This is a genomic window from Bacillus sp. FSL H8-0545 (assembly GCF_038006105.1).
GTDB classification, from domain to species: domain Bacteria; phylum Bacillota; class Bacilli; order Bacillales; family Bacillaceae_G; genus Bacillus_A; species Bacillus_A cereus_U.
In genome coordinates, this window is record NZ_JBBOUO010000001.1 from 3067030 (window position 1) to 3124700 (window position 57671).

Here is a 57671-nt window from a genome sequence, read left to right on the forward strand (position 1 = left end):
CAATTCCTGGGTCTCCTAAAAATAATATTTTTTTCATAGACCTCAACTCCATCCCATCAATTGTTATTAATTTATGAATAGCCATACATATACAGAATAAAAAAGAACAAATTTATATGAAAAAACGCAACCCTACACGGGCCATATCCATCAATTTAAAATAGTTTTTTATTTTATATACAGTGGGATAATAATGTGATTCAAAAATGGAAGAGTTATCTACTGCACATATCAACGAGGAAACAACTACGTGGTTAGATAACCAGATAGAAGCAACAAAAAAACAAGATGGACCGCATCATTTATGGTAAAGGTGCGTATAGTACAACGGGATGGCAAAACCGTCATAAGCTGTTATATGCTGATTTTACAAAATTAATTTTTATAAAAAGTACGACTTTATTTCAAATTCACAATTTGATCCTGTAACCATTCAAAAGCTTCTTCTGCATTATTGAACATGGCTCCTGGACATCCATAAATATTGGAGGTAATTTTTGAGGCAACGGCCTCATGCTTTTGAAACTCTTCCTCATCATTAACAACCATAGCTATTCCTAAACAATATTTTCCCATGAGAGGTTTGTTATCTTTTAACCAATTAGTTAATGCATTTAACGATTCTTTTTCATCTTGTATGTCGTCCTCTTGTTCTTTCACCATTAATAATCCGAAAGGGCATTTGTTCTTCAAAACCTTCTCAAGAAAATGTGTAAATTCGATAACTTTTGAGTATTTTTTAGAAGAAATAGCTTTATAAATTTGTTTTTCTTCCCATTTTATAAATTCCATGATTCATCATTCCTTTTCTTTTATAAAAAGATGCGTCTATACATTGATAATAATTTTTATTATCAATGTATACTACCTGTTAACGGATATCTTTTACCTATAAAAGTAGGGAAATCACATAAACCCATAGAAAGAATGCATGTATTTAAAATTCTAAAAAGACCTCCAAATACTAGAAATCTAAACATTTATTAACGAATAATATTATGATTGGTTGTTTTAAAATTCTTTAAGTATTCACTTGGATTAATTCCAAAATGTTTTCGAAAGGCAACTGTAAAATTACTAAAATTACTGTAGCCAAGAGTGGCAGCCGTTTCACTAACGTTGAAGCCCTCTACTTCCATTAGCCATGCTGCCTTTTTCATCCTCTGACTTCTAATTAAGTCAAATACGGTTGTACCAAATAGCTGTTTAAAACCAAGCTTTAATTTATATTCATTTAAACCAACACTTTTCGCCAAATCATTAATGGAGTAAGGTTGATCTAAATGAGTCAGCACAATTTCTTTCGCTTGTTTTAGTCTTTCTATGTCTTCTGGAAGTACTAAATGCTCCTTCGACTGGAGTAAATTTTCATTCCATTGGAAAAACAGGGTGATTAATTCCATCGCTTTTGCTTCGAAGTATATTTTCTTCATTCCCCCTTTGTAGGGACAATGAAGAATTTCAAAGACACATTTTTTTACCCAAGGCGAAAGCTGATAAGATGTTAAATTACCCTTTTGCTTTTGCAAAATTTCTTGTATTTCTTTTTTTTCCTCTTCACAATCAAAATAACTAAGAAGGGTATCAGGAGACATACGGATTTCGACTGTGTGACTTCGAATATTTGCTTTTGTTTCCAAATGAACTTTCGTATCGCAAAAATAACAAGCATTGCTCATCGGCTTATAGATGTTTAATTGTTTATCATTCACTTTACATATTGTTTCTCCGCTTAAGCAATAATTTAGCTCAAACATTTCACATTCTTCCCCAATTTGAACGGTCAGATTTTGTGACAGTTCTATATCTGAAATAATGACTTCCATCCCTTCTTTAATTGTTGTTCGCTCGATTATCCCTTTCCCCATTGTTTTAGGAAGCAGAATCTGCTGATCTAGGACTAATGTCTCTTTAAGAGACTCATGATTTAATATACTCCCCAGGGGAGTTTTTACTTTGTCATCTATTAAAAAACCTTTATACATCTAGCGCTTCCTTTCAATTAAGTAATCTAATAATATAACATACTAGATTTTAATGACGTTAGTTGTGATGTCCTGATAGGCAGGCATTTCTTACTGAATCTTCATATATTGAATATTGTGGTGTTCAAGGTATGTTCGATTTGCTGGAGCAATCCTTCACTTTCCGCGATAGACATTTGGTCATCTACAACTGAACGGCTGGAAAGCACATTTAACCTGCTTGTAATCGACCAAATATGCAAGTTATGAACGTATTTAACTCCATTTTTTGGATTGTTTTAACCACATCGTCGACATCTATATTTTGTGATGCTCCTTCCATCAGGATATGGAGCCCGGATTTCAAAATATAGTAACCTCTGCGTAATACAAGTGCGGCAGCACTGACACTTGTGAGTGAATCCTACCCAGTCCCTGCCAAAGAGCGTGGTAAGCAGTGCAGCAACTAAAGTACCAATGGAACCAAGCGTACCGCTGATCACGTACAAGTATGCTCCACGCATATTCAAGTTATCTTCTACATCCCCACTGCGAATCATAATACACGCCACAAATATATTAAATGTTAGCCCTATATTGCTGACGATTGGCATTCCAGTAATGACCGATGAAACCAGGATAGAAAGTGAACTTTTCAGATTAATAACTTTATCCAAAAATTTGCTTTTTAAGATTATCTAATCCAAAACGATTAATAAATTTTAAAAATGTTTCTCTCTTCTTACCGTGTCCAGCATAAATATCAATGATTTTTTCAACACCCTCATAAAGTTGTTCAGGATTTAGCTGTTCCATCAATAAAGTACCCGTTTGGGCATCCTTTCCTTTTGCTTTTCCTCCAATAAATAAATCATATCCATTTCTTACTTTCATGACTCCGATATCATTGATTAAAGGTTCACCGCATCCAATCGGACATCCAGTATAAGCTGGCCGAAGCGTATAGGGAACGGGTTTTCCTGCTATCTGTCTATTTAGCTCAATCGCAACCGGCATTCCCTCTTCTTCTGCACCTTTACAAAAATTGCAGGTTCTTAGGCTTTTTACGAAATTCCCTACTGGGTAACAGGACAATCCCACTTCCTTAAAGTTTACTTTTACTAATTCTATTTTACTTTCAGGTACATTTAGATAAAGTTGTTGGAAAGTTGTCAACTCCAGTTCATCACCCTCATTCATATAATCGGCTATTACAGCCAGTTGTTTGGCATTTAATTTTGCACCGAACGATATTCCACCGTTAACAGCTAATTTAATCATTTTTTCTTTTTTATTCATACCAAATTTCACATCCTTTTAAGTTATTTTTATATTTATTCAATAAATATTCTTTAATCAAAACTCAGCTCGTATTTTAGATGAGCATCTTTGAATGGGCTGTCTGTAACCTCAATCAATCTGTGGAGCACTCTTTAAAAACATCTATTTCCAAAGATTAATACATATTTCCTTTAATACACATCAGGTTGATCATATCCTTGCCTCTGTATATCTTTAAGGTACGCTTTGCCCTCATCCCAAGCAATTGTACCCTCTTTTTCAATAACAGTAATAAGCGCTTCGTTGACGTCCTTCGCCATATGTTCCTTATCTCCCCAAACGTAGAAATAAGCTCGATTTTCAACCCATTCAAATAATTCCTTACTATGTTCAAGCATTTTATGCTGTGCAGAAACTTTTTGAGCGTTATCACGAGAGAATGCAAAATCAAATCTTGTCAATCCCCCATCCCGTTTATATTGTTCAAAATCATTTTGATAAAGGAAATCTGTCGCTACATGCTAATCCCAAAAAGTTACTTGTTTCATAAATATTTACTTTCGTTTTCTTATTTGTTACAACATGTTTCATAAGAAATCATGATCAAGTCATCCATTCATTCTTACCTCCCTCTTTCGATTTAAAATTAACTATCTGTAATATCGATTCACCAAACCAATATTACTATACCCATGTAAGGTATGTAAATGATTTTAAAATTATAACCGCTTAAGAAGAGGGTGTCCCAAAGTTCACTTTTAATGACCTTTGGGACACCCTCTCTATACCTAACCTATATTGTTTTTTTCACAGCACTCATACTACCAATTATATACGCAATAAATGCAAAGCAAATCGGGAAAACAACTGTATGTATACCGAATGGATTAGGATAGCAAAGGTGAATAAACATATAGGAACCTACTCCAACTAAAATAGATGCGAGAGCTCCAGTTGCATTTCCCTTTTTCCAATATAACCCTAACACAATCGGCCAAATGAACGCTGCTTCTAAACCACCGAAAGAAAATAAATTTAACCAAATTAAAAAATCTGGTGGTTTAATAGCCGCTGCATAAACAAGCAGTCCTACGATACCAGTAATCCACAGACTTCCTTTTTTTATCGTACTAGCCGCTGCATCTTTATTTATGTAGTTCACATATATATCTTTAATAATTGACGAACTTACAAGTAATAATAATGAGTTCACAGTAGACATTATCGCTGCCATTGGTGCAGCTAAGAAAACTCCAGCTAACCAAGGTGGCAACACTTCCATCGCGAGTAGCGGCATTACTTTATCTGGTACCGTTATGCCTGGAAGGACTACTCTTGCAAACACACCTGTTAAATGCATACCAATCATAATTGTACCGACGACAACCGTTCCAATGATTAATGCTTGGTGCATAGCTTTTGAATTTTTATAAGACATAGCACGCACACTAATTTGCGGTAATCCAACGACACCAATTCCAATTAAAATCCAAAATGATGTGACATATGATTTCGTTAAACTTCCATCCGCTCCGAACGGTGTTATTAAATTCGGATTAATTTGAATAAGTTCCTGCATAATCTTTTCAACTCCGCCACCAGCAATGACAGTAGCAATCAAAATGATTGTTGTTCCGACTAACATAATGATTCCTAATAACGTATCTGATAAAGCGACTGCACGAAATCCACCAATTAACACATACACAAGTACAGAAAATGTAAATAAAAATAGTGCCGTTGTGTAGGAAAGTCCTGTTAGCGACTCAATTAATCGTCCGCCGCCAACCCACTGGGCTACTGTTGCTGAGAACAAAAAGATTATAATACATAACGCAGAAAGAACAACTACCGCTTTATTATTGTATCTGCCCTTTAAATAATCAATAAGCGTAATTGCTTCCATCTTCCTAGCGATAATAGCAAACTTTTTACCGATAACCGTTAAAACGATATATCCTGTTACAACTTGAATCGCTGATAACAGCACCCATCCAAGACCTATATTGTAAGCAATACCAGGCCCGCCGATAAAGCTACTTGCACTACCGTACGTAGCAATCATCGTCATAGCTAATAATAAACCACCAAGTTCACGCCCACCAAGAAAATATTCTTGTAAAAATTTATTATTAGCGGTTGCTTGTACACGTCTTGATGCATATACACCAATTAAAAACACAACGATAAAAGAAATTATCATTGGGATTATTACATACCAATTCATCTATCATTCCTCACTTTTTTCTTCCTCATCGAGTGGAATATCTTGGAATAAAAAACGAACAACTAAAATAAGCAAAATAACCATTACGATAAATCCAACGATACAGCTATAAAAAAACCATGCTGGAAAACCTAATACATATGTATATTCACTCGGATCCTTACTTCCAAGCCCATAAGCAAATCCATACCATATTATAAAATTAATAATAGCTAATCCAAGACCAATTAACGCTTCTCTATGGGCAACTCGAAAGCGCGGATCATCATGATAATTCTTCATTTTCTCCCTCCTCTCACGATGTATAATTGTACCACTGTTTTTCTAGTTTTTCCTACTAGAAAACAAAAACGCGCAGGATTTTTTGTAATTATATAGAATACAATGTTTCATTACATATTTTTTACAATTGTAATGAAAATGAAATTTGAATTTTCAGCATTTTTTATTTATGATTTTAAGTAGAGGCTTTTCATCTAGTTCCCACATCCTTGATTTCGGAATAAACGCCGTCTCGTACTGCGTTTAAATTATATTTTCAAGGGGGTTATACAATGAGTCAACTAGCTGTAAATCTTCATGAAAAGGTAGAGAAATTTCTTCAAGGCACAAAGAAATTATATGTAAACGGATCATTTGTCGAAAGCGCTTCCGGGAAAACGTTTAAAACTCCTAACCCAGCAACTGGTGAAACACTCGCTATCGTTGCTGAAGCTGGTCGCGAAGACATTCATAAAGCTGTCGTAGCTGCTCGAATGGCTTTCGATGAAGGTCCTTGGTCACGCATGAGCACTGCTGAACGAAGCCGTCTTATGTACAAGCTCGCTGATTTAATGGAAGAGCATAAAGAAGAGCTGGCACAGCTTGAAACTTTAGATAACGGAAAACCAATCCGCGAAACTTTAGCAGCAGACGTTCCTCTTGCAATTGAACATATGCGCTATTATGCTGGCTGGGCTACAAAAATCGTTGGACAAACAATCCCTGTTTCTGGTGAATATTTTAACTATACACGCCATGAAGCTGTTGGTGTTGTCGGTCAAATTATCCCATGGAACTTCCCACTTCTTATGGCAATGTGGAAAATGGGCGCAGCCCTTGCAACAGGATGTACAATCGTTTTAAAACCTGCAGAACAAACTCCACTATCCGCTCTATACTTAGCTGAATTAATTGAAGAAGCTGGATTCCCGAAAGGCGTTGTTAACATCGTTCCTGGATTCGGTGAAACAGCTGGACAAGCTCTCGTTAATCATCCACTCGTAGATAAAATTGCATTTACAGGCTCTACTCCAGTCGGCAAACAAATTATGAGACAAGCATCTGAATCGTTAAAACGCGTTACATTAGAGCTTGGTGGTAAGTCGCCAAACATTATTTTACCAGACGCTGACTTATCTCGAGCGATTCCTGCTGCCCTTTCTGGTGTTATGTTTAACCAAGGACAAGTGTGCTGCGCTGGGTCACGCTTATTTATTCCGAAGAAAATGTACGATAATGTCATGGCTGATCTCGTTCTATATTCAAAAAAATTAAATCAAGGTGCTGGTCTAAATCCAGAAACTACAATCGGACCTCTCGTTTCTGAAGAACAACAAAAACGTGTAATGGGTTATATTGAAAAAGGAATTGCAGAAGGTGCTGAAGTACTTTGCGGAGGAAACAAACCATTCGACCAAGGTTACTTCGTTTCTCCTACAGTATTCGCTGATGTAAATGATGAGATGACAATCGCTAAAGAAGAAATTTTCGGTCCAGTTATTTCTGCATTACCGTTTAACGATATTGATGAAGTAATTGATCGTGCGAATAAATCACAATTCGGCTTAGCGGCTGGTGTATGGACAGAAAACGTAAAAACTGCACATTATATTGCAAGCAAAGTACGTGCAGGTACAGTATGGGTAAACTGTTATAACGTCTTTGATGCAGCATCTCCATTTGGAGGATTTAAACAATCTGGCCTTGGCCGCGAAATGGGATCTTACGCGCTGAACAACTATACAGAAGTGAAGAGCGTTTGGATTAACTTAAATTAACGAGAAAGAACCTGACCTACTCGGTCAGGTTCTTTTCATTATGTATTCATTTACACTTGCAACCCACCGCTCACATTTAATACCTCTCCTGTAATGTAAGACGCATACTCTGATGCTAAAAAGGCAGCTGCGTTTGCAATATCTTCCGGTGTTCCGATTCTTCCAACTGGAATCGCTCCAACCATTTTCTCTTTTACTTTATCCGGTATTGTTTTTGTCATATCAGTATCCATAAACCCTGGACAAATCGCATTACACGTAATACCAAAACTTCCAACCTCTTTCGCTGCTGTTTTTGTTAAGCCTACAACCCCTGCCTTTGTAGCCGCATAATTTGCTTGTCCAATATTTCCTTCCCTACTAATAGAAGAAATATTAATAATCCGTCCATACTGTTGTTGTCTCATATAAAGAAGTGCTGGCTGCATACAATAAAAAACGCCAGTTAAGTTCACTTGTAATACTTGTTCCCAAGCAGACTTCTCCATCTTATGTAACATTGCATCTTTTGTAATCCCAGCGTTATTCACTAAAATATGTAATGTACCAAATTTTTGCACCGCATATTCAATTAACGACTTCGCTTCATTTTGATTACTCACATCACATCGATATAAGCTCACATCATACCCTTCATCTGATAATTCACGTGTCGTTTCTTGTAGCTTCTCTTCATTTACATCACTAATTAATACTTTAGCCCCTAGTTTTGCAAAAACTCGTGCGATTTCTTTTCCAATCCCCTGCGCAGCACCCGTTACAACAGCTGTTTTCCCATTCAACAAGTCCATCCCTATCCCCCATTTCTATTAGTTATATTGTATATTTCGGCTCTCTGCTTTCCAAATCCTCTTTGTATAAAAAAGTCTATTTGTGTCAAACTAACTTTGCAACGTCGCATAAAGTGAAACTTTAATCAGTGGGGGGTTTGTTCATCCCCCACTGATTATTAGCCCTCACCAATCGGGCATTTACGGGCAGTTAATCTCCCACCTAGCTTCTTTGTTCCATCTGAATTTTGAGGTGGGAGTTTTACTACCCGTTTATGCGGGATAAAACACAAGGAGATTGTGTCGAATGAAAAAAAAGAATGTAAATCGAAACAAAGCTGCCGATGGCATTGATGTTGAGTTCGCTCGCGAACTCGCTGACCACAATGACTTAGATGCAAACGCACGTGCAAATGCCGCTGATGCACGTCAAAAACGCCAATCAACAGAAAAATAAGGCACTACAACGTTCCTTATTCTTTTCAACAGGGACCTACTACCCATCAAAATAAACCGAGAGTATCTCTCGGTTTATTTTCTATATTTCTTTACGTAGTGCGCTAAAGCAAGTAACGGATATATATGCCCATAACTATGGTAGCGAATATAAAAGCCACCCGGTAACCCTGTACCAGTAGGATATTTTTCATTCATAGTAGACTGCGCGAGCAAATATGAAATTCCTTTTCGAATAATCGGTGTTTCTTGATCGTAGTAAGAAATAAGTGCATCAAGTGCCCACGCTGTTTGTGACGGCGTGCTAAAGGGTAAAGAAATAATTTTTTTCTCTACACTACTTTGACAGGATTCTCCCCACCCTCCGTCTTCATGCTGCAAATGCTCGAGCCATGAAGCTGCTTTTTTCAGCGATGGATGAGTAGAAGGCACTTCTACTGCACGTAAGCCTGTCATCGTTGCCCATGTCCCGTATATATAACATATCCCCCATTTTCCATACCATGATCCATTCTGTTCCTGTACATCCATTAACCATTTGATAGCTTTCTTTTTTCGCTCTTCAGACAATTCATTCGGTGCATACGTTCCGAATAATTCTAACACCCTACCTGTAATATCTGGTGTGGACGGATCGGTTATCATATCACTCGCATTTTCAATCGGCAAATTCGATAGTAACTTGCTCGTTACCCCTCGTTCAAAAGCTCCCCAGCCTCCATCATTGTTTTGCAATCCTTTTACCCATTTCACGCCTCTTCCCCAAGCCTTATCTACTCTATCATTCCCTCTACTTCGCGCTAACGCTCTAAGGACAGCCGTAGTATCGTCTATATCAGGGATCGTCGTATTAACATCTGAAAATCCCCAACCGCCAGCTACAAGTGATGATGCATGTACGCTCCAATCTACCTTTTTAGTTTGTTGTTTTTGCAATAAATACTCTGTCGCCCTTTGAATCATCTTATTTTCATTTGTAACTTTAGCTTCTTGCAATGAATAGCTAAGTAAAGCGGTATCCCATACGGTAGAAGGAGAATTTTGCAAATGACTTCCTCTGTCCATCTTCCATATATAAGATTTTAATCCTGTCACAGCTTTCTCAATAATTGGAGACTGAATAGAGTGCCCTAATGCAAGCAAAGCATAAATCATATAAAACGTAGCACTCGCATAACTATACAAAGTTCCATTTTCATCTATACGCTCCTTCATAAAGCGCTCTACTTCTTCGTATCCTTTATGATGTAACGATAATGGATAAGATATTACCTTTTTCACATCACCTAAAAACGATTGAAACAGCGGAGACCGCTCCTCTCGAAACCATTGCCCACCCCCGCCTGCAATATGATTTAAATTTGGCAATAACTTTTTCTCTACACGGAATCTCTTATTCATACAAATCATCATCGGAATTAAATGTATACGCGCTGAGCTGCTTAGCCCAAATATACTGAGGGGGGAGTCATCTTGTAAAAATAAGATTGGCGTTGGAAAGTGAAAAAGCGCAGGAAATTCATATTCTCCATGAATCGCTAATAAAAATTTCGTCATAAAATGAGCACGAGAAACTCCCCCGTGTTCCTTAATAAACATTTCAGCTCGCCTCATATTCATATCTTCTTTCGAATATTTTTCCGAAGCAAGTAAAGCAGCATATGCTTGAATCGTGGCGGATAAATTCCCTCCCCTTTCATCTTCATATAATTTCCAAGTCCCTTCATTTGTTTGAAGAGATGCTAACCTTTTCACAAACGGTTCTATTTCGTCATTTCGCCCTAATAATTTGAGTAAAAAAATCATATGACAATCCGTTAGTAAAGCTCCTTCAAAACAAAATGACCACGTTCCGTCTTGCCTTTGCATCGTTTGAAGTGCAGTCGTTCTCCGCTCTATCTCCTCACGCACTTTGTCATATAGTAGCACACCGCTCACCCACCCTTTCTAAGTCCGTATACGATATTCGAAAACTTAGCTAAATATGTATGAAAACAAAGAAAAGCAGAACGTGTATTACACACATTCTGCTTACAAACAATACCCAACCCCGACAACAATTCCTAATAGTGCACCAACAACAACTTGATAGGGTGTATGTCCAACGAGCTCATTTAACTTTTTATATTCTGTTTGTCTACCATGAAAAAAATCATTCAATATTTTCGCTTGCTTACTAACCGCAAGCCTTACTCCTGAAGCATCGTACATAACAATAATGGCAAAAATAGCGGCAACCGCAAATATTGGACTCTCCACACCTTCCACCACTCCGACACCTGTAGCAAGTGCAGTAACAGTCGACGCATGCGAACTTGGCATTCCACCTGAAGCAAAGAACTTAGCAAAATCAAACTCGCCTGTTTTTATTAATTTAAAAACGACTTTCGTTAACTGTGCTAAAAACCAAGAAATTACAGCTGCTATAAGTGGGTCATTATGTAAAATTGTTTCCATGTTTTTCAGCTCCTCACTGACTATAATGGAATTTCTATATAATATAAGTATAAAGAAAAATGCGTAGAAAATACTACGCATTATGATACTTTTGCTGATTTATTTTTAATAAATTTTGGTTGTTTCTGTAGTAGAAACTTTGTTTTCGCCATTGAAAAGACAAATAAAGCAATCCATATACAGAAAAACGCAATCATATGAGTAGATGTGAAATGTTCACCAAAAACGAACACACCTAAAATTAAACTAATAGTCGGCGCGATGTATTGTAAAAATCCTATCATATAGAGCGGAATAAGTTGTGCTCCTTTAGCAAAATAAAAGAGTGGTAACGCTGTAACAATACCCGCCCCTATTAAAAGAAACGTTGATATTGCCGAAATAGAACCGAACGAACCAAAGCCATGAACTCCTGTCATAAACAAATATATAAGTGCAAATGGCGTCACTAACATCGTTTCCATCGTAAGCCCAATTGTTGCGTCGTAATTTAATAATTTTTTCGTTAATCCATATAATCCAAATGAAAAAGCAAGTGAAAGAGAAACCCATGGAATTGATCCGAAACGTATCGTTAAAATAACAACGCCTAATCCAGCTAAGCCAACCGCAACATATTGCCAAAAATTAAGCTTCTCTTTTAAAACAACTGTACCAAGTTAAATACTTATAAGTGGATTAATATAATACCCAAGACTTGCTTCGATTACATGGTTATGATTTACGGCCCATATGTATACAAACCAGTTTCCACTAATAAGTATCGAAGCAATTGTTAATGACATTAATAATTTAGGTCGTTTAAAAAGGGCCACTAACTCCCCACCAAACTGACGAAACCTCTTCGTTACTCCTAAAACTAACAACATAAAAACAAATGCCCAAACGATGCGGTGTGCTAATATTTCATCCGCCGGTACTTCCTCCACCCATTTCCAATAAATCGGAAGAACTCCCCACATCGTATACGCACCCGCCGCATATATAATCCCCTGCTTTTGCTCTGCTGTTTGACTCCCCATCTTCCCTGTTCTCCTCTTCTCTTTTTTTCTTCATTATAAGGTCTCACATACTTACTTTACCAATATTCAATCTGCATTTCTTTCGACATTCCTCTTGCAAATCCGTTATATGTATAAAAACACTCCTACTGTTATAATAACGAGCACTGGAATACCGAAGATAAATTTACTTTTATGTGTCTTATGATGAAACATATACATACCAATCCAAGCTCCAACCGCCCCTCCAGCTGCAGCTGATAAAAACAACGTACTTTCTGGCGTTCTCCACTGCTTTTTCTTTGCTTTTCGCTTATCAAGCCCCATCATACTAAATGCTATAACGTTGATAACAATAAAATAAATCCATTTCATTTCTTTCTCTCCCTTAAAAAATTCGCTTTATGTTAACACGAAAATAAGGTGTGCACAAATAAAAATGGCTATAGGTAAAAAAAACTTTAGCCTACAACCATCATTGTAATACCTTATACTTTATTTCTAATCTTACTATGTTTTTTCGCGTATATAAAATAAATAAAAATACCTACAATAACCCAAATTGCAAAACTGATTAAAGTGGTTTTAGAAAGATTTAATGCTAAATATAAACAACTTACTATCGCAAGTATAGGTAAGAATGGAACTAACGGAGCACGGAACGGTCTTTTCAAATTAGGATGTGTCTTCCTTAATACAATTACAGCTATAGATACAAATATGAAAGCTGTTATCGTTCCCACATTCACTAAATTTGCCAACAAATTCAAGTCCAATAAACCTGCTAATACAGCCGCAAGAATACCCGTAATCCATGTATTAAAAAATGGTGTTTGATAACGTTTATGAACACTCGAAAATCTTTTTGGTAACAATCCATCTCGGCTCATCGAGTATGATACTCGAACAAATGCGAACATAGCAACTAACAGAACTGTTGTTAAACCAGCTATCGCTCCAACTGATAATAGACCAGCAATTCTATCCTCTCCTACAATACGCAGTGCATATGCTACTGGATCAGCTACATTCAGATCCGTAAATGGAACCATTCCAGTTAACACGAATGAAACACCAACATAAAGAATTGTACAAATGCATAAAGAGACAAGTAATCCAATTGGAACGTTACGTTGTGGGCGTTTCACTTCCTCTGCTGCTGTTGCAACTGCATCGAAACCTAAAAAGGCAAAAAATACAGTAGCAGCTCCTCCAATAACACCATGGTATCCAAAAGGAAGAAACGGCTGCCAATTCTCTGGCTTTACATAGTTTGCTCCTACAATAATAAATACTAAAATAACAGCCAGTTTGATAATAACCATTATATTATTTATACGTGCACTTTCTTTCACACCACGACTTAGTAAAAATGTAACAACTAAAATAATAATAACCGCTGGCAAGTCGATAATCCCGCCATTCCCCATCCCTGGTGCAGAAGCAACGATTGCCGGAATATGAATATTAAACCCTAGTAGCAATGACTGAAAATAGGCTGACCATCCCGCCGCCACCGCAGAAGTAGCTAATAAGTACTCTAACATAACACACCAGCCAACTATAAAAGCAAAAATCTCACCTAATGTCATATACGTATACGAATACACACTTCCTGAGACCGGGACTGTAGATGCAAATTCAGCATAACAAAAAGCTACACAAGCACATACAATTGCAGCTAACATGAAAGATAATACAATTGCTGGACCAGCATGTTTCGCTGCTACAATACCTGTTAATACGAAAATGCCTGTACCAATAATTGCTCCAATTCCTAAAAGCGTTAAATCAATTGCTCCTAAAGTTTGCTGTAACACGTTTTTCTTTTCTTCATTCATTGCTTTCTTTATAAATAAACTCATTCGTAGAAACCTCTTTTTCAAAATTATCCCTTACTCATTACAATCTTTATTACTGTTGCTATTACACATTAATAATATTCATACTTTACTTTCACTCCCTATATAAACTCGACAAATTACATGCCTAAAAATCAGAAAAATCAATCTTCTAAAAATACGCTTGTTAACAAGCATGTTTTTAGAAGATTGATTGAATTTATCACACAATTAATTATATTGTCAACAATATAATTAATTCACCCACATCGAATAATTATAAAAAAATAGTATTCCAAAATATACGATACCACTTGAAAACACTGTTAATTCCCATTTCAATACATTTTATATTATTTCGGAATTCATTTTTATACATCAGACTCAATGAAATCCCCATATACAAACAAGATAAAACCAGTCGATTCGTTATATAGAAATAATTATTCATCTTATCTTGTTAGACCGATTAACTTCCCTACAAATTGCAAACAGTATTTTCACCTAAGACAATAAAAAAAGCGCAGATGTTCATCTGCGCTTTATTCTTCCGCTTCAATTTCTGTACTATTATTATCGATATGTTCCTTTTGAGCTTCTTCTTGCAGCTCTGCTGAAATCATCGCATGATAAATTTCTGGATATAATCCAAATATTTGATATACACTTCCTAAAAACGGCATCGGAATCCCTCATTTCTAAAGTTGTATTGCCATTCTTAAGGATTCCCTTTTCACTCATTATACATTCGTTTTTTGCACTTCTTCTTCATCGGGAACATGTAATACATTTTGCCATTTTTTATAAGGCGCACTATTTGGATCCACATACCCTTTCGCATACGAACGATCCCACAATTGTTTCATAAACATCTCTTTCTCTTTCTTTGCAACCATATCTGCACCTGTTCCGTAATAGTTTTGGAAATACAACTCAATTTCATCAAGGAATAGCCTTAACAAATCGTCAGATGTTTCTTCTAACGTCGGGTCATATTTTGCCTCACGATCATACATTAAAATCATATCTAAAATATTATGGACATGCTCTTTACGAAGCCATCTAATATCTTGAGCACCTAATACAAATGCATGTGTATATAAATGTCCACCTTGTATCATTGCCTTTTCTTGCTCTTCTTCAAACCTGGACAAGATATTTTCATAAATAAACGGATTATGAAGCAATGCTCTGTGCAACTTATAACTTTCGCTTGAAATATTTTTCCCCATCGACTGGATTAAAAAGCTACGGCCGACACCGTTATATTGATACACGAATTGCCCATCAACAGCAACTAAGCTAATCCAGCGATACATATACGCGTATAGAAGAGCACGATTACATTTATCGTAATCTAACTTCGTTTGCGTTGCATTCAAGTCTGGCATAAAGGCTGGTAAGTGCCAATATTTATCTAAATGCGGCGTCAAACTAGATTTTTTACTATTTAATTTGTTCACGCGGCGATAATACGATTGAAAATAATCACCTTTATCGTTCATAAAACCATTCGCAATATGTCCAGATGAAAGCTTAGGAAAATCTTGTAGCGATAATCCGTAATGAGCACGATAACAAATCACTTCAAATGGTGAAAACGCCTCGTTTACCGTATCTTTTTCTTTAAACATTTCTTGCAATAACTCTTCTTGCAATTCTTGTTTTAAAGAAGGATGTACGCCCCAATATTGTAACTCTCTGTGATGAGAAACTTTCGGAACGAACGGACTTGCTAAATGGAAAAGATCTTCAATTTTTTCACGAACGTATTCATCACGATCACGTTTCTTGAAATCTGCTTCTTTTCGCAATGCTTCAACGATATTAAGCTCTAGTTTGTCACGATAGCGCACTTGAAGTTCGTCATAACAATAACTCAATATATGTTCACGATAGAAGTCTTCCACCTTTTTCGACTGAATTTCTTCGGCTTTCGCATCACGACAATATTCCCCGTACAAGCTCATATAAATTTCAGCCGATATATCTTTCGGTAATACACCTAAATTTAAATGTTGCTGCATATCTTGCCAAATCTTTTCTTGCAATTTCTCTTCAGCTAATACATATACATTCGTCGGGTTCGTTTTCCCCTCAAATTCCTTGCTTCGCTTTTGGATTTCAAACAATAAATTTTCACGTGTTTCGTGTAAATTATCAAAGAATCTTTCCCAATATTGGATCATTTTATCAACTGCTTGGTATAGCGATTGATACACGAGTTCTAATAACATTTCTTTACGATACTCACTTAATTTGTGGACATATTGCGTTACGATATCTTCAAATTCTTTTTTGAACAAACGTTGCTGATTATAAAACATTTTGCCGACCCAGCCTTGTTGCTGGGCAATTTCAACGCGGCGAACAGCCGTTACCGTTCCATCAATATTACTCACATTAAATTTCTTATCGTAGTTTTGAATTAAATTACGCTTTTGTTCATTATTTTCATGCAGTCGATTCATCTTCTCTACTAACTGCTTACGAATTTCATACAGCATAAAACGTGCTGCGACAGGATGAACCGGATCCGTTTTCTTTAAAAACCATGTATTTAATTGATAAGACTGTCCTTCTGAGCCACTCGGTATAAAGCGGTCTGATTCGACCATGTCATATAAAAGTGTAGTCACATGCTCATGTACACGGCTCGGAATCGCATAAGCATATAAACGAACCGCATGATCAACTCTCGCTACTTCACCTTTCATTTGTTCCATCATTTTCAGTTTCGCAGCCGATATTTTACACTCATGCTGTAGGCGGTTTAATTCTTCATCTTTTTGCACTGTACGGTGTACGTAGCTTTCGACAGCATCTAAAAACAATTTTGATTTTGCAACACCGACCTTACCGCCCTCTGCCCCTTCGCGCGTCTCATTGAACATTTGTCTATAAAAAATATGGGCCTGTTCTGGACGAGTAGCAAGATGCTCTAAATCTTCTAAATAACTTTTCCCGCGCTCTGGCTTTTCACGCTGCATACCGCGCTTTACATCTTGATCATATCTTTGCTTCTTCTCTTGAAACAGTTGATCTAAATGAAGCCAAGATTCATCTAAACCTTGCACCGCCCATTTTAAAGCACAGTATTTCAAAACGTGCTCATACGGATAAATGAGCTTCGCCGTTCCTGCTCCGCAATATCTCCCTTTCCCACTCGATTCTGCCAATTGCTGAATTTGATTATCTTCTTGCGCAAAATGATTTGCAGACATTGGACTGAATAACTGTAAATAAATCGTATTTGCCATTTGCTCCATATAATCCGATAAATTGTGCAAATGGTGCCCATGTAAATTTTCATAATCATATAAGAAACAATAATTGTACGGTAAATGATGCTGCTTTATCGTATGATTTGTTCTTCCATCTTCATCCACTTGATCAGGACGATATTCTAATTCAATCGTTACGCCGCCTCGTTTTGATAATTCACCAGTCGACCCGAGCGTAATAGCGTGCAACTCTTTTAACGATGCGTAACCATTCGCTTGCACAGTTTCAAACTCTTTCGCACTAACCGTTCTCGTCTTAACTAAAACATCTGGCATTAAAAACGCACCGCGAATTAAAATGTTGTGATGCTGCAATTTTTTCCGGAGCATTTCACGCAAATATAATGCGATTTGTAAAAACATCCCTGAGCCTGTTCCGCCAGCTAGTGATGTTACAATAATGACACGTACACCATATTCCGTCTGATCACTTGTAACTGGAAAAATCTTCTCGATTTCTTGCCAAAACGATGTGAGTTTATCTTCTTTCATCGCTGCACGCAACGCTAAACGAGAAATGACACGTAACTGTCCCGCTCCTTCTGTTAACGGTTTATCAAGTATAGTCGGGTCCATTGGGAACCACTCTGGAATCGTTGGATCTCCCGCAATATACTCTCTCGGTGTTTTACTCGAGCTCGTTTGCGTCTTAAACTTCCGAATATGATCAAATTTACTCAATGTATTCACATCTGTATCAAATACATGCATCGCTACCTTTTTACGACGCTCCTCAGGTAATCTTTCATATATTTGATGTGTGACAGTACTACCGATTCCACCTAAGCCAATTAAAATTGTTGGAACTTGTAATGTCATGTGAACCACCTTCCTATTCTTGCTTGTTTGAAAAGAAGAATAAAGAGAGCCGGGCCTCCTCCGCCCCTCTTACACCCTATCTACTATTCACATTCGTACCGGTAAATCTCCTTACCATATCCTCTATCAATTACTAAAAGTTCATTTGGATACAACGTCTTATGCTCCATTCCTACCTCTTCCTCTGTTATAAACATCCCATCAATAATCATCCCAACCACTTGCGATTCTTTTGCTACAAATATAGATTTCGATCTTTTTTTCGCTATTAATGTTACAGATTGCACAGTCTTTCTTTCTGCTCGGAATGGAATGCCAAAATAGTGCTTCCACCATTTATTTTTAAGTAACTCTGGTTCAGATTGATAAAGCCAATCTTTCGCTACTTCTTGATCCCATTCGTAATATAGTAATGCTTTCCTATGAAATCTCGGACGAACAATCCATCCTAAAATAATAATTCCTACTATTGAAAGTAATAAAGTGATAGGAATTACAAATTTAAAAACGAGCGCATACTTCTCAAAAAAAGGCGCATTTTCAATGTGCAGTACGATTTTTTCCTTTACTTCTTGTAATGTTGAATCATTGATCGTGATGGTAGCCTCTACGGTGCCGGTATCTGTAAAATTGAATGTGTCGGAGTAATAAGGTCGAGGATAAACATAAACTTGACTACCATGCTGTTTTAATTCATAGTTGATCGATTGATTCGATGTGACACCAGTAGATTTTAATAGTTTCTTTACAGCCTCTTCTGTCATCGGTTTACCATTTAACTGTGGCTGTAAAATAAATGGTTTACTATTTTCTAAATTTGTTACCTTTTCTTCATAATCTTTCGTAACAGCTTGAAGTGTTAATTTTGGTTTTTCAGCTGGTTCAATCTTGAATTCTTTCGTCTGTCTATAAAATCCCTTTATATTCATATGGACTTTCCCGCGTACTAACTCTTTACCAACTTTTGTCTCGTAATAAAACACATGTCTTTTATCATCCCACTTCATCGGATACTGCTTTCCGTCTATTTCTACTTCTGCTTCGAAATAAGAAATTTGAATTGGTAATTCAGTAGGTTTCGCTTCAATAACAGCTGTCACACCTTCATACATTTTCTCAACATTTTTTCTATCTTTATCATCTTTGTCATACGTAGAAACAGTATAGTTAAGCGCTGGTTCAACAAGTACTTGTAATCCCTCTTTCTCAATGTCCTGATCCACTTCTATCGTATATGTCCCTGGCTTAATCACTTCCTGATTCGCTGTACTTACATGCACTATATTTCCGAATAATTTAGCTTCTCCTGGTGCATGTATAGAAAAAGAAGACTGCAATTGTAACGGTTTGGAAAGTTGCATAACTTTATAATTAGACAAAGAAGGTGATTGTCGTACAAGCGTCATACGCTTTAATGGAAACGGTGTTGTAATCTCTACTTTTTTCCCTACTATTTTCGTTTTGACAATCGATTCAACAGAAGAAAATGGATCACGATTAGCAACTAATGCTGCCACTTGATTCACACTTTGTACAATACCATCCTCACCGCTAGACGGCATGACAACTCCATTCATTTCTGTTTTCCAAATCTCTTTAAACGTATTTAACTGCTCTTTTTCTTGCTGCCCTAAATCCTCTTCCATCGTGATTAAGACTGGGTGCAAAGAGATCTTTTTAGAATCCATCTCTTTCTTAAACTGTGCTAACTTCTGTGTAATTTGTTCTTTTCCGCCAACCTTATCTTTCTCCAAATCATTAAATGCCCCGTCAGTTAATACAATAAGCCAAAATTCACGTTTCCCATCTATATCTGCTTCCTTCTTTATAGATTGCATCGCCGTTTCTACTGCGCTAAATGGAGTATTTAAATATGTTTTCCACGCGCCGATTCCATTAATTTCTGTTTGCCTTTGATCCTTTGTTAACGAAATGTTTAACGGATCATTTGGCTTACTCATTGGAACGTAAGAAAATTTATCTTTCTCATCTAATAGCGCAACTAAACTTTGCAAGGCGTAATTGGCATACTTCCAGCGATCGTTATTTCTCATGCTGCCCGAATCATCATATACAAGTGAAACGACCCTTTCCTTCGCCTCCTCTCCTTTTGCAAAAGCTGAAAAAGGTAAACATATAAATAGAAACAACATGAACGTGGCACAAATTCGAATTTTCATGATGAGGCTTCGCCACCTTTGCAGACAAATTCCTATGTTTAAATTTATGAGGGGAAACAAGATATATGACTTGTATTTTAGGACAACAGTTCACAACAATTACATTATGTAAACAAAAATGAACTACTCTCATATTTTATTTCGAGTTTTTTCCTTATTATATATCTGAAATAACGCATAGCTTTCATACTTTTCCCGCTATAAATTCCACCATTAAAGTTTGATTTTCTTTTCAATACAAAAAATAAAGAGCACGCTATAATTAGCGCACTCTTTACTTCTTCACATATACCTCAACAATTGGATTATCTTTATTATCTGCATGTAAACGTATATTCTCTTCACCCGTATTATAAATGCTAGCTACCAGCATAACTGTTAACAAATTAGGTATTTTCGCATCACTCCCATATTTTCGTTCAAGAGCTTCTGTATACTCGAAATCCAAATCTCCTTGTACATATGTATACACTTCAAAACCATCTTTTAAATTACATACGACCGTATCAATAATATCGGCCCCTACTTGTTTCTTCATTTCCCCTCGCAATGCTTCAATAAATTCTTCCCAAGGGACTTCATACGTCTGAAATTGGTCTGTAGATTTCATTTCTCTTCCTCCTCGTTATGTATCCTGTTCGTATATTTCCCCTTTCGTATAACAATTATGAGAGATAGGTCATTCGTACAAGCCGCACTTGTCCTGCTTACATATCGTATTACGGTAATACTGAAGGAGGAAAGAACATGCATAGAAAAAGATGTTATGATACATGCCAACGTTATTTCGGTAAAGTTGTTCGAATTGAAGATCGTGATGGTCGCGTTCACTTAGGCAAAATAATCGATGTAACAAATGATTCCGTTTGGATTGAACCAATGCAGCAGCGCTCATCCTTTGATACAGGGTTCGGATACTATAACGCATATTCAAACGGCGGATGTGATATTTGCGGTGGTATTAGCAGATGTGATAACTGTGGATTTGGATGCGGTGGTGGATTCATTGGTGGATTTAGTGGCTGTGGGTGCGGTGGTCGTGGGTGCAATAGTTGCGGCGGTGGCTGGGGCCTTGAACTCGGATTTGGCTTTATTTTTGGAATTACTTTGGCTGCATTATTTTTCATCTAACATAGTAAAGAGTTGACTATCTTTAGCCAACTCTTTTTCTCTATTTTTCACATATAAAAATGCGATGTCCTAAAATATGTTGATACATAAGCAGTACTTGTTCGTGTTGCACCCACGCTTCATACAATTCTTCTGGAATAAACGGTGATACATTCCACTCTGGCTCTTCCATATGTCCTGCAACTGTTTCTGCAATAGTTCCGCCACCCGCAATTGTAATTCTTTTAAAATTTGCTGCTTTAAATAAATGAATCCACTCATTCTCAGTTAATACTTCTTTCATACCGTATAACTGTCCAATCTTTTCCTCCTCTTTCTTCTCAATATGTTTTTCGGTAATCATTTCAATGACAACAAGCTTTCCATCCTTCTGTAATACACGATAACATTCCGAAATAACCTTTTCTTTATTTGTAAAAGCGAGTATAGATTCTCCAAGTACAAGCTCAAATGAATCATTTAAACACGGTAATCCTTCTACATCTCCTTGAATCAATTGTATATTCAAACCATCAAACAACCATCTATCTTTCGCTTTTTGAATCATAATTTCATTCTTTTCAACCGCTGTCACTTTATAACCCAATTCTTTTGTCATATACGCCGCTGTTTTCCCCGTGCCGCAACCTATCTCAAGGACACTAGCTCCACTTTTAAGTGGCAATTGAGATAATAATTGTTTTGTTAACGTAAAACCACCAGGATGAGCACTCCCTATTCCGTAGTAAGCTAGAAAATCGATGTATGTGTTTCGTTTCATGAGATTCTCCTTTGAGTTTTCTATAATACATATATTCATCCATAAAAAAATAGTGCACAGAAAAAAAAGCATTTTCAAGTGCTATAATACCGCAACTTGAAAATGCTTTTTTCTTTTATTATTTCTCTTCTACATACGCCCATTTGAAACTATATTCCGGACTAATATTATGTTTCACAATTCCCTTTACATTTGGTTTCATAACATATGATCTACCACTTTGATATAAAGGTACGAGCGCTACATCTTCTTCAAGTAACAATTTTTCTGCTTTCCCTAACTCTGTCCAACGTTTTTTTGCATCAGCCATCCATTCCGTCTTACTTTTATTAATAATGTCATCATATTTTGAATTTGAATAGCTCATCTGGTTCTGCGAATTTTTCGTTTCAAACATATCAAGATATGTCATTGGATCCGCATAATCTGGATTCCAGCCGCCATATGAGAAATCATAATCTTGTTCTGATTCTAATTTTAGTTTTTGCTTAAATGGCTGAAGTTTAATATTTACTGTTACACCTTTTAAATTCTTTTCAATTTGATCTTTTACATACTCCCCAACTTTTTTCGCATTACCAGTATCATAATTTAATAGCTCTATTGTCACTTGATCTTTTCCAATTTCTTTTTTCGCTTCTTCCCAAGCTGCTGCTGCCTTTTTCGAGTCTTGGTTTAAACCATTCTTAAATGTTTCTGCAAAATCTTTACCGTCTGGACCACTTGCTAAACCTTTTGGTACTAAGTAATCCACTGGTTTTGAACCGTCATTTAGAATTACATTCGTTAAACCTTTCTTGTCAATTGATAATGCAATTGCTTCACGTAATTTTTTGCTCTTTAACGGTGTATCTTGCCCACCTCGTTTTTGATTTAAACGTAAGTAAAACGTGCTTGTTTCTGAATATGCTCCAAACTCCTCTTTATTGTTTCTATACTTATCAACAAATTCACCTGATAAAAGTGCGAAATCAATTGCACCTGTATCATATAAATTTACTCTAGTAGCCCCTTCTTTTACTACACTATAATTAATTTCATCCAGCTTCACTGTCTTTTTATCCCAATACTGATCATTTTTCTTTAATTTCCATCCTTGCTCATGTTTCCAATCGGTAAGCACAAACGGTCCATTATAAACTGTCGTATCAGACTCTAAACCGTATTTATCTCCTTTTTCTTTTACGAATTTTTCATTTAATGGATAGTAAGACGCGAATGCCATTAAATTCAAGAAATACGGTACTGGTCTTTCTAGTTCAACTTCAAGTGTATAATCATCTACCGCTTTTACACCTAATCTAGAAACTTCTGCTTTCCCTTGATTTATTGCCTCTGCATTTTTAAGATAATATGCAATAAATGCATACTCAGCAGCTGTTTTTGGATCTACTAGACGTTGCCATGCAAATACGAAATCTTTCGCTGTTACAGGATCACCGTTTGACCATTTTGCATCTTTCCGTAATTTGAATGTATATTTTTTGCCATCCTCGCTTGTCGTACTAGATTCTGCCGCAGCTGGAATTGGCTTATTATCTTTATCTAGACGATATAACCCTTCCATCGTGTTTCCTAAAATTTGAGAACCTAACGTATCTGTATTTTTCGAAGTATCCATCGTCGGAATTTCATTCGTTTCTGTACGATTCATTACTTGCTTTGCAGCTAATTTCCCGCCTTCTTTTTCGCCACTTTTCGGCGTTGTGCTTGCCTTATCTTTATCCCCTGATCCAGAGCAAGCTGTTAATGCCATACTCATTGCTAGAACTGGTGCTACAACCGCTGTTAATTTTGTCATCTTTTTTCTCTTCATTTTTTTGTACCCTCCCCAATTATATGTACGATATTAACAGTTAGAGATTCTCTACTAACTTTTGTTATCAGAAAATTCTTATTAATTAATATTCTACTATCTTTTTGAGTTTTGTAAAGTATTTTTGTAAATTTTCTAAATATTTATTCTTTTATTATAGTAACTTGTGGTTTTAACTACTATATGAATTATCCCCCGTCTACTATATGTAAACATATCTCCTCTTATTCTTCTCTATTGCTAAGTTCTATATTTTTCTTATAAAAATGAAATCTCTAACTATCATTCATCTATCCAATTATTGAATTCCTTCTACCATCCTACAGTAGAATATTAAAAGCAACCTCAACATTTCTCAAAAATTCCATGATCCTTATTCTCCTATCCATACAAAAAAAGCATTTCAAAAGCATATTAGCCACTTTTGAAATGCTTTCATGTTATTTCTTTCCGCCATCCTCAGTTACATACGCCCACTTAAAGCTATATTCTGGACTGATGTTGTGTTTCACAATTCCTTTTACATTCGGTTTCATTACATATGATCTTCCTGTTTGATATAAAGGAACTAATCCTGCATCTTCTTCAAGGAATAATTTTTCTGCTTTTCCTAACGTTTCCCAGCGCTTCTTCGGATCAGATAATAATTCATTACCTGCTTTTTGCACCATTTCATCGTATTTTGGATTCGAATAACTCATTTGGTTATACGGGCTCTTCGAGTCAAACATATCAATAAATGTCATTGGATCCGCATAATCTGGGCTCCAGCCTGCATAAGAGATTTCATAATCTTGCGCTGACTCTAATTTTAATTTTTGTTTGAACGGCTGAATTTTCGTATTAATCGTTACACCTTTTAAATTTTTCTCAATTTGATCTTTAACATAATCAGCAATCTTTTTCGCAGTTCCATCATCATAGCTTAGTAATTCAATTGTAACTTGATCTTTTCCAAGTTCCTTTTTCGCTTCTTCCCATGCAGCTGCTGCTTTTTTCGTATCTTGTTTCAGACCATTTTTAAACGTATCTTGGTAATCTTTACCGTCAGGCCCTGTCGCAAGCCCTTTTGGAACCAATTGATCTGTTGCTTTTGATCCATTATTTAAAATAACGTTTGCTAAGCCCTTTTTATCAACTGATAACGCAATTGCTTCACGCAGTTTTTTGCTCTTTAATGGTGTATCTTGTCCGTTACGCTTTTGATTTAAACGTAAGAAGAATGTACTTGATTCTGCATACTCACCGTACTCATCTTTATTCGCTTTATATTTATCTACGAATTCTCCTGATAATAGTGTGAAATCAATTGATCCTGTATCATATAAATTTACTTTCGTAGCAACTTCTTTTACTACACTATAATTAATTTCTTCTAATTTCACAGTCTTATTATCCCAATACTTATCATTTTTCTTCAGCTGCCAACCTTGTTCATGTTTCCACGATGCCATTACAAATGGCCCGTTATACACCGTTGTATCTGCTTCTAAACCGAATTTCTCTCCTTTTTCTTTTACGAACTTTTCATTTAAAGGATAGTATGACGGGAATGCTAATAAATTTAAGAAGTACGGTACCGGTTTTTCTAATTCTACTTCAAGTGTATAATCATCTACCGCTTTTGCACCTAATTCCGTTGCAGGTTTTTCACCTTTATTAATTGCCTCGGCATTTTTTATATAATAAGCAATAAACGCATATTCTGCCGCTGTATTTTTATCAAGTAAGCGCTGCCATCCGTATACGAAATCTTTCGCTGTTACAGGATCTCCATTTGACCATTTCGCATCTTTACGCAGTTTGAACGTATATTTTTTACCATCTTCGCTTTTCGTACTTGATTCTGCAGCAGCCGGAATAGGCTTATTATCTTTATCAAGACGATATAAACCTTCCATTGTGTTCCCTAAAATTTGTGCCCCTAACGTATCAGTAGATTTAGAAGTATCCATCGTCGGAATTTCTTGGTTTTCCGTACGATTTAATACTTGCTTCGCTGCATATTTAATATCAGATTTTTTTTCTTCCCCACTATTAGATGTAGTAGTCGTTTTCTTCTCCCCACCTGACCCAGAGCACGCTGTCAATGCAACGCTCATCGCTAAAACTGGTACTACAACTGCTGTTAACTTTTTCATCTTTTTTCTCTTCATTTTTGTATCCTCCCCAATTATATGTACAATACCAACCCTTGAGAGACCCCTTGCTAACAATTAGTTTTCTGAAAATTATAACTAATATTATTCTACTCTTTTTTTCGCATTTGTAAATAGTTTTATTTTAAATATTCTGATTTTAATCTTCGTAATTTAGTATGATTTATCCCCCATCTACTATATGTCCGTACTATACGCCTTATTCTTCTCTATTTAACTGAACTAAAAATTAGTATTTTAAGCTCACTAAAAAAAGCATTTCAAAGTAGCTAAGCTACTTTAAAATGCTTTTTCAACTCTATTATTTTTCAGTCACATATGCCCACTTAAAGCTAAATTCTGGACTGATATTATGTTTTACTACACCTTTTACATTTGGTTGTAAAACATAAGAATCTCCACGTTGATATAAAGGTAGAATCGCTACATCTTCTTCAAGTAATGTTTTTTCAGCTTTCCCTAACTCTTCCCAACGTTTTTTCGCATCACCCATTAATTCAGTACCAGCTTTTTTCACCATTGCATCATATTTAGGATCTGAGAAGCTCATTTGGTTATGAGAATGCTTAGACTCAAACATATCTAAGAATGTCATTGGATCTGCATAATCCGGATTCCAACCACCGTATGAAATATCATATTGTTGCTCAGATTCTAATTTTAGTTTTTGCTTAAATGGTTGAAGTTTAATGTTAACTGTTACACCTTTTAAGTTTTTCTCAATTTGGTCCTTAATATATTCTCCAACTTTTTTCGCATTACCAGTATCATAGTTTAAGAATTCAATTGTAACTTGATCTTTACCAAGCTCTTTTTTCGCTTCTTCCCAAGCTGCAGCCGCTTTTTTAGCATCTGGTTTCAAACCATTTTTAAACGTTTCTTGGAAGTCTTTACCGTCCGGTCCAGTTGCTAAACCTTTTGGTACTAAGAAGTCAGCTTCTTTTGATCCATCATTTAAAATTACATTTGCTAGATTTTTCTTATCGATAGAAAGTGCAATTGCTTCACGTAATTTTTTGCTCTTTAATGGTGTATCTTGTCCATCACGTTTTTGGTTCATACGAATGAAGTACGTACTTACTTGTGAAAATGTTCCGAATTCATCTTTCTTATTTCTGTATTTATCTACGAACTCTCCATTTAATAAAGCAAAGTCAACTTGACCGCTATCATATAAGTTAATTAGCGTTGCTGCCTCTTTTACAACACTGAAGTTAACTTCTTCAAGTTTTACAGTCTTTTTATCCCAATATTGATCATTTTTCTTTAATTGCCATCCTTGTTCATGCTTCCAATCTTTAAGAACGAACGGTCCGTTATAAACTGTTGTATCAGACTCTAAGCCGAACTTCTCACCTTTTTCTTTTACGTATTTTTCATTCAATGGATAGTATGATGGGAATGCCACTAAATTTAAGAAATATGGTACTGCTTGCTCTAACTCAACTTCAAGCGTAAGATCATCTACCGCTTTCACTCCTAGTTCAGTTACAGGTTTTTCTCCTTTATTAACCACTTCTGCATTTTTAATTGGGAATGCGATAAATGCATACTCAGCAGCTGTTTTTGGATCTAATAGACGTTGCCAAGCATATACGAAATCTTTCGCAGTTACTGGATCACCATTTGACCATTTTGCATCTTTACGTAGTTTAAATGTATATTTTTTACCATCTTCACTTTTTGTACTAGATTCTGCCGCAGCTGGAATAGGTTTATTATCTTTATCAAGACGATATAATCCTTCCATCGTATTCCCTAGCATTTGTGAAGATACTGTATCTGTTGATTTAGAAGAATCCATCGTTGGAATCTCTTGTGTTACTGTTCGATTTAAAACTTGTTTTGCCGCTAATTTTCCCTCTGACTTGCTATCTCCACTTGAGTTTGTACTTGTCTTCTTATCTCCGCCTGATGTAGAACATGCTGTTAATGCCATGCTCATTGCTAAAACCGGTACTACAACTGCTGTTAGTTTTTTCATTTTTTTCTTTTTCATTTTCTGTACCCTCCCTAATTCTAAACGATATCTATTTAAGAATTTTCTGATAATTCTGTTTTTCTTTATATATTTATCAGACGATTCTTACTACCTCTTATTCTACTAATTTTTTAATATTTGTAAAGTGTTATTATTGAAAATTTTTAAAAAATTATTTTTTTACAGTAATATTCATAAAAATTCTATATAGTTTTTTAATATCATTTTCCATCGTTACATATACACTATTTTAATAGTGTATATTATGTTTTCTAATAAACAGACTGTAGATTGTCGTTAATAAATAATGTATATTTTAGAAATCTCTTTCCTACAAAAACGAAAAAAGCCCACTTTCTCAGTGGACTTTCTAATTTACAACGGTAAATCCCTCTTCCTAAACACTACAATTGCTACTATGAAGATACAAAGCGCTCCAGCAGTTAAGCCTATACTTAGCGGCCATATATTATATGTTCCTTCAGCAATTTCTTTCGGACGAAACAATGTAAACAAGGATATATTTCTCATCCATTCTAACTTATCACTTAATTTCCCTACCATATCTAATACGAAAAATAGGATTGTTAAACTTGCTGAATAGCTAAGTGCCTTCCTTTCATCATTACATATACAGGAAAAGAAAAATGAATAGGCACTAACTACTAAAAATATAAGCCCTCCGACTATGTTTATTTTCAAAAATAATTCTTTATTTAAATTATTATCTTTTAAAAACCATTCTGCGCCTAATAAGCCCGCTACGTAAGTAACAATTACAATAATTAGTAATCCCAATATGAGAACGGTAGCTTGTGTAATTGCAATTTTCACCCTTGATACAGGTGTTGCTAATAAATATGCCATCGCCCCTTTATCTACATGACGAGCAATTAAATGTGTTGCAACCGTGACGCAAAAAATTGTTAAAATGATAATAAACAATAGGCTATAATATTCACCAGCTAAAAAATCCATTACATTTTGAATTGGGCTTTCCATTCCAACGATTTTTTTTACACTATCAGGCATGGCACTTATTAATTCATTTAAACCTTTCGCTGAAACCATCGATGGGAATATCCAAATTAATAACCATAAATAAAGAGCTGCACCAGTAGCATAGCTCAATATACTTTTTTGAGTTTCTTTCAAACTAGCTAAAAATAGTTGTTTATTCATGCTTTATCCCTTCTTTCTTCTCGTAATAATGCATAAATAAATGTTCTAAATCCGTCGCTCTCGTTTGAAGTGCCGTTACATTATAGTTTGAAAGTATTTGTAAAACTGTTTGGTAGTTTCCTTGCACAATAATTGACGCCTCTCTACCTTTCACCCCTTCAAATTGCAAATCACATTGTTTAAGAGACTCGATTTCTTCTTGAGATGATACTGTTACATCTATTACTTGTCTTCGCATTCCTTGTAAATCATGAATATCTTCTACGGTTACAAGACGCCCATCTTTAATAATAGCTACTCTGTCACAAGTTCTCTCAATTTCAGTGAAAATATGTGATGACATAAGGATTGTTTTCCCTCTTTGCTTTTCCTCTAATATTAAATCTATAAATACTTGTTGCATAAGTGGATCGAGTCCTGATGTTGGTTCATCTAAAATTAATACTTCTGGATCATGCATAAATGCAGCAACAATCCCTACTTTTTGTTTCATTCCTTTAGACATTTTTCGAATTGGTGTTTTCACATCGAATTGCAAACGTTCTATTAATTCATCTCGTCTTTTTATATCTTTTAACCCACGCATTCCTTGCATCAAATTTAAAAACTCTAATCCATTCATTCCTTCAATAAAAGAAATTTCTCCTGGTAAATAGCCAACTTCTCTTTGAATTTTCGCAGCATCTTCCCAACAATCTAATCCAAAAATCGTTGCTTTACCAGCTGTCGGTTTTATAAATCCCATTAAATTACGGATCGTTGTTGATTTCCCGGCACCATTTGGTCCTAAGTAGCCAAAAACTTCCCCTTCTTTCACTTCAAATGTAATATCAAACAAGCCTTTCCCATTTGAAAACTGTTTTGTGACATTTTGAACTGAAATCATAAGCCCACCTCATTTTTTGAAATATTTAATGTGTGATATTTCAAAATTATTGTACTCCTCATCTTTCATATTCGCAACAACTTTTTGAAATATTTATATGTCCATATTTCAAAAATATTGTTTTCAATTATTTTTTCTTGTATATTTTAAATGAGGTGATTACTTTGAACGGCTTTGAAAAAGTGAAAGAAAAGAAAAAACGTGCCATTAAAGATGCGGCCTTTATATTATTTTCAGAACGCGGATTTAATGAAGTAAAAATAGAACATATTGCAAAAAAAGCAAACGTTTCTCAAGTTACAATTTATAATCATTTTGGAAGTAAAGATGCGTTATTTAGGGAGATTATACAAGAATTTATAATATCTGAATTTCAATATTATAAAGAGCTTGCGGAAGAAAAATTACCGTTTCATGATATGATGCAAAAAATGATTGTAAGAAAAATGAATACGGGCGGGTTATTTCAGCCTGATATGCTACTACAAATGATGCAAAAAGACGAAGAGCTCCGAGAATTTATTTATAGTTATCAACACGAAAAAATCCTGCCTTGGTATTTAGAAATATTAGAACAAGCACAGCGCAAAAATGAAATTAATCCTCATCTTTCAAAAGAAATGATGTTACTGTACATTCAAATGTTCACTAAATTAGGTGATGATTTCGGGGCACAGCTTCTTGAAGGAGATCGAGAAAAACATATACAAGATATAGTTACGATGTTCTTTTACGGACTTTCTGTTCCGCAAAAATAAAAAAAGACACTGAATCGTGTCTTTTTTATTTTATAGAAATGACTCTACCAGTTTCACTGCTTTCAATTGCCAATTGAATAAGTCTAATAACTTCCAAGCCTTCTTCTGCTGTTACAGGTGGTTTCTCACCATTTACAATACTATCTCTTACACCTTTATAATACATGTCATAACAGCCGACTTCTGTTGGAATACGTACTAACTCTTCTTCTGTTTCTAAAATAGCAAAATTCTCTTCAGGGTCTGCTCCATAACCATTATCCCCTGGCTTCATTCCAGTCTTTAATTGTTCTTCCTGTGAATCCATACCATACTTCACGATAGAACCTTTATCTCCATGCAGTGTAAAATGTGGTCCAGCTTGTTTCACAAAACTACTACTATGTAAAATGACACGCTTTACTCCGTAGTGAAGTACAACATGAAAATAATCATCAATTTCTGCACCTGGTCGTTGTTTTATTACATCTGCATTTATCGCATCTGGTTTCCCGAATAATGATAATGCTTGATCCATTAAATGCGATCCTAAATCATATAAAATTCCTGAACCTGGTAAATTCTTTTCTCTCCAGCGATCACGTACATGTGGGCGGAAACGATCGAAATGCGCTTCATATGCGTATACATTCCCTATTCTATTTTCTTGTAATAATTTCTTTATCGTTAAGAAATCATTATCAAGACGACGGTTGTGATACACACTTAAAACGACATTATGTTGCTTCGCTAATGAAATAAGTTCTTCTCCCTCTTCAATTGAAACAACGAATGGTTTTTCCACAACAACATGCTTACCGTGTACAATCGCTTCTTTTACATATGGAAAATGAGTTGTATTCGGTGAAGTAATGACGACTAAGTCAATATCAGCTCGGTTTACTAATTCATCAATTGTACCAACAACTTCAGCATTTGGTAATGTTTGTTTCACTACTTCTTCTTTTGATGATAAAATAGCACGAATATCATACTCTTCTATCGTTTGTAATAACGGGATGTGAAATGTTGTACTAGAAAATCCAAATCCTACAATCCCTACACCTATTTTTTTCATGCTGCCCCTCCATTTGTGATAACGATTTCATTTCATTATTATAACAAGATTATTTTTATATACATAATGATTTGCTTAGAAAAAAGCATCTTGCTATCATTCATAGCAAGATGCTCCCTTTATTCCGTTCTTTTCTTCGTCCACGTTTCAATTACTTCACCAGTATCATTAACATCTAGTACTAAACTACCGTTACTATACCGGTCTTTATTTCGAAACGCTTTCGGATCAATTTCTTCTACAATGTGTTTCGCTGTCTTCATGTAAACTAATTCGTCATCTCGAACAATTTCAATACCGACAATGCGGTACGGATTACGTTTTAACTCTTTAAAAATTACAAGGCCTCGCTTCGCCCTCGTTGATTTCTCAATTTCCGATGCCTTTATACGTTTCACAGCACCGCGCTGCGTAACGAGAATAAGTTGATCTTTTTCACCATTTAACGGTTTACCAGAAGCAACGTAGTCATCCTCTTTTAAGTTAATTGCTTTCACACCAGCTGCTCTTACACCAACTGGACTTACTTCTTCTTCATTGAATACAAGTGCATATGCACCATGTGTTGCAAGAACAATATCACTTGTCCCATCTGTCGCAAATATATCAACAACTTCATCATCTTTTTTCAAGTTTACAGCAACGAACGCCCGTGAATAACGCTGCACTTTATATTGGTTTAATTCTGTTTTCTTAATCATACCGTTTCGTGTAACAAATACGATAAATCGTTTTTCTTCTTCAAAATTCGGTACGACTGTTGCCCAAATTAACGATTCATCTCGCTCGAGTGAAACAAGATTCGCAACGTGTTGACCCAAATCTTTCCAACGAATTTCTGGCATTTCATACACAGGAAGATAAATATAATTTCCTTTGTTCGTAAATAAAAGAACGGTTTCTGTCGTGTTTGTATCGAAACGCTCAAGTAAGATGTCACCCTCTTTCATACCGAAGTATTTCCCGTTCGATGCATTATGCGAACGCCAACCTGTTCGTTTCACATAGCCTTCTTTCGTTACAGTAACGATGACATCTTCTTGCGGAATCATAACTTCCACATCAATTTTAATTTCTTCAATTTCCTCTTCAATTATCGCACGGCGATTATCACTATATGTTTTCTTTACTCTCTTCAAATCTGTTTTAATAACTTGAAAAAGTCTTTTTTCACTTTGTAGAATCGTCTGTAACTCTATAATTTTCTTACTAAGTTCCGCTGCTTCTTGCTCTAGTGCTGTAATATCTGTATTCGTTAAACGATATAATTGCAGTGAAACAATTGCTTCTGACTGCGCCTCTGTAAATCCAAATTTCGCACTTAAATTATCTTTCGCATTACGCTTATCTTTAGACCCACGGATCGTTTCAATCACTTCATCTAAAATTGATAATGCTTTCTTTAAACCTTCTACAATATGTTGACGATTTTCTGCTTTTCGTAATTCATATTGTGAACGTCTCGTAACAACTTCTTTCTGATGCCCAATATATGCATCCAAAATCTTAGGTAATGTCATAAGTGTCGGACGACGATTATTTATCGCTACCATATTAAAGTTGTATGGAATTTGTAAATCTGTATTTTTATATAAATAATTTAAAATACCTTCAGCATTCGCTTCTTTTTTTAATTCTACAACGATACGAAGACCTGTACGATCTGTCTCATCACGTACTTCAGCAATTCCATCTAGCTTTTTATCTATACGTAATTCATCCATTTTCTTAACAAGATTCGCTTTATTTACTTCATACGGAATTTCTGTAATAACGATTTGTTGCTTCCCGCCACGAATCGTTTCAACCTCTGCTTTTCCGCGAATAATAATTTTACCTTTACCTGTTTCATACGCTTTTTTAATGCCATCTATCCCTTGTATAATACCACCTGTAGGAAAATCTGGTCCTTTAATAACTGTTAACAAGTCCTCCACAGAACTATTCGGTTGATCGATACGCATCATTGTAGCATCAATTACTTCTCCAAGATGATGCGGTGGAATTTCAGTTGCATAACCAGCGGAAATCCCTGTAGATCCGTTCACTAATAAGTTCGGGAACATTGCCGGTAATACAACAGGTTCTTCACTCGTATCATCAAAGTTTGACACGAATTCTACTGTTTCTTTATCAAGATCACGTAATAACTCAGATGCGATTGGTGATAAACGTGCTTCCGTATAACGCATTGCCGCTGCTGGATCCCCATCAACACTACCGTTATTTCCGTGCATTTCAACTAAAACATTACGTACTTTCCAAGTTTGACTTAAACGGACCATCGCCTCATATACAGAGGAATCACCATGTGGATGATAATTACCGATAACATTACCTACTGTTTTAGCTGATTTACGAAACGCTTTATCATGTACGTTTCCTTCTACATACATAGAATATAAAATACGTCTTTGTACCGGTTTTAAACCGTCACGCGCATCTGGAAGCGCGCGGTCTTGAATAATATATTTACTATAACGTGCAAAGCGGTCACCTAACACGTCTTCAAGCGGGAGGTCATGAAACTTCTCTGCCTGCATGTTATTCCACCTCCGTCTCCATAATCATTTCATTTTCTAAAATATTTCCTTCTTCTTGCATACCAAATTGTACATTACGCTCAATCCATTTACGGCGAGGTTCTACTTTATCCCCCATCAATGTCGTAACTCGGCGCTCAGCTCTTGATGCATCGTCAATTTTTACACGAATTAACGTACGTGTTTCAGGGTTCATCGTTGTTTCCCATAATTGATCGGCATTCATTTCGCCAAGTCCTTTATAGCGCTGCAACATATAGCCTTTACCGACCTTTTTCGTTACACCACCTAATTCTTCATCAGACCATGCATATTCAATTACTTCACTTTTCCCTTTTCCTTTACTTACTTTATATAAAGGTGGAAGTGCGATAAATACTTTACCAGCTTCAATAAGTGGTTTCATGTAACGGTAGAAGAACGTCAGTAGTAACACTTGAATATGTGCTCCATCCGTATCTGCATCGGTCATAATAACAACTTTATCGTAGTTAATATCTTCAACAGCGAACTCATTCCCTACGCCGCCGCCAATTGCGTAAATAATCGTATTGATCTCTTCATTCTTAAAAATATCAGCAAGCTTTGCTTTTTCCGTGTTAATTACTTTACCACGTAATGGTAGCACCGCTTGGAAACGGCGATCTCGCCCTTGCTTTGCTGAACCACCAGCCGAGTCACCCTCTACTAAATACAATTCGTTTTTCTGAGGATTACGTGATTGCGCAGGTGTTAACTTCCCGCTTAAAGTACCTTCTGATTTTTTCTTCTTCTTACCAGTACGTGCTTCTTCTCTCGCTTTACGAGCAGCCTCACGTGCTTGCGCTGCTTTAATCGCCTTTCTCACAAGAAGTGTAGCTACATCTGGGTTTTCTTCTAAAAAGTAAGCTAAATGCTCAGATACAATTGCATCAATTGAAGAACGAGCTTCACTTGTACCTAGTTTCCCTTTCGTTTGCCCTTCAAACTGGAGTACGTCTTCTGGTACACGTACAGAAACAATCGAAGCTAATCCTTCACGAATATCTGTACCCTCTAAATTTTTGTCTTTTTCTTTTAATAAAGAAACTTTACGAGCATACTCATTGAACACACGTGTCATTGCTGTTTTAAATCCAGCTTCGTGTGTACCACCGTCTTTTGTACGTACATTATTTACAAACGAAAGAATGTTTTCTGAGTAACCATCATTAAACTGAAACGCTAACTCTGCTTCAATTCCATTTTGCTCACCCGAGAAATATACAACTGGATGAATCGAATCTTTCTCTTCGTTTAAGTATGAAACGAAAGCCTCAATTCCTGTTTCATAATGAAACACATCTTCTAAATCATTACGTTCATCTTTTATCGAGATTTTCATTCCTTTTAATAAGAATGCAGATTCACGTAATCTCTCACATAATGTTTCATAATTATAATTTGTTGTGCTGAAAATAGTTGTATCTGGTTTGAAGTGCATCGTTGTACCAGACTCTTTCGTTTTCCCGATTTTCTCTAACGTCGTTGCAGGAGTACCACCATTTTCAAAGCGTTGTTCATAAATTCTACCATCACGCTTAATCGTTACTACTAGCCATTCTGACAAGGCGTTTACAACTGATGCCCCAACACCGTGTAAACCACCACTCGTTTTATAGCCTCCTTGGCCAAACTTACCACCAGCATGAAGTACAGTTAAAATAACTTCAGGTGTCGGTTTTCCAAGCTTATGCATTCCCGTAGGCATTCCTCGCCCTTTATCAATTACGCTAATACTATTATCTTTATGTATTACGACAGAAATTTCGTCGCCAAATCCCGCTAATGCTTCATCAACGGAGTTATCTACTATTTCATATACTAAATGATGCAATCCACGGCTATCCGTACTCCCGATATACATACCCGGGCGTTTTCGAACGGCTTCAAGTCCTTCTAACACTTGAATTGCATCTTCATTATATTGGAACTGATGCTTAACCAAACTCCTTGCCCCTTTCCTAATCAAATAAGAACATATGTTTCTATTATAGAATAACGCCTCGACTATAGTTTTGGCAAGTTATCTTATCTCTTTTATATACTATTTTCAATAGAAAAATCCTTGTTTTTTTCACAAGGATTCCTCTAGGCTACTATTTCAGAAAAATAATCGTTTGTCAACGAGAAATGGATATGTATTCCAACATTATACATTCCAGACCTTTATCATGATCCAAATGATCAATATCCAAAACGGGATAACAAGTAACAATCCCCAAAAACAGCCTTTAAAAAATCTCATGATGAACACCTCGTTCATCCGCCCTACTTATGTAAAAAGCGAGGGCTGAATCAATCTTTCTATCTTTAAAGTCTATACTATTTTGTCATTACATGCTCTACTTTAATACAACGATCCATTATTACTGTATAGCCTTTTTCTTGTAAAAGTTTATATGTATCTTCATCTTGTACTCCTAGTTGTGCCCAGAAAACATCTGCATCAATCTCTACAAACTCTTTCGCAACATCCTTTAAAAATTCTGAGCGACGAAATACATTTACGATATCCACATGTTCTTTAATATCCGTCAGTGAAGAAACCGCCTTTTCTCCGAGTACTTCATCTACTGTTGGATTTACTGGAATAATGCGATACCCAGCATCTTGCATTGCTTTTGAAACCATATATGATGTGCGTTCTGGCTTATCTGATAATCCAACAACTGCAATCGTTTTACTTTTCTTCAATACTTCACCAATTTCCGTACGAGTTGGGTTTTCAATTGTCATAATTAATCCCTCCTATACCTTTATTATATCCGATAAAGAAAGTCTCTTTCAACATGAAAGAGACTTTCTTTTATTCCGATTGATGTACGCTAATAAGCAGAAGGAAGAGAACTCTCCACTGATTAAAGTTTATATTTATTGATTCTTTGTAGCTGAATTATCTGCTAATGTAGCTGTTTTCGTCATTTTTTGACCGTTGCGATAGAATGTAACTTCCACTTTCTCGCCTACTTTTTTCTTTTCATATAAGTATTTACGGAACTGAAGTGAATTTTCTACTTTTTGATCATCTAATGCTACTACAAGATCATATTGCTCTAAGCCAGCTTTTTCTGCCGGTGACACAGGATAAATTTTAGCTAACACAACACCATTTGTTACTTCTTTTGGTACTTTTAATTGATTTACTGCATAAGCTTGCACATCTTCTAATGAAACAACACCTACACCAAGAGCTGGTCGTTTCACTACTCCGTCTTTTTCAAGCGATTCAATAACTGGTTTTGCAACATTAACTGGAATTGCAAAACCAATCCCCTCAACTTCTTGCTGTGCAATTTTACTTGAGTTAATTCCAATTAATTCACCGTTTTGGTTAAATAATGCACCGCCACTATTACCAGGGTTAATCGCTGCATCTGTTTGAATAACTTGTGCTTGCCAGTCTGGACGTTTGTCTCCATCAATATCTACTGGAATTTCACGTTCTTTACTACTGATAATACCTTCCGTTACACTGCCGTCAAATCCAAGTGGGTTACCAATTGCAATTGCTTTTTCACCAGCACGAAGTTTACTGGAATCACCTAACGTTGCAACTTTATTAACAGTAGATCCATCAATCTCTACAACTGCTAAGTCTAACCAAGGGTCCTTACCAACTAATTTTGCATCAACTTGCTTTCCGTCGCTCAGTTTAACAGCAAGTTTATTTGCACCGTCTACTACGTGGTTATTTGTTACAATATATGCTTTATTTCCTGATTTTTTATAAATAACACCTGATCCTGTACCAGCTGTTTGCTCTTGTTCTGCCGGTTGCATCGCAAACGGATCAATAGTCTTCTGCATATTAATTACACCAACTACAACATCCTTTGCGCCTTCAATCATGCCTGGCAAATCAGTTTCGCCCTTCACTTTATTAACAACAGGAGCTACAGTACCTTCTACTTGTTGATTAGAATTGAATGACGAAACTGCTGCATTATTTTGCATCCACGGCATGTAAGGTGCTGCAAAACTAATCGAAACCGCCCCGACTACAGCTCCAACTAAACCTGTGAAAAAATATCCTTTTTTACTACCTGATTTTTTCATTTCTCTCGTTTCACTATGCTCTTCATTTAAATTCGGTCCGTCGTAATATCCCATGTTTTATTTCCCCTCTCTGGTGAATTCGTACTTTCAGTATAGTCACAGTTTGTGTCCTTCTTGTGAACTCATCGTGAAATCCAATTAAAAAAATACTCCTATCTATCATTGTAGACAAGAAAAGTATTTTTTGTACATTTCACCTACAAAGGAGAGTGTAAATTTGCTATATCCCAAAGCCGGGATGCATAGTAACTTAAAGGTTATTCTTCAAATTTGTAACCTACTCGAATAACAGTGCCGATATGCTTCGCCTTATCTCCTAGCTTATTTCGCAGTTTTTTAATATGTGTATCAACCGTTCGGTCATCACCGTAGTAATCATATCCCCATAACTGATCTAATAAATGTTGGCGTGACAACACAATTCCTTTGTTCTCCATTAAATAAACGAGAAGCTCAAACTCCTTATGTGTCAATATAATTTCTTCTCCATCTACTAAAACTGTTCTAGATAGTCGATTCACTTCTATTCCAGCTAATGACATAGTATTTTCTTCTGATACTCCTATCGCTCCATCCGCACGTTTCAATAACGTCTTTGCACGAGCTACTAACACTTTCGGACTAAAAGGTTTTGTTACATACTCATCTGCACCTAGTTCAAAGCCTAGTAATGTATCATCCTCATCAGAACGTGCTGTCAGCATAATAATTGGTACCGCTGACTCTTTTCTAATTCGTCTACAAACAGACCAACCATCTATTTCTGGTAACATAATATCTAACATAATTAAATCAATTGTATGTTCAGCAAATAATTCTAGCGCTTTTTTTCCATCTTCCGCTTCGATTACTTCAAAGCCTTCATTACGAAAATAATCACTAACAATTTCACGTAATCTTCTTTCATCTTCAACAAGTAATACTGTTTTATTCATATAACCTATCCCGCCTTTTTACTCATTCAATCGAATAATACGTTGATTGGAGCTTCCGCGAAATGGAAGTGTTAAATCTTTTTTATCAAGTTCAAATCTTCCATCGACCAAAACATCCCCATAATGTAACAATTCTATCATATCATTATTTTGAGCACTCTGTATCTCTTCTAACGTGTAACCTGTATAAATCCATAGATTTTTTTTCAAATCCTTCACTACTTTTGCTACTTTTTTCACTTCAGCAGCTTGAAAAAATGGATCTCCACCTGAAAATGTTACATCGGTTAATGAATTTTTTTCAATCTCTATCACAATTTCTTCTACCGTCATTTCAGTTCCATTGCAAACATTCCATGATTTCGGATTATGGCAACCGATACAACGATGCGGACAGCCCGCAAAAAACACGACTGTCCGCAACCCTTCTCCATCTACTACACTATCATGAATGATATTCATAACTTTCATTTATGCTTCACCCGATCCATCTCTTCACTACGTTTCGCGCTATTCCACTTTGACATATCTCCTACAAGATATCCTGTTATGCGGCGAATTCTTTCTATTTCATTCTCATCTTCATTTCCGCAGCTCGGACATTCATTCCCGATAATGCCATGATAACTACAACACTTACAACGATCGACAGGATGGTTAATTGAGCCGTATCCTACTCCGTACTGCGCCATCGCTTGTACAATTTGCTTTAACGCCTTTTGATTATGCACAGCTGCACCATCTAGTTCAATGTACGTAATATGTCCGCCATTACAAAGAGCGTGAAACGGTCCTTCTAATCGAATTTTATCTATAGCTTGAATATTGTAATACACCGGTACATGGAACGAATTTGTATAATAATTATGATTTGTCACACCGCTAATTACACCAAATTCTTCTCTATCTTTCTTCACAAGCTTTCCTGATAACCCTTCTGCTGGCGTTGCAATTACAGAGAAATTGAGTTGATGTTCTTCCGTCACCTTATCCATTCTCTTCCTCATAAAGGAAATAATTTCATATCCAAGCTTCCATGATTCTTCATTTTCTCCATGGTGCTTTCCAGTTAACGCTACTAAACATTCTGCAAGACCGATAAAACCAAGACTTAACGTCCCTTGTTTTAAAATCGGTGCCACAGCATCTTCAGGTTGCAACGTTTCTCCACCACGCCATACACCTTGTGAATATAAGAACTGAAAATCTCTCGCTCTCTTTGTACATTGATAAGCAAATCTCTCTAACAATTGCTTAACACCTAAATCTAAGTAATAACTTAGCGCTTCAAAAAACGCTTCTTTCGAACCACTAATTAGCGCTAATTTCACTAAATTAATAGAAGTAAACGATAAATTCCCTCTCCCAATTGCTGTTTCTTCCCCATGTATATTAGACATAACACGAGTACGACACCCCATATAACATACTTCACTTTCAGGTCGACCATCATAATGCACAGCATTAAACGGAGCATCTAAAAACGAAAAGTTAGGGAATAATCGCTCAACTGTCGTTTCTAACGCTAATTCAAATAAATCATAGTTCGGATCACACTCTTCAAAGTTCACGCCTTTTTTCATTTTGAAAATTTGAATAGGAAAAATCGGTGTTTCCCCTTTACCAAGTCCAGCTTGCGTCGCTTTTAAAAGTTGCTTAATTAAAAGCCGTCCCTCTTTCGATGTGTCTGTTCCGTAGTTAATAGAAATAAACGGTACTTGTCCCCCGCCCCTACTATGCATACTATTTGAATTATGAACGAAAGCCTCACACGCCTGATACGTATCATTTTCTGTTTCTTTCCATGCAAATTCCTCTATTTGTTCTTTCGTAAGCGGATATGACTGTAGTCGTTTTTTATGTCTCTCTACTGTTTTTCTCACATATGGAGCTAAATCAATATCAAAGAGTGCAAACGATTGACCACCGTGCTGCATATTTTGATTCGCCTGAAAAATAATTGAAGAAAGCGCCAATGCACTTTTAATGTCTTGCGGTTGTCTCATATGTCCATGTCCAGTATGAAAACCGTTAGCAAGCATTTGCGCTAACGGAATTTGCGAACAAGTCGTTGTTCCTGTTGCATAAAAATCTAAATCATGTGGATATAATATATTTTGATCTATCGCTTTTTTCACTTGATCTGATAATAATTTTTCTACTGCATAATACTTTGCGCTCTCAGATGCGAACGTTCCCATTACTCCCATTGGAGATCGGCCATCTACATTTGCATTTTCCTGCATTAAATCTTGTTCATTACCGTGAATAATTGTCTCAAATACTTTCATTAATTCTTCTCCACGTACATTTTGTTTCAACATTCATAACCCTCCACCAACATGTTGTTGTCTTTTGATTAAAATCATACAACATATAGTTCTTCTGTTCCTGTGAAAAATGTAACATTCCTGTGAAAGTTTTTTTAAAAATTAATGACTTTTTCATTTGTAAAAAAGAAATGTGCTCTTTACAAATGTATGGTACAATGAACGGGAAAAACTCTTTTTACCCTTTATCAACACATTTGTATAAAGGAGACTGAACTCATGATTATTACATATCTTTTATTTATCGTTGCCTACTTGCTCGGTTCGATTCCATTTGCATTAGTCGTTGGAAAAATCGGTTATGGAATCGACATTCGTGAGCATGGAAGCGGTAATCTAGGCGGAACTAATACATTCCGTACATTAGGGAAAAAAGCAGGTTTTATCGTAACAATTGCTGACATTTTAAAAGGTACATTAGCAACAAGTCTACCGATTATTTTCGGGTCAGATATTCACCCACTATGGTTTGGATTAGCCGCTGTTCTTGGACATGTCTATCCGATCTTCGCAAAATTCCGCGGGGGGAAAGCAGTTGCAACTTCTGCTGGGGTATTATTATGCTATTCACCAGTTGTTTTTGCAATATTAGCTGTTGTCTTTTTCAGCCTTTTATTTACAACAAGATACGTATCACTTTCTTCTATGGTAACAGCTGTCATTGCTGTTATTGCATCCATTGTTAGCGGGGATAAAATCTTCATTATTGCGATGTGTTTATTAGCAGGTATGGTTATTTATAAACACCGTGCAAATATCGGACGAATTATAAATAAAACTGAACCAAAAGCAAACTTTTCAAAAAAGCAAAAATAAGATCGTAACCCACATAACGCAAAAAGAAAACGTGAAGCATATTAATAGCGTCTTTTTGCGTTATTTTTTATACTAAAGAAAAAGCAACATAATTTGGAGGAACTATACATGAATCTTTCCGTAACAAAAGAAGCAGCACAATGGTATAAAAACGAATTACACTTACAATCAGGTGAAACAATACGCTTTTTCGTACAATACGGTGGTTGCAGTACTGTGCAAAAAGGACTTTCTTTAGGTATTCGTAAAGATGATCCTGCGCATCCTGCTGTTCAAATGCAAGAAGAAGGTATTAACTTCTTTATTGAAGGCGATGATGAGTGGTTCTTCGATGGACATAATTTATTAGTGACACTTAACGACGGTGATGATTTCCCTCAATTTAATTATGAAAAATAAAAAAACGTGGCTTCTGCCACGCTTTTTTTTATTTTTTTTTAATTTCCTCATATTTCGCATACCACTCAGGATATAATTTTTTAAATGATACAGGGCGGAACCCTTCTTTTTTCGCACAAATATTCGTTGTACTTGCAGTAATACAAAGCTCGCCATCACCGTTATAAATTTCATAACCATATACAACACGCAGCGGGCTCAAAGTATCAATCCACGTTTTCACAATTGCTTTTTCACCGTAACGCATCGCTTTACGATATGAAATTTGCAAGTCTAATACAGGAGAGATAATTCCCTCTTTCTCCATTTCAACATACGAAAATCCTAATTCTTGTATAAGTTTCGTGCGCCCAAGTTCCAGCCACACTAAATAGTTTGAATGGTAAACAACACCCATCTGGTCTGTTTCCGCATAGCGGATTTCAACTTCATGTTCTGCTACAAACATTTCTATTCGCCTTCTTTCACTTCTGCTACCTTGCATACATTTAATCATAATACAGTGGAATCAAAAATAAAATAAAAACAGTGAATCTTTTACCGAAAGGGGCAAACACATGATTCAAATTGTAACTGTTCGTAGCGGTGATAGTGTTTATAGTTTAGCATCAAAATATGGATCTACACCTGAAGAAATTGTAAAAGACAATGGACTAAACCCAGCCGAAACACTCGTTGTTGGTCAGGCACTTATCGTTAATACAAAAGGAAATAACTATTATGTACAGCCTGGTGACAGCCTTTATCGAATTTCTCAAACATATAGCGTTCCTCTCGCCAGTTTATCTAAAGTTAATAACCTTTCATTAAAATCTATTCTTCATGTCGGACAACAATTATATATACCGAAAGGAACAAAACGAGCAGTAGAATCCATCGCTTATTTACAACCTTCAACAATACCGATAAAAGAAAGTTTAGTAAATGCTACACGTGCTATTAATCCATTTTTAACATATTTAGCCTACTTCAGCTTCGAAGCAAAACGAGACGGCACTTTAAAAGAACCAACCGAAACAGCTAAAATCGCTAATATTGCAACGCAAGGTAAAACCATCCCTATGCTCGTTATTACAAATATTGAAAATGGAAATTTCAGTACCGAACTGGCATCTGTTTTTTTACGCGACGCAACGATTCAAAACAAATTTATTACGAACATTTTGCAAACAGCTGAAAAATACGGCATGCGAGATATTCATTTTGATTTCGAGAATGTAGCACCTGAAGATCGCGAAGCATATAATCGTTTTTTACGAAATGTAAAAACGCGCTTACCTAGCGGGTACACATTAAGTACAACGCTTGTACCGAAAACAAGTTCCAATCAAAAAGGGAAATTTTTTGAAGCTCATGATTATAAAGCACAAGGACAAATTGTTGATTTCGTCGTCATTATGACATACGACTGGGGTTGGCAAGGCGGACCACCGATGGCGATTTCTCCTATTGGTCCTGTGAAAGAGGTACTTCAATATGCAAAATCTCAAATGCCACCACAAAAAATTATGATGGGTCAAAATTTATACGGTTTCGATTGGAAACTGCCGTTCAAACAAGGAAATCCACCTGCAAAAGCAATTAGCTCTGTTGCAGCTGTTGCACTAGCTCGTAAATACAATGTTCCTATCCGCTATGATTTCACGGCTCAAGCTCCTCATTTCAATTACTTTGACGAAAACGGCGTACAACATGAAGTTTGGTTTGAAGATTCACGGTCCGTTCAAAGTAAATTTAATTTAATGAAAGAACAAGGAATAGGCGGCATCAGCTATTGGAAGATTGGCCTACCATTCCCACAAAATTGGCGTTTACTCGTCGAAAACTTTACAATCACGAAAAAAGGCTGACGAAAGTCAGCCCTTTTTTCATATTCCTGTTAAAAATATATCTTTAATTCCCTCACAAAAAAGAAGAATGATAACATTCTCCTTTTTTAACCGTTATCAACAATCGGTTGCTTACCAGTTTGGTCTTGCATTTGCTTTCCTTTATTCCCACCAGCTTTTTTCGATTGTGTTCCAATTTGATTTGGTGCAAAGTCTTTTGAATTCTTTTTCGGATTACCCATTACTATCGCCTCCTTAACACTAGTATCGTACTAGTGTTAAGAATTATTCAGCCTGCTTAAAAAGTTTCATTGCATAACGTTTTTCAATACGTTCTTCAATTCGATCGATTGCATCACGATCGCTTAATAATTGTTGTTTATTTTCATTTACAAGTTCTTCAAACGATCTACGGCGACTTCTTCTCATGCTGCTCACCCTTTCTTCTACGTTTTCTTATTACATAGTATGAGCAAATGAAAAACTCTTTAATCAGATTTGTAAGAAAATTTTATGTTTTAACAAAAAAACCATACGCAAATATTACGCATGGGATTTTTTCACATCATTATATTTAAATATTTTTTAATTTCTTCATCAGCATCTTCTTCATTCACTCTATATTCATGCAGTGCTCGCAATACAGAATCGTATTCTTCTAAAATGTAGCTCTCTAGCTTGAAAATGTCCTCTACACTGTCAATCATAATTCTCGTGTTGCCAATCTCACTTTTCAATGCTGCCTCACACGTTAAGCTCGTACAAATACCAATTACATCGTCTTCCATTTTTTCTGTTAACACATATTTCTTTCGCCCGTTTACCTTCATCCTAATAATTGGGTAAAAAGCTTTTATATCTAAATAGCTCCCGACATTCATACAGCGAATCCATTCGATATCACGTTTATTTCGCATAAGAATTTCTTTTACTGCTTCGTATGCTACCGTTTCATCAAGCACTTCTTTCTGCACTTTTCTTTTTCCTTCTTCCTCAATAGATGCACATCTTTGATAAACTGCCGCACACGTAATACAATCATCAAATGCATTATGAGAACTTAAGCGAATTCCAAGCATTCGCTTTAACGTTTCAAGTTTATGATTAGGCGCGTGCTTCATATATTTCTTTGCTAAAAACACAGTGTCAATCACTTTATTTTTAGGCTCCGGTAGCCCAAGCATATTTACATTACTTTTCAAAAAACGCATATCAAAAGATGCATTATGAGCGACAATTACATTTGTATGTAAAAATGCTAAAAATAAAGGTAATACTTCTTCAATCGTCGGTGCATCTGAAACACGATAATTTGTAATACCTGTTAAACTCGTTATTCGGTCCGGAATTGAACGCTCCGGATTCACATAGGAAACAAACTGATCTACTAGTTCATGATTACGATATTTCACTGCTGCGACTTGAATAATTTTATCATTATAAGGGTTAAATCCTGTTGTTTCAAAATCAATTACAACATAATCTAACGGTAAGGATACATTCCCCACTCCAAACACCCCTTTATCTCTAAACGTTTATATTTCTTTTATCATAACATGCTGCTATCACTACGTGAAAAAGAAAAGGCAGAAATGATAACTTTCCACCTCTACCTTTTCAACATTATTTTAATTTAGCAATCCTTTTTTCCATCTCTTTTTGTGTCATTGGTCCAATAAACTTATCTTGAATGACCCCTTTTGTGTCTATAAAATAAGAGGTTGGAATCGTAATTACTTTATACGCTGTTGTCACATCAATGTTCTTGTCCAATAAAATAGGAAAAGTAATTCCTTTTTCCTTCGCAAAGTTGCTTACCTTTTCTTCTCCCCCACCTTTTTCTGAAGGAGTATAATTTATAGCTAAAATTTCTACATTTTCCTTATGCTCTTTATAAAAGGCCTCCATATCGGGCATTTCTTGCTGACAAGGTCCACACCACGTTGCCCAAAAGTTTAAAATCACTTTCTTTCCTTTTAAATCTGATAACTTTACATTCGTTCCATCTAACTTCGTTAATTCAAAATCAGGTGCATTCTTTCCTATTTCAATACCATTCCTTGCAATCATCTCTTTCATAGCAGCTTCACTTTTTTCTTGCTTCCCTTGTACTACTTGATCTTTTTTACCAAACTGATCATAAGCTGCATATCCCGCTAAACAAAGTAACACTACAATAACAGTAAGCTTCCGCCACATTTTATATCACCCTAACGTGTTTATCTTCTTATAACATAATCATCAAAATACTATATACCTTATTTTAGCTTATACGGACAAGCTTGGAAATATTCACATTCAAAATAGTCGGAATATTTTTAACTAAGATGAAATATTTTCCTTTTTATCATATAATTAGAAATACATATAAAAAATTCGAGGTGATATGTATTTTACAATTACTTATCAACCCTTTTTCTTTTGTTTTCTTCACTTTACCATTACTATGTATTTGTTTTAGCGGCTTGCTATACAAATTCAAATGGGCTGCTATTATTATTTCTTTTACTGTTCCACTTATATTTTTCATTATCGTCTCTAAATTTGATATACACCTAGCTTCACAAAACTTAGACGCTTGGATTATTTATAGTGCTGTTTATTCTATACTTTCCTACATAACAGCAGCGCTAATACGAAGAAAACTGCACATGTAGAACTTTCAAAAAGGGGGATTTTTATGAATTTATTTGAAAAAATACTATTATATATTCTTAGTTTTATATTTTCCCCAATCGGGATTATCACTTGGATCATCTCGCTCTTCAGTAAAGATCCTGAAAAAAAGCAAGTTGGACGTATTTGTCTCTATATCGCTTTAATCTCATTTATCCTTTTAGCAAGTCTCGGTATTGTTAGTTTCTTCACGATGACTACCACCACTACTATACAATAGTTACAGAAAGGATGATTATTTTGGGAGAACACCCTATTAGTAAAGAACTTCGCTATATACGAATTTGTTTAGTTATTTTAGTAATCGTTCTCTTATTTTCAACGGTGAAAGAGTCGTTGAAATTTCTACAAATCATGATTCCATAGAAAATGTTTCCACCAGTAATATGACACAGATTGCTGAAAATACATTTGCTATTCAAGAATATAATCCATCACTAAGTAGCGAACATACGGTCAAAATTTTCAAATATAATCCGGATACAAATGAACTTACTCTAGTCAAAGAGTTTAGTACTAGCGATACTGAATCATATACGTACCAACTTAATAAGAGTGAATAAAGATAAGAGCGCTATATAGCTCTTATCTTTTTATTAGCATCTCTTTAAACAATGACTTACAATTTAATAATTCTCTAGGATCCCCACATTCCACAATAATTCCATTCCTCATGACAACAACCCGATCTGCTATCATCGCCCTCTCGAGATCATGTGTCGTCACAATTCTCGTTACATTCCCTCCTAGCCCTTTCAGCATATTCCAAACCACTTCTTGATTACTCGGATCTAATCCCGCAGTCGGTTCATCTAAAATAATGAGATTCGGATTTGATACAATCGCTCGCAATAACGCAAGACGCTTTCTCTCTCCTCCCGAAAACTCTTCACCGCTTTTATGTAGTACAGTCTGAATACCTTCAGATAAACTCCTAATAATCGACTTCGCATTTACAAGTTCCATATTTTTTTCTAACTGTTTTTCTAAGCCCCCTTCTTGAAAATACATATTCTCTTTTACTGTCGTTCGAAAAAAACGAGGCTCCTGCCATATAGTAGTCATACGAGCTTTATTACCGTAATAAGCAATACTACCATTAGATGGTTTATATAAACCCGTAATTAATTTTAAAAGCGTCGTTTTTCCTGCACCACTTTCCCCCAAAATGATAACGAGTTCGCCAGGATTAATTTGCAAATGAATATTTTTAATTCTACATCTCTCTTCACCGTTCTCTTGAAATGAAACGTTTGTTAATTTCATTCCCTTCGCTCTTTCTACATTTCTGTATTCAGCCGGTATATCTAATAAGCCAAAAACTCGACTGGCCGAAGCGATAGCAACTTGTGTCATCATCAATAAATCACTCGCATAACGAACGGGGAAAAATAACATCTCAATTGTAGCTAATACCGCCACAAGCGAACCGACTTCCGTATCCCCTTTTATTATTTTTTTTGCTCCTATAATAAGAACAACTATATATGCTCCTGTTTCTATTACCGTTCCAACTATCCCAATACAATGTTGCAACATCGTCTTCTTTACTTCTGTTTTATAAGATTTTACTGTCACTCCTTTAAATAAGCCAATTGCCCAGCTCTCTTTTTGTAAACTACGCAAATCTTGTATACCTTTTACAAATTGTGACACCATCTCTACAACAATTGATTGATTCTTTTGAGAAATACTCGCAATATTTCTTACCTTTCCCCCCATAAACATTGGAACCATTGCACTTAAAAATAAAAACGGGGTTATCCACCATATGAACTGTACATCGATATGTTGTAGAGCTATGAACGCACCAATAAATTGTGCAATAGCGTGGATGTATTCTATTAATAAAGATCCATATAACCTTACCCAATTTGGAATATCAGAAACGACTAATGTTTCTAACTCCCCTTGTTTTACCTTCTCACTTTCTTCAAACGGTAATAAGAAAAAATGACGTAATACATCTATACGCTTCTCTCGTAATATTCGCTGACTTACTTTTGAGCTTACATAATCAAATAACAGATTGTTCACCCACATCAAAAAGCGGCTCCCTGCAAACAAAGCAATATATACATACGCACCTTTTAACTCCCGCTGAATAAGGTTATCTACAATTAGCCCCATAAATAGCGGACGGGATAAATTTAAAATGGCAGCTACTATCCCGCTACAAATCGCACTAATTAACAATAACTTTTCTTGTAGTAGCGGCAACATTATTCTTCTATACTCATTCATTGTCATTCCTCCAATTTGCATAATAAAAGGAAAGGGATGAAACCAATTTGGTTTCATCCCTTTCCTCTTTGTTTACTCATATTATTTTAAAAACCTAATTTCCAAAACATAAAATAAAAATCACTACTTTATCTAGGGATATTCTTCTGCCAACGACCTATTAAATGCCGATATGTATTACTATATAAGTTTTATTAAAATAGCAAGTGTATTTATTGACATATGAACAACAATAGGCACGATCAATCTATTAGTTTTTACATATAAAAAAGCATACACCAATCCTGCTAAAGTATAAGGAATAACACTTGCCAACTCCATATGAAGTAATGCAAATACAAGAGACGTAATTAAACACGCAATGTAGACATTTGTTCGTTTGCGTAACGTATCAAGAATAATTTTTTTTGTTAAAACCTCTTCCATTACAGGCCCAAAAATTGCAATATTCACTATTATAAATGGAAAAGATATAAATTTGGATTTTATCATTTCTGAGTGTTCTGAGTTAGGATCCATATTAAATACAACAATAGCTATTAATCCATAAATAGCTTGAACTAAAAAATAAATAAGAACACCATAGATACACCATAATACAGTTTTTTTGGGCGGATAAGCATCAGAAGAACCTCTTTCAATATCTGGTTTCATTAATATTAAAATTACTATGAAAGCTAAAAAATAACCTAAGATTCTACCATAGGCATTGGCCGCTTCCGTTGTTAAATTAAATAAAGTTATAAAAATCGGTTCGAATAAATAAATGGACAAGTAAAACAGTATGTAAGTAATTATAACTCCCCAATATCTTTTTGGCATATTCCACCTCTTTTGCAGCAACTATTAGTTGGCTTTTTTATTCATTTCGAAAAATATCTTATCGCATGAATATTCCTTTCATTTAATTTTACCCTTAACAGGGGATATGCAACTTTAATTCTCCCTTAATTTTACAAAACGCTTTAATCCATCCCACATTAACTGACAATAAGGTTTCCACTTAGAGACCTTTAAATATACCGATGTTTTTTCATACTAAAGAGGGATGAGAAAATCTCATCCCTCTTTAAAATATACATTCAACAAATATTGTTGAATCCGTTTAGTTCGACACTTTAGACTCTTCGATTTTCGAACGAAGAACCATTTGCAAGATACCACCGTGACGGTAGTAGTCAATTTCAACTTCACTATCGAAACGAGCTACTACTTCAAATTGCTTCTCTTTTCCTTCTGAATCGATTGCAACTACTTTTACAAGATCGCGTGGTCTAACCGTTTTGTCAATTTGAATTTCAAATGACTCATCACCAACAAGACCTAACGTTTCAGCACTGTCTCCATCTTTAAATTGTAATGGTAATACGCCCATTAATACTAAGTTACTGCGGTGAATACGCTCGAAGCTCTCTGCGATTACTGCTTTAATACCTAATAAGTTTGTACCTTTCGCAGCCCAGTCACGAGAACTTCCCATACCGTAGTCTTTACCAGCAACAACTAGAAGGCCTGTGCCATCTTCTTTATATTTCATCGCAGCATCATAGATAGATGTTACTTCATCAGTTGGCCAATATGTTGTATATCCGCCTTCTGTTCCTGGTGCGATTTGGTTTTTAATACGGATATTTGCGAATGTACCACGCATCATAACTTCATGGTTACCACGACGAGAACCGTAAGAGTTAAAATCAACTGGTTGTACGCCGTTTTCTAGTAAATAACGTCCAGCTGGCGTGTGCTTACCAATTGAACCTGCTGGTGAAATATGGTCTGTCGTTACAGAATCACCAAATTTACCAACGATGCGTAAACCTGATAATGTTTCAACTTCACCTGGCTCTTTAGATAGTCCTTCGAAGAACGGTGGGTTTTGAATGTATGTTGAATCATTATCCCAAGTATATAAAGCTTCATTTGAAGTTTGGATTTCATTCCAGCGCTCATTGCTGTTAAATACTTGTGCATATTCTTTTTTGAACAATTCAGATGTAACAACACTTTGAACTACATCTTCAATTTCTTTAGCTGATGGCCAAATATCATTAAAGTAAACAGCATTACCATTTACATCTTTACCGATTTCATCATTTTTCAGGTCAATATCAACAGTACCTGCAAGTGCATATGCCACAACAAGTGGTGGTGATGCTAAGTAGTTTGCTTTTACAAGTGGATGAATACGACCTTCAAAGTTACGGTTACCAGATAAAACAGATGTTACTAATAAATCGTTTGCTGCGATTGCTTCTTCTAATTCCTCTGCTAATGGACCAGAGTTACCGATACAAGTCGTACAGCCGTAACCAACTGTTTGGAAACCTAATTGATCTAAATACGTTGTTAAACCAGACTTATCTAAGTACTCTGTAACAACTTTAGATCCTGGTGCTAATGATGTTTTTACGTAACCAGGTACTTTAAGTCCTTTTTCAATTGCTTTCTTCGCAACTAAACCTGCTCCAATTAATACGTATGGATTTGACGTATTTGTACAGCTTGTAATCGCAGCGATTGCAATTCCGCCTGTTTTCATCGTTACTTCTTGATCTTTTAATGTAACTTTCACTTCTTTATCAAACTCTTGCTCATTGAATCCAAGTCCTTGTGTTCCAACTGGTGCTACAACAGCCTTATGGAACTCTTCTTTCATATTTGAAAGCGGAATTAAATCTTGCGGACGTTTCGGTCCAGAAAGGTTAGATTCGATTGCATTTAAATCAATTTCAACAAGATCAGTATAGATTGGATCTTTACTGTCTGCTGTATAGAATAAGCCATTTGCTTTACAATATTCTTCAACAACGCGAATTTGCTCTTCATCTCTACCTGTTAAACGTAAGTATTCTAATGAAATGTCGTCGATTGGGAAGAATCCACAAGTTGCACCGTATTCTGGTGCCATATTTGAAATTGTTGCACGGTCAGCTAAAGGCATGCTCTTTAGTCCACTACCGAAGAACTCAACAAATTTACCAACTACACCTTTTTGACGTAACACTTGTGTTACTTTTAATGCAATATCAGTTGCTGTTGTACCACTTGGAAGTGTACCAGTTAATTTTACACCGATTACTTCAGGCACTGGGAAATATGAAGGCTGTCCAAGCATTCCTGCTTCTGCTTCAATACCACCAACGCCCCATCCAAGAACACCGATACCATTAATCATTGTTGTATGTGAGTCTGTTCCAACTAATGAATCTGGGTATGCAACTAAGTCACCTTCAGCATTTTTCACCGCATGAACAACCGGTGCTAAATATTCAAGGTTTACTTGGTGTACAATACCTGTTGCTGGTGGAACTGCACGGTAGTTATCAAATGATTTCTGTGCCCAGCTTAAAAATTTATAACGTTCTTCATTACGTTTAAACTCTAAGTCCATGTTGAATGCAAGCGAGTCTGCTGTACCCGCTCTATCAACCTGTACAGAGTGGTCAATTACAAGGTCTACAGTAATTTCTGGATTAATTTTATCAGGATCCCCGCCCATATCTGCCATTGCTTTACGAAGCGAAGCCAAATCTACAACAGCTGGAACACCTGTGAAGTCTTGTAAGATTACACGAGATGGTTTAAACGGAACATCGATATCTTGAACATCTTTTGTTCCCCATTTCGCTAAATTTGTAACATGTTCTTCTGTAATTACGCGTCCATCTACTTGACGAAGCACAGATTCAAGTAAAACTTTCACAGAATATGGTAATTGAGATACGTTGCCAACCCCTGCGTTTTCAAGCGCTTTCAATTGATAATAATGATACGTCTTTCCATCTAGTTCAAAAGTTGCACGTGATTGAAATGGATTATGTTTGACCATTATGTTTCCCCCCTGTTAAACGTGACTAAGTTGTCTGAATATAAAATGTAGACAAACTTTTCAATACCTTACGATAATATCTTATTACAACTTTCTAAATAAGTAAATAATAAGAAACTTATGGATTATCATAAGTTTTCTTTATCTTTCTAAATTTGAATAGTGTCCATGCTCTTTATTAATACTATTACTATAAAGTAAATCACTCTTTCAGCGTTTTACTTTACGTTCATATATGCTATGAACAACTCATAGTTCGTCTATAAAAAACATTATAGAGGTGAGAAAAATGGGTAAACGAAAAGCCAATCATATTATTTCAGGAATGAATGCTGCATCCGCACAAGGACAAGGAACTGGTTATAACGAAGAGTTCGCAAACGAACCTTTAACACCAGCAGAGCGACAAAATAATAAGAAACGAAAAAAGAATCAGTAACGAAAAATCCCAAAAGGTATACCTTTTGGGATTTTCTCTAATGTTTATAACGTAACAACTCCGAAACTGTTACAAATCGATACCCCTGCTTTTTCAGCTCAGGTAAAATTTTTGCTAATGCCTCCACTGTTTGACTACGATCACTTCCTCCATCGTGCAACAGTACAATATCTCCACTTTTAGCATTTTTCACAACATGATTTACAATGGATTCTGTACCTGGATTCGCCCAATCACGAGGGTCTTGATGCCATGACCATAGAACAATTTGATACCCAGCTTTTTTTGCCGTAGTAAATACAGCATCATTAATATATCCACCTGGTGGACGAAACAATAAAGGTTCTTTCGCCCATTTTTCAAAATATTTCTTTCCATTTAAAATATCATTTTCTAATTTTTCATCTGACGAATTGCTCGCATACAAATGATTCATCGTATGATTTCCAACTTCATGTCCTTCTTTTAACACTTGCTTTACTAAATATGGATTACGCTGAACTCGAAATCCAATCATAAAAAAAGTCGCTTCTGCCTTATATTGATGTAATAAATCTAGAATTTGCGGCGTATATGTTGGATCTGGTCCATCATCAAACGTAATTGCAATAACCTTTTCATTATTTGGCACTTCCCACGTTACATAGCCAGTTGGCTCTAGTTCTTTTCTGAACAACATTTTCGCTTCCACTTTTTCCACTTGAAATATATGTACTGCGCATAGTAAAGAAAAAACTAATAGAAAAACCTTCTGTTTCAACATAGCGTTCGTTAAAGTAATAAGGTTGTCGAATACACAACAACCTCATTTACTTTTCTAATTGATCTACATTTCGCATAATATTTTGGAGATTATTTTCGTATTGCTCAAGTTGTGGACGTTGTGTTTCCGAAGCTACTTCTAGCGCATTTTGAATCTGTTCATACGCTTCCTGGACCTCTTGGCGTAACTCTTTTAAATCATGACCGTAGTTTGGATCATTTTTTACAATGTTGTTAAATGTATTTTCTGCTTGTGTAACTCCTTGCTGTGCAGCTTGAAAAGCTTGTTGTTTATCTTTATGATATGGCATTATACAATCCCCTTTCTATAATAGTTAGTCCCATTTATCTTTACCTTTTTTTCTAAAAACATTCTCGTATAAATTCGCAAACTTCTCTCATTCTAATAGGAAGAGGAGGTGTTATATACAATGGGCAAAAACAATCGTGAATCTAAAGAAAAAAAAGGCCAACCTGAACCATTAAGCGGATCTCATAAAGTAAAAAACCGTAACCATTCTCGTCAAAAAAATCATGCGCATCATGATATGTAAAACAAAATATTCACACTAGCTACCTTTGCCACATACAATGTTTATATTTTTTCATTTATTCTTCACCTCTAGTTCATTCATGCATAACATAGTATGAATTGAGATTTTACGGAGGGTGTCTTACATGGGCAAGAAAAAGAAGGATTGTCTTTTTCATGTTGATGGTTTCGAAGAATGGATGGATCAATTTTGTTCTGATTCTTGTAGTAACTTTAGTTTTCCAAATCAAATTCATATTGACCTTTGTGAAACAGAACAAGAATACATTTTGGAAACAGATGTACCAAATGCAACTGCACAAAATGTACTCATTAAAAAGATGGAGACAGGCCTAAACATTTGCATACTTCATAAAAACACTTCTTTACAGCGGATCATTCCTTTACCTGCTAATATCATTTACAAGAAGATGCTAGCCTGCTTAGAGAATGGATATTTAGCCATTCATATTTCCAAAAACGAAGTTGCCAATAAGCATGAAGAAAAAGTCTTTTTTCGAATTAACGATTGATATAAATACAAATATAAGCCCGAGCAACCTTTTAGTTTGCTCGGGCTTATGTTATTTCGCATGTATTTCTATTTTAGAATTTCTAAAGTATCTTTTTTTCAATAAACCTTTTGTCACTAAAAGAACTGGGAACGCTATGCTTGAAAATATAGCTAATATTAAAAATACTAAAAAGCCATTTTGATACCCATAATAATCGAGAAGTATCCCACCAAACCATGGCCCGATTACTCCACCAATTCCTGAAAAACCCATAGCTCCAAAATATGTCCCTTTCAAATGTGAATCAGCTATCTCATCAATAAATACATCTGTCATTGAAAACATTAATACTTCTCCGAATGTAAAAATAATTGTACATATAGCAGCCCCTAACATAGATTCTACTAGTCCAAATCCAAACAATCCCCCGCTCACAAATAACGTTCCAACCATAATAGACGCTAACGGCGTATACTTTTTACACATTTGAATAACAGGGTATTGAATAACTACTACTGTAATTGCATTTAAAGTTAGCATATATGAGAACAGTTTTACTCCATCTTGAAATATATGTGCGTTTGCAAAATATTGAGATAGTGTCGTCGTTAAATGTGAAAAACCACTATTACTCAAAATAATCCCGACTAAAGCCACTAAAAATACTATGTCTTTTCGCAAAATCCGAACCGCATTTAACATTGTGACCGGATTTTTTGTAGTTACTTTCTTTTTATCAAGTGGATATTTCTTAAATTGAAGCGCTAATATAACTGTATATAAAATGTACACTCCAGCGGCTACTAAAAAAGGAATTGTTGATTTTGCACTTCCGAGCTGCAATCCCACAATTGGACCAACAGCTACCCCGACATTTACTGCACCATACCGCAAGTTATAAGCAAGTAAACGATACTCTGGTTTTGTTAAATCTGATAATAAAGCTCTTGATGTCGGTTCAAAAAAAGACCGACATAACCCATTCAAAGCGTTTAATAGAAAGAAACTAAAAACATGATCTGCAACTGAAAACCCTATAAATACAAAAACCCAAACAATCATGGACCACATCATAATCGTTTTCCGGCCAAATCGATCCGATAAATTCCCCCCAATAAAACTAGCAAAAACTCCAACAAGCGCACTCGTTCCAATTAGCACCGGTCATTCCAGCCGATACGTCTTTAACAGTCGTTAAATAAATCGCTAAAAAAGGAATGCTCATTGAAGTTGCAAACCTAGCAAATAATGTCCCTATAATGATACTCATTCCAAGTGGATGAATATGCTGTAACTTCCCCTTCATCTTTAAACCTACTCTCTCTTTTCTTACATAAAAAAAGAAAGCAAAGGACCTGCTTTCTTCTTCCTTTTTCTATACTTGAAATGTTTATACCCGAGCTGTTCTCGTTATCTCCATATCAATTCCATATGTAAACTGTAGTTCTTTACAAACATCTTTAATCAAAATAGCTACATTATACTTTTCATTAAATTCTAAAACAATGCTTTCTACTTCTTCATATGTATACTTATATTCGCCAGTGATTACACTTTTTAAATCAAAGCATTCATTAACACAAAGCTGGACGAGTAATTGATCATACTTCTCCATTACATCTTCTTTTTTCCAAAGTAACTCCTTTACATATAACCGATCAAATTTCACACTTTCTCGATTACATTCCGTTAAAAT

53 protein-coding genes and 3 pseudogenes (2 of these 56 only partly in view) are annotated in these 57671 nt (G+C 35.7%); 12 read left to right on the plus strand and 44 right to left on the minus strand.

Annotated elements, in window-relative coordinates; translation table 11 throughout:
- The 8 genes from MHI07_RS16055 to MHI07_RS16085 all read right to left on the minus strand — a co-directional run.
- Nucleotides 1-37: the start of a nucleoside hydrolase gene (locus MHI07_RS16055; protein ID WP_078181153.1), read on the minus strand. Its footprint begins 896 nt before the window's first position; 37 of the gene's 933 nt are visible here — the first part of the coding sequence; it begins with the start codon at nt 35-37; the stop codon falls past the left edge of the window.
- A 362-nt stretch (nt 38-399) separates the two neighbouring features.
- On the minus strand, nt 400-792 hold the full coding sequence (locus MHI07_RS16060; protein ID WP_340825045.1) for a hypothetical protein: 393 nt from the start codon (nt 790-792) through the stop codon (nt 400-402).
- Between the two features lie 191 nt (nt 793-983).
- Nucleotides 984-1985: a helix-turn-helix domain-containing protein gene (locus MHI07_RS16065; protein ID WP_340825047.1), complete on the minus strand. Its 1002-nt coding sequence runs from the start codon at nt 1983-1985 to the stop codon at nt 984-986.
- A 101-nt stretch (nt 1986-2086) separates the two neighbouring features.
- Complete coding sequence (locus tag MHI07_RS29405) at nt 2087-2194, minus strand: hypothetical protein (protein ID WP_445661758.1); 108 nt, start codon at nt 2192-2194, stop codon at nt 2087-2089.
- Nucleotides 2195-2633: 439 nt separating this feature from the next.
- Entirely contained in the window at nt 2634-3263 is a 630-nt protein-coding gene (locus MHI07_RS16070) for a nitrite reductase (RefSeq protein ID WP_340825049.1), read from the minus strand.
- 173 nt (nt 3264-3436) lie between these two features.
- On the minus strand, nt 3437-3706 hold the full coding sequence (locus tag MHI07_RS16075) for a hypothetical protein (protein ID WP_340825052.1): 270 nt from the start codon (nt 3704-3706) through the stop codon (nt 3437-3439).
- Between the two features lie 332 nt (nt 3707-4038).
- A complete protein-coding gene (panF, locus tag MHI07_RS16080) occupies nt 4039-5472 on the minus strand; it encodes a sodium/pantothenate symporter (protein ID WP_340825054.1) in 1434 nt (477 codons plus the stop codon).
- Between the two features lie 3 nt (nt 5473-5475).
- Nucleotides 5476-5754 (minus strand): YhdT family protein, encoded by a 279-nt coding sequence (locus MHI07_RS16085; protein WP_016105808.1) that lies wholly within the window; start codon nt 5752-5754, stop codon nt 5476-5478.
- Nucleotides 5755-6026: 272 nt separating this feature from the next.
- On the opposite strand from MHI07_RS16085, the gene dhaS reads away from it, so the two are divergent.
- Complete coding sequence (dhaS, locus tag MHI07_RS16090; RefSeq protein ID WP_002160956.1) at nt 6027-7511, plus strand: aldehyde dehydrogenase DhaS; 1485 nt, start codon at nt 6027-6029, stop codon at nt 7509-7511.
- 50 nt (nt 7512-7561) lie between these two features.
- On the opposite strand, the gene fabG is transcribed toward dhaS, so the two are convergent.
- Complete coding sequence (fabG, locus tag MHI07_RS16095; RefSeq protein ID WP_002111090.1) at nt 7562-8302, minus strand: 3-oxoacyl-ACP reductase FabG; 741 nt, start codon at nt 8300-8302, stop codon at nt 7562-7564.
- A 286-nt stretch (nt 8303-8588) separates the two neighbouring features.
- Here fabG and MHI07_RS16100 point away from each other — a divergent pair, with 286 nt between their 5' ends.
- Entirely contained in the window at nt 8589-8738 is a 150-nt protein-coding gene (locus tag MHI07_RS16100; protein WP_340825056.1) for a YfhD family protein, read from the plus strand.
- Between the two features lie 74 nt (nt 8739-8812).
- On the opposite strand, the gene MHI07_RS16105 is transcribed toward MHI07_RS16100, so the two are convergent.
- From MHI07_RS16105 to MHI07_RS16145, 9 genes and pseudogenes are all read right to left on the minus strand, one after another.
- Nucleotides 8813-10666, minus strand: coding sequence for a terpene cyclase/mutase family protein (locus MHI07_RS16105; protein WP_340825059.1), 1854 nt, complete (start codon nt 10664-10666; stop codon nt 8813-8815).
- Between the two features lie 102 nt (nt 10667-10768).
- Nucleotides 10769-11194, minus strand: a complete 426-nt coding sequence (locus tag MHI07_RS16110; protein ID WP_002111092.1) for a divergent PAP2 family protein — start codon at nt 11192-11194, stop codon at nt 10769-10771.
- A gap of 80 nt (nt 11195-11274) precedes the next feature.
- Nucleotides 11275-12216, minus strand: a pseudogene (gene rarD, locus MHI07_RS16115) (EamA family transporter RarD).
- A 105-nt stretch (nt 12217-12321) separates the two neighbouring features.
- Entirely contained in the window at nt 12322-12570 is a 249-nt protein-coding gene (locus tag MHI07_RS16120; RefSeq protein ID WP_199660862.1) for a DUF1294 domain-containing protein, read from the minus strand.
- Between the two features lie 113 nt (nt 12571-12683).
- Nucleotides 12684-14060: an APC family permease gene (locus tag MHI07_RS16125; protein ID WP_002111094.1), complete on the minus strand. Its 1377-nt coding sequence runs from the start codon at nt 14058-14060 to the stop codon at nt 12684-12686.
- A gap of 518 nt (nt 14061-14578) precedes the next feature.
- Nucleotides 14579-14719 carry a phosphonate ABC transporter permease gene (locus MHI07_RS16130; protein ID WP_002111095.1) on the minus strand — a complete coding sequence of 47 codons (141 nt, stop codon included), beginning with the start codon at nt 14717-14719 and terminating at the stop codon, nt 14579-14581.
- A 57-nt stretch (nt 14720-14776) separates the two neighbouring features.
- Nucleotides 14777-18139 carry a tubulin-like doman-containing protein gene (locus tag MHI07_RS16135; RefSeq protein WP_340825065.1) on the minus strand — a complete coding sequence of 1121 codons (3363 nt, stop codon included), beginning with the start codon at nt 18137-18139 and terminating at the stop codon, nt 14777-14779.
- Between the two features lie 83 nt (nt 18140-18222).
- Nucleotides 18223-20319 (minus strand): vWA domain-containing protein, encoded by a 2097-nt coding sequence (locus tag MHI07_RS16140; protein WP_340825067.1) that lies wholly within the window; start codon nt 20317-20319, stop codon nt 18223-18225.
- A 274-nt stretch (nt 20320-20593) separates the two neighbouring features.
- On the minus strand, nt 20594-20929 hold the full coding sequence (locus MHI07_RS16145) for a hypothetical protein (RefSeq protein ID WP_340825069.1): 336 nt from the start codon (nt 20927-20929) through the stop codon (nt 20594-20596).
- A gap of 137 nt (nt 20930-21066) precedes the next feature.
- Here MHI07_RS16145 and MHI07_RS16150 point away from each other — a divergent pair, with 137 nt between their 5' ends.
- On the plus strand, nt 21067-21450 hold the full coding sequence (locus MHI07_RS16150) for a hypothetical protein (protein ID WP_340825071.1): 384 nt from the start codon (nt 21067-21069) through the stop codon (nt 21448-21450).
- A gap of 40 nt (nt 21451-21490) precedes the next feature.
- On the opposite strand, the gene MHI07_RS16155 is transcribed toward MHI07_RS16150, so the two are convergent.
- The 6 genes from MHI07_RS16155 to MHI07_RS16180 form a co-directional block, all read right to left on the minus strand.
- Nucleotides 21491-22210, minus strand: coding sequence for a class I SAM-dependent methyltransferase (locus tag MHI07_RS16155; RefSeq protein WP_340825075.1), 720 nt, complete (start codon nt 22208-22210; stop codon nt 21491-21493).
- A 118-nt stretch (nt 22211-22328) separates the two neighbouring features.
- Nucleotides 22329-24026, minus strand: a complete 1698-nt coding sequence (locus tag MHI07_RS16160) for a peptide ABC transporter substrate-binding protein (RefSeq protein ID WP_340825078.1) — start codon at nt 24024-24026, stop codon at nt 22329-22331.
- Between the two features lie 440 nt (nt 24027-24466).
- Nucleotides 24467-26182 (minus strand): peptide ABC transporter substrate-binding protein, encoded by a 1716-nt coding sequence (locus MHI07_RS16165; protein ID WP_340825081.1) that lies wholly within the window; start codon nt 26180-26182, stop codon nt 24467-24469.
- A gap of 304 nt (nt 26183-26486) precedes the next feature.
- Nucleotides 26487-28184 (minus strand): peptide ABC transporter substrate-binding protein, encoded by a 1698-nt coding sequence (locus MHI07_RS16170; protein ID WP_340825085.1) that lies wholly within the window; start codon nt 28182-28184, stop codon nt 26487-26489.
- A 357-nt stretch (nt 28185-28541) separates the two neighbouring features.
- The gene (locus tag MHI07_RS16175; protein ID WP_078174163.1) at nt 28542-29348 is read right to left on the minus strand and encodes an ABC transporter permease subunit; all 807 of its coding nucleotides are present in this window, start codon (nt 29346-29348) and stop codon (nt 28542-28544) included.
- Entirely contained in the window at nt 29341-30234 is an 894-nt protein-coding gene (locus MHI07_RS16180) for an ABC transporter ATP-binding protein (protein ID WP_078174164.1), read from the minus strand. Before MHI07_RS16180 ends, MHI07_RS16175 begins: the two co-directional genes overlap by 8 nt.
- A 164-nt stretch (nt 30235-30398) precedes the next feature.
- Here MHI07_RS16180 and MHI07_RS16185 point away from each other — a divergent pair, with 164 nt between their 5' ends.
- Entirely contained in the window at nt 30399-30992 is a 594-nt protein-coding gene (locus tag MHI07_RS16185) for a TetR/AcrR family transcriptional regulator (RefSeq protein WP_340825089.1), read from the plus strand.
- 25 nt (nt 30993-31017) lie between these two features.
- Here the strand turns inward: MHI07_RS16185 and MHI07_RS16190 are convergent, their stop codons facing one another.
- From MHI07_RS16190 to MHI07_RS16225, 8 genes are all read right to left on the minus strand, one after another.
- Nucleotides 31018-32049 (minus strand): oxidoreductase, encoded by a 1032-nt coding sequence (locus MHI07_RS16190; RefSeq protein WP_340825091.1) that lies wholly within the window; start codon nt 32047-32049, stop codon nt 31018-31020.
- Between the two features lie 119 nt (nt 32050-32168).
- Nucleotides 32169-34592 carry a DNA topoisomerase IV subunit A gene (gene parC, locus MHI07_RS16195; protein WP_340825093.1) on the minus strand — a complete coding sequence of 808 codons (2424 nt, stop codon included), beginning with the start codon at nt 34590-34592 and terminating at the stop codon, nt 32169-32171.
- A gap of 1 nt (nt 34593) precedes the next feature.
- On the minus strand, nt 34594-36558 hold the full coding sequence (gene parE / locus MHI07_RS16200) for a DNA topoisomerase IV subunit B (RefSeq protein ID WP_340825096.1): 1965 nt from the start codon (nt 36556-36558) through the stop codon (nt 34594-34596).
- Between the two features lie 377 nt (nt 36559-36935).
- Nucleotides 36936-37349 (minus strand): CoA-binding protein, encoded by a 414-nt coding sequence (locus MHI07_RS16205; RefSeq protein WP_002137699.1) that lies wholly within the window; start codon nt 37347-37349, stop codon nt 36936-36938.
- A 135-nt stretch (nt 37350-37484) separates the two neighbouring features.
- On the minus strand, nt 37485-38723 hold the full coding sequence (locus tag MHI07_RS16210) for a S1C family serine protease (RefSeq protein WP_016105821.1): 1239 nt from the start codon (nt 38721-38723) through the stop codon (nt 37485-37487).
- A 203-nt stretch (nt 38724-38926) separates the two neighbouring features.
- On the minus strand, nt 38927-39604 hold the full coding sequence (locus MHI07_RS16215; RefSeq protein ID WP_002111124.1) for a response regulator transcription factor: 678 nt from the start codon (nt 39602-39604) through the stop codon (nt 38927-38929).
- A gap of 18 nt (nt 39605-39622) precedes the next feature.
- Nucleotides 39623-40075, minus strand: coding sequence for an anaerobic ribonucleoside-triphosphate reductase activating protein (nrdG, locus tag MHI07_RS16220; protein ID WP_340825100.1), 453 nt, complete (start codon nt 40073-40075; stop codon nt 39623-39625).
- Nucleotides 40072-41928: an anaerobic ribonucleoside triphosphate reductase gene (locus MHI07_RS16225; protein WP_340825102.1), complete on the minus strand. Its 1857-nt coding sequence runs from the start codon at nt 41926-41928 to the stop codon at nt 40072-40074. The genes nrdG and MHI07_RS16225 overlap by 4 nt, the downstream gene beginning before the upstream one ends.
- 225 nt (nt 41929-42153) lie before the next feature.
- Between MHI07_RS16225 and plsY the strand changes: the two genes are divergently transcribed.
- Complete coding sequence (gene plsY, locus MHI07_RS16230) at nt 42154-42750, plus strand: glycerol-3-phosphate 1-O-acyltransferase PlsY (protein WP_002160929.1); 597 nt, start codon at nt 42154-42156, stop codon at nt 42748-42750.
- A 108-nt stretch (nt 42751-42858) separates the two neighbouring features.
- Entirely contained in the window at nt 42859-43149 is a 291-nt protein-coding gene (locus MHI07_RS16235) for a HesB/YadR/YfhF family protein (RefSeq protein WP_002146331.1), read from the plus strand.
- Between the two features lie 28 nt (nt 43150-43177).
- Here the strand turns inward: MHI07_RS16235 and MHI07_RS16240 are convergent, their stop codons facing one another.
- Nucleotides 43178-43597 (minus strand): acyl-CoA thioesterase, encoded by a 420-nt coding sequence (locus MHI07_RS16240; protein WP_002160928.1) that lies wholly within the window; start codon nt 43595-43597, stop codon nt 43178-43180.
- A 109-nt stretch (nt 43598-43706) separates the two neighbouring features.
- On the opposite strand from MHI07_RS16240, the gene MHI07_RS16245 reads away from it, so the two are divergent.
- Nucleotides 43707-44999 carry a glycosyl hydrolase family 18 protein gene (locus tag MHI07_RS16245; RefSeq protein ID WP_340825107.1) on the plus strand — a complete coding sequence of 431 codons (1293 nt, stop codon included), beginning with the start codon at nt 43707-43709 and terminating at the stop codon, nt 44997-44999.
- Nucleotides 45000-45085: 86 nt separating this feature from the next.
- On the opposite strand, the gene sspN is transcribed toward MHI07_RS16245, so the two are convergent.
- The 4 genes from sspN to MHI07_RS16265 all read right to left on the minus strand — a co-directional run bounded on the left by sspN (nt 45086) and on the right by MHI07_RS16265 (nt 47177).
- Nucleotides 45086-45220: an acid-soluble spore protein SspN gene (sspN, locus tag MHI07_RS16250; protein ID WP_000527988.1), complete on the minus strand. Its 135-nt coding sequence runs from the start codon at nt 45218-45220 to the stop codon at nt 45086-45088.
- Between the two features lie 43 nt (nt 45221-45263).
- Nucleotides 45264-45407 carry an FbpB family small basic protein gene (locus MHI07_RS16255; RefSeq protein ID WP_002160927.1) on the minus strand — a complete coding sequence of 48 codons (144 nt, stop codon included), beginning with the start codon at nt 45405-45407 and terminating at the stop codon, nt 45264-45266.
- A gap of 131 nt (nt 45408-45538) precedes the next feature.
- Nucleotides 45539-46486, minus strand: a complete 948-nt coding sequence (locus MHI07_RS16260) for a 3'-5' exonuclease (RefSeq protein WP_078174166.1) — start codon at nt 46484-46486, stop codon at nt 45539-45541.
- A gap of 115 nt (nt 46487-46601) precedes the next feature.
- Nucleotides 46602-47177, minus strand: a complete 576-nt coding sequence (locus MHI07_RS16265) for a TlpA family protein disulfide reductase (protein ID WP_088079088.1) — start codon at nt 47175-47177, stop codon at nt 46602-46604.
- Between the two features lie 481 nt (nt 47178-47658).
- Here MHI07_RS16265 and MHI07_RS16270 point away from each other — a divergent pair, with 481 nt between their 5' ends.
- Both MHI07_RS16270 and MHI07_RS16275 read left to right on the plus strand, forming a co-directional pair.
- Nucleotides 47659-47874 (plus strand): hypothetical protein, encoded by a 216-nt coding sequence (locus MHI07_RS16270; RefSeq protein WP_088079090.1) that lies wholly within the window; start codon nt 47659-47661, stop codon nt 47872-47874.
- A 20-nt stretch (nt 47875-47894) separates the two neighbouring features.
- A pseudogene (locus tag MHI07_RS16275) lies at nt 47895-48217 on the plus strand (YmzC family protein).
- Between the two features lie 22 nt (nt 48218-48239).
- Here MHI07_RS16275 and MHI07_RS16280 read toward each other — a convergent pair.
- The 3 genes from MHI07_RS16280 to acnA all read right to left on the minus strand — a co-directional run bounded on the left by MHI07_RS16280 (nt 48240) and on the right by acnA (nt 53727).
- Nucleotides 48240-49898, minus strand: coding sequence for an ABC transporter ATP-binding protein (locus MHI07_RS16280; protein WP_445661759.1), 1659 nt, complete (start codon nt 49896-49898; stop codon nt 48240-48242).
- 180 nt (nt 49899-50078) lie between these two features.
- Nucleotides 50079-50720, minus strand: coding sequence for a CPBP family intramembrane glutamic endopeptidase (locus MHI07_RS16285; protein ID WP_002160921.1), 642 nt, complete (start codon nt 50718-50720; stop codon nt 50079-50081).
- 283 nt (nt 50721-51003) lie between these two features.
- Nucleotides 51004-53727, minus strand: a complete 2724-nt coding sequence (acnA, locus tag MHI07_RS16290; RefSeq protein ID WP_340825115.1) for an aconitate hydratase AcnA — start codon at nt 53725-53727, stop codon at nt 51004-51006.
- 289 nt (nt 53728-54016) lie between these two features.
- Between acnA and sspO the strand changes: the two genes are divergently transcribed.
- Complete coding sequence (gene sspO, locus MHI07_RS16295; RefSeq protein WP_002033549.1) at nt 54017-54166, plus strand: small acid-soluble spore protein O; 150 nt, start codon at nt 54017-54019, stop codon at nt 54164-54166.
- 37 nt (nt 54167-54203) lie between these two features.
- Here sspO and pdaB read toward each other — a convergent pair whose 3' ends face one another.
- Entirely contained in the window at nt 54204-54929 is a 726-nt protein-coding gene (pdaB, locus tag MHI07_RS16300; RefSeq protein ID WP_340825117.1) for a polysaccharide deacetylase family sporulation protein PdaB, read from the minus strand.
- Between the two features lie 46 nt (nt 54930-54975).
- Nucleotides 54976-55239 carry a hypothetical protein gene (locus MHI07_RS16305; protein ID WP_016105829.1) on the minus strand — a complete coding sequence of 88 codons (264 nt, stop codon included), beginning with the start codon at nt 55237-55239 and terminating at the stop codon, nt 54976-54978.
- A gap of 120 nt (nt 55240-55359) precedes the next feature.
- Between MHI07_RS16305 and MHI07_RS16310 the strand changes: the two genes are divergently transcribed.
- Both MHI07_RS16310 and MHI07_RS16315 read left to right on the plus strand, forming a co-directional pair.
- Entirely contained in the window at nt 55360-55482 is a 123-nt protein-coding gene (locus MHI07_RS16310) for a small acid-soluble spore protein P (protein ID WP_000517651.1), read from the plus strand.
- Nucleotides 55483-55606: 124 nt separating this feature from the next.
- Nucleotides 55607-55993 (plus strand): Hsp20/alpha crystallin family protein, encoded by a 387-nt coding sequence (locus MHI07_RS16315; protein WP_016105830.1) that lies wholly within the window; start codon nt 55607-55609, stop codon nt 55991-55993.
- Nucleotides 55994-56044: 51 nt separating this feature from the next.
- Here MHI07_RS16315 and MHI07_RS16320 read toward each other — a convergent pair.
- Nucleotides 56045-57281: pseudogene (locus MHI07_RS16320) on the minus strand (MDR family MFS transporter).
- An 84-nt stretch (nt 57282-57365) separates the two neighbouring features.
- Nucleotides 57366-57671, minus strand: the 3' portion of a protein-coding gene (locus MHI07_RS16325; protein WP_088099413.1) for a hypothetical protein. 93 nt of this gene lie beyond the right edge of the window; the window shows 306 of its 399 coding nt (coding positions 94-399); its start codon lies off the right edge, out of view; the stop codon is at nt 57366-57368.

What these genes read in the sequence shown, in the direction of transcription:
- MHI07_RS16060 (WP_340825045.1), bottom strand. Translation starts at nt 792, where the DNA reads ATGGAATTTATAAAATGGGAAGAAAAACAAATTTATAAAGCTATTTCT.
- MHI07_RS16065 (WP_340825047.1), bottom strand. Translation starts at nt 1,985, where the DNA reads ATGTATAAAGGTTTTTTAATAGATGACAAAGTAAAAACTCCCCTGGGG.
- MHI07_RS16070 (WP_340825049.1), bottom strand. Translation starts at nt 3,263, where the DNA reads ATGAATAAAAAAGAAAAAATGATTAAATTAGCTGTTAACGGTGGAATA.
- panF (WP_340825054.1), bottom strand. Translation starts at nt 5,472, where the DNA reads ATGAATTGGTATGTAATAATCCCAATGATAATTTCTTTTATCGTTGTG.
- MHI07_RS16085 (WP_016105808.1), bottom strand. Translation starts at nt 5,754, where the DNA reads ATGAAGAATTATCATGATGATCCGCGCTTTCGAGTTGCCCATAGAGAA.
- dhaS (WP_002160956.1), top strand. Translation starts at nt 6,027, where the DNA reads ATGAGTCAACTAGCTGTAAATCTTCATGAAAAGGTAGAGAAATTTCTT.
- fabG (WP_002111090.1), bottom strand. Translation starts at nt 8,302, where the DNA reads ATGGACTTGTTGAATGGGAAAACAGCTGTTGTAACGGGTGCTGCGCAG.
- MHI07_RS16100 (WP_340825056.1), top strand. Translation starts at nt 8,589, where the DNA reads ATGAAAAAAAAGAATGTAAATCGAAACAAAGCTGCCGATGGCATTGAT.
- MHI07_RS16110 (WP_002111092.1), bottom strand. Translation starts at nt 11,194, where the DNA reads ATGGAAACAATTTTACATAATGACCCACTTATAGCAGCTGTAATTTCT.
- MHI07_RS16120 (WP_199660862.1), bottom strand. Translation starts at nt 12,570, where the DNA reads ATGAAATGGATTTATTTTATTGTTATCAACGTTATAGCATTTAGTATG.
- MHI07_RS16125 (WP_002111094.1), bottom strand. Translation starts at nt 14,060, where the DNA reads ATGAGTTTATTTATAAAGAAAGCAATGAATGAAGAAAAGAAAAACGTG.
- MHI07_RS16130 (WP_002111095.1), bottom strand. Translation starts at nt 14,719, where the DNA reads ATGCCGTTTTTAGGAAGTGTATATCAAATATTTGGATTATATCCAGAA.
- MHI07_RS16135 (WP_340825065.1), bottom strand. Translation starts at nt 18,139, where the DNA reads ATGACATTACAAGTTCCAACAATTTTAATTGGCTTAGGTGGAATCGGT.
- MHI07_RS16140 (WP_340825067.1), bottom strand. Translation starts at nt 20,319, where the DNA reads ATGAAAATTCGAATTTGTGCCACGTTCATGTTGTTTCTATTTATATGT.
- MHI07_RS16145 (WP_340825069.1), bottom strand. Translation starts at nt 20,929, where the DNA reads ATGAAATCTACAGACCAATTTCAGACGTATGAAGTCCCTTGGGAAGAA.
- MHI07_RS16150 (WP_340825071.1), top strand. Translation starts at nt 21,067, where the DNA reads ATGCATAGAAAAAGATGTTATGATACATGCCAACGTTATTTCGGTAAA.
- MHI07_RS16155 (WP_340825075.1), bottom strand. Translation starts at nt 22,210, where the DNA reads ATGAAACGAAACACATACATCGATTTTCTAGCTTACTACGGAATAGGG.
- MHI07_RS16160 (WP_340825078.1), bottom strand. Translation starts at nt 24,026, where the DNA reads ATGAAGAGAAAAAAGATGACAAAATTAACAGCGGTTGTAGCACCAGTT.
- MHI07_RS16165 (WP_340825081.1), bottom strand. Translation starts at nt 26,182, where the DNA reads ATGAAGAGAAAAAAGATGAAAAAGTTAACAGCAGTTGTAGTACCAGTT.
- MHI07_RS16170 (WP_340825085.1), bottom strand. Translation starts at nt 28,184, where the DNA reads ATGAAAAAGAAAAAAATGAAAAAACTAACAGCAGTTGTAGTACCGGTT.
- MHI07_RS16175 (WP_078174163.1), bottom strand. Translation starts at nt 29,348, where the DNA reads ATGAATAAACAACTATTTTTAGCTAGTTTGAAAGAAACTCAAAAAAGT.
- MHI07_RS16180 (WP_078174164.1), bottom strand. Translation starts at nt 30,234, where the DNA reads ATGATTTCAGTTCAAAATGTCACAAAACAGTTTTCAAATGGGAAAGGC.
- MHI07_RS16190 (WP_340825091.1), bottom strand. Translation starts at nt 32,049, where the DNA reads ATGAAAAAAATAGGTGTAGGGATTGTAGGATTTGGATTTTCTAGTACA.
- parC (WP_340825093.1), bottom strand. Translation starts at nt 34,592, where the DNA reads ATGCAGGCAGAGAAGTTTCATGACCTCCCGCTTGAAGACGTGTTAGGT.
- MHI07_RS16205 (WP_002137699.1), bottom strand. Translation starts at nt 37,349, where the DNA reads ATGACAATTGAAAACCCAACTCGTACGGAAATTGGTGAAGTATTGAAG.
- MHI07_RS16210 (WP_016105821.1), bottom strand. Translation starts at nt 38,723, where the DNA reads ATGGGATATTACGACGGACCGAATTTAAATGAAGAGCATAGTGAAACG.
- MHI07_RS16215 (WP_002111124.1), bottom strand. Translation starts at nt 39,604, where the DNA reads ATGAATAAAACAGTATTACTTGTTGAAGATGAAAGAAGATTACGTGAA.
- nrdG (WP_340825100.1), bottom strand. Translation starts at nt 40,075, where the DNA reads ATGAAAGTTATGAATATCATTCATGATAGTGTAGTAGATGGAGAAGGG.
- MHI07_RS16225 (WP_340825102.1), bottom strand. Translation starts at nt 41,928, where the DNA reads ATGTTGAAACAAAATGTACGTGGAGAAGAATTAATGAAAGTATTTGAG.
- plsY (WP_002160929.1), top strand. Translation starts at nt 42,154, where the DNA reads ATGATTATTACATATCTTTTATTTATCGTTGCCTACTTGCTCGGTTCG.
- MHI07_RS16235 (WP_002146331.1), top strand. Translation starts at nt 42,859, where the DNA reads ATGAATCTTTCCGTAACAAAAGAAGCAGCACAATGGTATAAAAACGAA.
- MHI07_RS16240 (WP_002160928.1), bottom strand. Translation starts at nt 43,597, where the DNA reads ATGTTTGTAGCAGAACATGAAGTTGAAATCCGCTATGCGGAAACAGAC.
- MHI07_RS16245 (WP_340825107.1), top strand. Translation starts at nt 43,707, where the DNA reads ATGATTCAAATTGTAACTGTTCGTAGCGGTGATAGTGTTTATAGTTTA.
- sspN (WP_000527988.1), bottom strand. Translation starts at nt 45,220, where the DNA reads ATGGGTAATCCGAAAAAGAATTCAAAAGACTTTGCACCAAATCAAATT.
- MHI07_RS16255 (WP_002160927.1), bottom strand. Translation starts at nt 45,407, where the DNA reads ATGAGAAGAAGTCGCCGTAGATCGTTTGAAGAACTTGTAAATGAAAAT.
- MHI07_RS16265 (WP_088079088.1), bottom strand. Translation starts at nt 47,177, where the DNA reads ATGTGGCGGAAGCTTACTGTTATTGTAGTGTTACTTTGTTTAGCGGGA.
- MHI07_RS16270 (WP_088079090.1), top strand. Translation starts at nt 47,659, where the DNA reads ATGAATTTATTTGAAAAAATACTATTATATATTCTTAGTTTTATATTT.
- MHI07_RS16280 (WP_445661759.1), bottom strand. Translation starts at nt 49,898, where the DNA reads ATGAATGAGTATAGAAGAATAATGTTGCCGCTACTACAAGAAAAGTTA.
- MHI07_RS16285 (WP_002160921.1), bottom strand. Translation starts at nt 50,720, where the DNA reads ATGCCAAAAAGATATTGGGGAGTTATAATTACTTACATACTGTTTTAC.
- acnA (WP_340825115.1), bottom strand. Translation starts at nt 53,727, where the DNA reads ATGGTCAAACATAATCCATTTCAATCACGTGCAACTTTTGAACTAGAT.
- sspO (WP_002033549.1), top strand. Translation starts at nt 54,017, where the DNA reads ATGGGTAAACGAAAAGCCAATCATATTATTTCAGGAATGAATGCTGCA.
- pdaB (WP_340825117.1), bottom strand. Translation starts at nt 54,929, where the DNA reads ATGTTGAAACAGAAGGTTTTTCTATTAGTTTTTTCTTTACTATGCGCA.
- MHI07_RS16305 (WP_016105829.1), bottom strand. Translation starts at nt 55,239, where the DNA reads ATGCCATATCATAAAGATAAACAACAAGCTTTTCAAGCTGCACAGCAA.
- MHI07_RS16310 (WP_000517651.1), top strand. Translation starts at nt 55,360, where the DNA reads ATGGGCAAAAACAATCGTGAATCTAAAGAAAAAAAAGGCCAACCTGAA.
- MHI07_RS16315 (WP_016105830.1), top strand. Translation starts at nt 55,607, where the DNA reads ATGGGCAAGAAAAAGAAGGATTGTCTTTTTCATGTTGATGGTTTCGAA.